Source organism: Pseudomonas sp. A-R-19, assembly GCF_019956575.1.
Taxonomy (GTDB): domain Bacteria; phylum Pseudomonadota; class Gammaproteobacteria; order Pseudomonadales; family Pseudomonadaceae; genus Aquipseudomonas.
The window spans coordinates 1-57,671 of record NZ_JAHBDR010000053.1 but is presented as its reverse complement, the minus strand read 5'-3'; the positions used below and the strand labels follow the sequence as shown (position 1 = coordinate 57,671).

51 protein-coding genes (1 of these 51 running past the window's edge) are annotated in these 57,671 nt (G+C 61.4%); 29 read left to right on the top strand and 22 right to left on the bottom strand.

Annotated elements, in window-relative coordinates; translation table 11 throughout:
- The 4 genes from KGA88_RS14435 to KGA88_RS14420 all read right to left on the bottom strand — a co-directional run.
- Nucleotides 1-42, bottom strand: the 5' end (the start) of a protein-coding gene (locus tag KGA88_RS14435) for an Orn/Lys/Arg decarboxylase N-terminal domain-containing protein (protein WP_110662611.1). The gene continues 2,214 nt to the left of window position 1, outside the view; 42 of the gene's 2,256 nt are visible here — the first part of the coding sequence; its start codon is at nt 40-42; the stop codon falls past the left edge of the window.
- A 296-nt stretch (nt 43-338) separates the two neighbouring features.
- Nucleotides 339-1,097, bottom strand: coding sequence for a DNA polymerase III subunit epsilon (gene dnaQ, locus KGA88_RS14430; protein ID WP_110661939.1), 759 nt, complete (start codon nt 1,095-1,097; stop codon nt 339-341).
- Between the two features lie 184 nt (nt 1,098-1,281).
- Entirely contained in the window at nt 1,282-1,734 is a 453-nt protein-coding gene (gene rnhA, locus KGA88_RS14425) for a ribonuclease HI (RefSeq protein ID WP_007979123.1), read from the bottom strand.
- A gap of 93 nt (nt 1,735-1,827) precedes the next feature.
- A complete protein-coding gene (locus KGA88_RS14420) occupies nt 1,828-2,586 on the bottom strand; it encodes a class I SAM-dependent methyltransferase (protein ID WP_223591965.1) in 759 nt (252 codons plus the stop codon).
- Between the two features lie 65 nt (nt 2,587-2,651).
- On the opposite strand from KGA88_RS14420, the gene gloB reads away from it, so the two are divergent.
- From gloB to fabI, 8 genes are all read left to right on the top strand, one after another.
- Nucleotides 2,652-3,419, top strand: coding sequence for a hydroxyacylglutathione hydrolase (gene gloB / locus KGA88_RS14415; protein WP_223592005.1), 768 nt, complete (start codon nt 2,652-2,654; stop codon nt 3,417-3,419).
- A 99-nt stretch (nt 3,420-3,518) separates the two neighbouring features.
- Entirely contained in the window at nt 3,519-4,952 is a 1,434-nt protein-coding gene (locus KGA88_RS14410) for a LysM peptidoglycan-binding domain-containing protein (protein ID WP_110661936.1), read from the top strand.
- A 311-nt stretch (nt 4,953-5,263) separates the two neighbouring features.
- Nucleotides 5,264-7,084: an extracellular solute-binding protein gene (locus KGA88_RS14405; RefSeq protein WP_411740849.1), complete on the top strand. Its 1,821-nt coding sequence runs from the start codon at nt 5,264-5,266 to the stop codon at nt 7,082-7,084.
- On the top strand, nt 7,081-8,922 hold the full coding sequence (locus KGA88_RS14400) for an extracellular solute-binding protein (RefSeq protein ID WP_223591960.1): 1,842 nt from the start codon (nt 7,081-7,083) through the stop codon (nt 8,920-8,922). Before KGA88_RS14405 ends, KGA88_RS14400 begins: the two co-directional genes overlap by 4 nt.
- Before the next feature lie 4 nt (nt 8,923-8,926).
- A complete protein-coding gene (locus tag KGA88_RS14395; protein WP_223591958.1) occupies nt 8,927-10,000 on the top strand; it encodes a microcin C ABC transporter permease YejB in 1,074 nt (357 codons plus the stop codon).
- Nucleotide 10,001: 1 nt separating this feature from the next.
- A complete protein-coding gene (locus KGA88_RS14390; protein ID WP_223591956.1) occupies nt 10,002-11,021 on the top strand; it encodes an ABC transporter permease in 1,020 nt (339 codons plus the stop codon).
- 1 nt (nt 11,022) lies between these two features.
- Complete coding sequence (locus KGA88_RS14385; protein WP_110662506.1) at nt 11,023-12,633, top strand: ABC transporter ATP-binding protein; 1,611 nt, start codon at nt 11,023-11,025, stop codon at nt 12,631-12,633.
- A 19-nt stretch (nt 12,634-12,652) separates the two neighbouring features.
- Entirely contained in the window at nt 12,653-13,447 is a 795-nt protein-coding gene (gene fabI / locus KGA88_RS14380; RefSeq protein WP_046037212.1) for an enoyl-ACP reductase FabI, read from the top strand.
- 187 nt (nt 13,448-13,634) lie between these two features.
- Here fabI and KGA88_RS14375 read toward each other — a convergent pair whose 3' ends face one another.
- Entirely contained in the window at nt 13,635-14,495 is an 861-nt protein-coding gene (locus KGA88_RS14375; RefSeq protein WP_223591954.1) for a LysR family transcriptional regulator, read from the bottom strand.
- A gap of 112 nt (nt 14,496-14,607) precedes the next feature.
- Between KGA88_RS14375 and KGA88_RS14370 the strand changes: the two genes are divergently transcribed.
- Nucleotides 14,608-15,033 carry a VOC family protein gene (locus tag KGA88_RS14370; RefSeq protein ID WP_223591952.1) on the top strand — a complete coding sequence of 142 codons (426 nt, stop codon included), beginning with the start codon at nt 14,608-14,610 and terminating at the stop codon, nt 15,031-15,033.
- A 38-nt stretch (nt 15,034-15,071) separates the two neighbouring features.
- Here KGA88_RS14370 and KGA88_RS14365 read toward each other — a convergent pair whose 3' ends face one another.
- The 6 genes from KGA88_RS14365 to KGA88_RS14340 all read right to left on the bottom strand — a co-directional run bounded on the left by KGA88_RS14365 (nt 15,072) and on the right by KGA88_RS14340 (nt 20,518).
- On the bottom strand, nt 15,072-15,653 hold the full coding sequence (locus KGA88_RS14365; protein ID WP_110660245.1) for a GGDEF domain-containing protein: 582 nt from the start codon (nt 15,651-15,653) through the stop codon (nt 15,072-15,074).
- 74 nt (nt 15,654-15,727) lie between these two features.
- The gene (locus KGA88_RS14360; protein WP_223591950.1) at nt 15,728-16,309 is read right to left on the bottom strand and encodes a hypothetical protein; all 582 of its coding nucleotides are present in this window, start codon (nt 16,307-16,309) and stop codon (nt 15,728-15,730) included.
- A gap of 1 nt (nt 16,310) precedes the next feature.
- On the bottom strand, nt 16,311-18,479 hold the full coding sequence (locus KGA88_RS14355; protein ID WP_223591948.1) for a xanthine dehydrogenase family protein molybdopterin-binding subunit: 2,169 nt from the start codon (nt 18,477-18,479) through the stop codon (nt 16,311-16,313).
- A 7-nt stretch (nt 18,480-18,486) separates the two neighbouring features.
- The gene (locus KGA88_RS14350) at nt 18,487-18,942 is read right to left on the bottom strand and encodes a (2Fe-2S)-binding protein (protein WP_057715045.1); all 456 of its coding nucleotides are present in this window, start codon (nt 18,940-18,942) and stop codon (nt 18,487-18,489) included.
- 173 nt (nt 18,943-19,115) lie between these two features.
- Nucleotides 19,116-20,270: an NnrS family protein gene (locus KGA88_RS14345; protein WP_223591946.1), complete on the bottom strand. Its 1,155-nt coding sequence runs from the start codon at nt 20,268-20,270 to the stop codon at nt 19,116-19,118.
- Nucleotides 20,270-20,518 carry a transmembrane sensor/regulator PpyR gene (locus tag KGA88_RS14340; RefSeq protein ID WP_110660249.1) on the bottom strand — a complete coding sequence of 83 codons (249 nt, stop codon included), beginning with the start codon at nt 20,516-20,518 and terminating at the stop codon, nt 20,270-20,272. Before KGA88_RS14340 ends, KGA88_RS14345 begins: the two co-directional genes overlap by 1 nt.
- Nucleotides 20,519-20,809: 291 nt before the next feature.
- Between KGA88_RS14340 and KGA88_RS14335 the strand changes: the two genes are divergently transcribed.
- The 5 genes from KGA88_RS14335 (at nt 20,810) to KGA88_RS14315 (ending at nt 26,377) form a co-directional block, all read left to right on the top strand.
- Nucleotides 20,810-21,334 carry a sigma-70 family RNA polymerase sigma factor gene (locus tag KGA88_RS14335; RefSeq protein WP_223591937.1) on the top strand — a complete coding sequence of 175 codons (525 nt, stop codon included), beginning with the start codon at nt 20,810-20,812 and terminating at the stop codon, nt 21,332-21,334.
- A complete protein-coding gene (locus KGA88_RS14330) occupies nt 21,331-22,314 on the top strand; it encodes a FecR domain-containing protein (protein ID WP_223591934.1) in 984 nt (327 codons plus the stop codon). The genes KGA88_RS14335 and KGA88_RS14330 overlap by 4 nt, the downstream gene beginning before the upstream one ends.
- 99 nt (nt 22,315-22,413) lie before the next feature.
- The gene (locus KGA88_RS14325) at nt 22,414-24,903 is read left to right on the top strand and encodes a TonB-dependent siderophore receptor (protein ID WP_223591932.1); all 2,490 of its coding nucleotides are present in this window, start codon (nt 22,414-22,416) and stop codon (nt 24,901-24,903) included.
- Nucleotides 24,904-25,006: 103 nt separating this feature from the next.
- A complete protein-coding gene (locus KGA88_RS14320; RefSeq protein ID WP_110662788.1) occupies nt 25,007-25,510 on the top strand; it encodes a VOC family protein in 504 nt (167 codons plus the stop codon).
- 33 nt (nt 25,511-25,543) lie between these two features.
- Nucleotides 25,544-26,377 carry an AraC family transcriptional regulator gene (locus tag KGA88_RS14315; RefSeq protein WP_223591930.1) on the top strand — a complete coding sequence of 278 codons (834 nt, stop codon included), beginning with the start codon at nt 25,544-25,546 and terminating at the stop codon, nt 26,375-26,377.
- A gap of 191 nt (nt 26,378-26,568) precedes the next feature.
- Here the strand turns inward: KGA88_RS14315 and KGA88_RS14310 are convergent, their stop codons facing one another.
- Both KGA88_RS14310 and KGA88_RS14305 read right to left on the bottom strand, forming a co-directional pair.
- Nucleotides 26,569-27,156, bottom strand: a complete 588-nt coding sequence (locus KGA88_RS14310) for a LysE family translocator (RefSeq protein ID WP_223591920.1) — start codon at nt 27,154-27,156, stop codon at nt 26,569-26,571.
- 86 nt (nt 27,157-27,242) lie between these two features.
- The gene (locus KGA88_RS14305; protein ID WP_223591918.1) at nt 27,243-28,574 is read right to left on the bottom strand and encodes a PLP-dependent aminotransferase family protein; all 1,332 of its coding nucleotides are present in this window, start codon (nt 28,572-28,574) and stop codon (nt 27,243-27,245) included.
- 90 nt (nt 28,575-28,664) lie between these two features.
- Here KGA88_RS14305 and KGA88_RS14300 point away from each other — a divergent pair, with 90 nt between their 5' ends.
- From KGA88_RS14300 to KGA88_RS14280, 5 genes are all read left to right on the top strand, one after another.
- The gene (locus KGA88_RS14300; RefSeq protein ID WP_223591916.1) at nt 28,665-29,561 is read left to right on the top strand and encodes a DMT family transporter; all 897 of its coding nucleotides are present in this window, start codon (nt 28,665-28,667) and stop codon (nt 29,559-29,561) included.
- 91 nt (nt 29,562-29,652) lie between these two features.
- Nucleotides 29,653-30,273 carry a LysE family translocator gene (locus tag KGA88_RS14295; RefSeq protein ID WP_110662316.1) on the top strand — a complete coding sequence of 207 codons (621 nt, stop codon included), beginning with the start codon at nt 29,653-29,655 and terminating at the stop codon, nt 30,271-30,273.
- A gap of 189 nt (nt 30,274-30,462) precedes the next feature.
- Nucleotides 30,463-31,545, top strand: a complete 1,083-nt coding sequence (locus KGA88_RS14290; protein ID WP_223591914.1) for a bifunctional transcriptional activator/DNA repair enzyme AdaA — start codon at nt 30,463-30,465, stop codon at nt 31,543-31,545.
- A 34-nt stretch (nt 31,546-31,579) separates the two neighbouring features.
- On the top strand, nt 31,580-32,392 hold the full coding sequence (locus KGA88_RS14285) for an isocitrate lyase/phosphoenolpyruvate mutase family protein (protein ID WP_223591912.1): 813 nt from the start codon (nt 31,580-31,582) through the stop codon (nt 32,390-32,392).
- Nucleotides 32,393-32,396: 4 nt separating this feature from the next.
- Nucleotides 32,397-33,014, top strand: a complete 618-nt coding sequence (locus KGA88_RS14280; RefSeq protein ID WP_223591910.1) for a DNA-3-methyladenine glycosylase family protein — start codon at nt 32,397-32,399, stop codon at nt 33,012-33,014.
- A 132-nt stretch (nt 33,015-33,146) separates the two neighbouring features.
- Here the strand turns inward: KGA88_RS14280 and KGA88_RS14275 are convergent, their stop codons facing one another.
- The 3 genes from KGA88_RS14275 to KGA88_RS14265 all read right to left on the bottom strand — a co-directional run bounded on the left by KGA88_RS14275 (nt 33,147) and on the right by KGA88_RS14265 (nt 36,341).
- A complete protein-coding gene (locus KGA88_RS14275; protein WP_110660478.1) occupies nt 33,147-34,244 on the bottom strand; it encodes an extracellular solute-binding protein in 1,098 nt (365 codons plus the stop codon).
- A 2-nt stretch (nt 34,245-34,246) separates the two neighbouring features.
- Complete coding sequence (gene aguA, locus KGA88_RS14270) at nt 34,247-35,356, bottom strand: agmatine deiminase (protein WP_223591908.1); 1,110 nt, start codon at nt 35,354-35,356, stop codon at nt 34,247-34,249.
- Nucleotides 35,357-35,456: 100 nt separating this feature from the next.
- Nucleotides 35,457-36,341 (bottom strand): LysR substrate-binding domain-containing protein, encoded by an 885-nt coding sequence (locus tag KGA88_RS14265; protein ID WP_110660480.1) that lies wholly within the window; start codon nt 36,339-36,341, stop codon nt 35,457-35,459.
- Nucleotides 36,342-36,589: 248 nt separating this feature from the next.
- Here KGA88_RS14265 and KGA88_RS14260 point away from each other — a divergent pair, with 248 nt between their 5' ends.
- The 3 genes from KGA88_RS14260 to KGA88_RS14250 all read left to right on the top strand — a co-directional run bounded on the left by KGA88_RS14260 (nt 36,590) and on the right by KGA88_RS14250 (nt 39,880).
- A complete protein-coding gene (locus tag KGA88_RS14260) occupies nt 36,590-36,988 on the top strand; it encodes a PaaI family thioesterase (RefSeq protein WP_223591906.1) in 399 nt (132 codons plus the stop codon).
- Between the two features lie 51 nt (nt 36,989-37,039).
- A complete protein-coding gene (locus KGA88_RS14255; protein WP_223591904.1) occupies nt 37,040-37,528 on the top strand; it encodes a GFA family protein in 489 nt (162 codons plus the stop codon).
- Nucleotides 37,529-37,636: 108 nt separating this feature from the next.
- Nucleotides 37,637-39,880, top strand: a complete 2,244-nt coding sequence (locus KGA88_RS14250) for a TonB-dependent siderophore receptor (RefSeq protein ID WP_223591902.1) — start codon at nt 37,637-37,639, stop codon at nt 39,878-39,880.
- Between the two features lie 244 nt (nt 39,881-40,124).
- On the opposite strand, the gene KGA88_RS14245 is transcribed toward KGA88_RS14250, so the two are convergent.
- Nucleotides 40,125-40,538 carry a VOC family protein gene (locus KGA88_RS14245; RefSeq protein ID WP_223591900.1) on the bottom strand — a complete coding sequence of 138 codons (414 nt, stop codon included), beginning with the start codon at nt 40,536-40,538 and terminating at the stop codon, nt 40,125-40,127.
- Nucleotides 40,539-40,671: 133 nt separating this feature from the next.
- On the bottom strand, nt 40,672-41,280 hold the full coding sequence (locus tag KGA88_RS14240; RefSeq protein WP_007986374.1) for a tRNA-(ms[2]io[6]A)-hydroxylase: 609 nt from the start codon (nt 41,278-41,280) through the stop codon (nt 40,672-40,674).
- A 162-nt stretch (nt 41,281-41,442) separates the two neighbouring features.
- Here KGA88_RS14240 and KGA88_RS14235 point away from each other — a divergent pair, with 162 nt between their 5' ends.
- Nucleotides 41,443-42,306 (top strand): universal stress protein, encoded by an 864-nt coding sequence (locus KGA88_RS14235; protein ID WP_223591898.1) that lies wholly within the window; start codon nt 41,443-41,445, stop codon nt 42,304-42,306.
- Between the two features lie 147 nt (nt 42,307-42,453).
- Here the strand turns inward: KGA88_RS14235 and KGA88_RS14230 are convergent, their stop codons facing one another.
- Nucleotides 42,454-42,924, bottom strand: coding sequence for a DUF1289 domain-containing protein (locus KGA88_RS14230; RefSeq protein WP_056727706.1), 471 nt, complete (start codon nt 42,922-42,924; stop codon nt 42,454-42,456).
- A gap of 457 nt (nt 42,925-43,381) precedes the next feature.
- Between KGA88_RS14230 and acnB the strand changes: the two genes are divergently transcribed.
- Nucleotides 43,382-45,982, top strand: a complete 2,601-nt coding sequence (gene acnB / locus KGA88_RS14225) for a bifunctional aconitate hydratase 2/2-methylisocitrate dehydratase (protein ID WP_223592003.1) — start codon at nt 43,382-43,384, stop codon at nt 45,980-45,982.
- Nucleotides 45,983-46,202: 220 nt separating this feature from the next.
- Here the strand turns inward: acnB and KGA88_RS14220 are convergent, their stop codons facing one another.
- The gene (locus KGA88_RS14220; protein ID WP_223591867.1) at nt 46,203-47,855 is read right to left on the bottom strand and encodes a SulP family inorganic anion transporter; all 1,653 of its coding nucleotides are present in this window, start codon (nt 47,853-47,855) and stop codon (nt 46,203-46,205) included.
- A gap of 94 nt (nt 47,856-47,949) precedes the next feature.
- Nucleotides 47,950-49,230, bottom strand: coding sequence for a serine/threonine transporter (locus tag KGA88_RS14215; protein ID WP_223591859.1), 1,281 nt, complete (start codon nt 49,228-49,230; stop codon nt 47,950-47,952).
- Nucleotides 49,231-49,593: 363 nt separating this feature from the next.
- Between KGA88_RS14215 and KGA88_RS14210 the strand changes: the two genes are divergently transcribed.
- The 5 genes from KGA88_RS14210 (at nt 49,594) to KGA88_RS14190 (ending at nt 55,037) form a co-directional block, all read left to right on the top strand.
- Nucleotides 49,594-49,977: a tautomerase family protein gene (locus tag KGA88_RS14210; RefSeq protein WP_110662100.1), complete on the top strand. Its 384-nt coding sequence runs from the start codon at nt 49,594-49,596 to the stop codon at nt 49,975-49,977.
- A 28-nt stretch (nt 49,978-50,005) separates the two neighbouring features.
- The gene (locus tag KGA88_RS14205; RefSeq protein WP_223591857.1) at nt 50,006-50,605 is read left to right on the top strand and encodes a TetR/AcrR family transcriptional regulator; all 600 of its coding nucleotides are present in this window, start codon (nt 50,006-50,008) and stop codon (nt 50,603-50,605) included.
- A 1,340-nt stretch (nt 50,606-51,945) separates the two neighbouring features.
- Nucleotides 51,946-52,911 (top strand): 2-hydroxyacid dehydrogenase, encoded by a 966-nt coding sequence (locus KGA88_RS14200; protein WP_223591855.1) that lies wholly within the window; start codon nt 51,946-51,948, stop codon nt 52,909-52,911.
- Between the two features lie 144 nt (nt 52,912-53,055).
- A complete protein-coding gene (locus tag KGA88_RS14195; RefSeq protein ID WP_223591845.1) occupies nt 53,056-54,123 on the top strand; it encodes a phosphotransferase family protein in 1,068 nt (355 codons plus the stop codon).
- A 146-nt stretch (nt 54,124-54,269) separates the two neighbouring features.
- The gene (locus tag KGA88_RS14190) at nt 54,270-55,037 is read left to right on the top strand and encodes an SDR family oxidoreductase (RefSeq protein ID WP_007976320.1); all 768 of its coding nucleotides are present in this window, start codon (nt 54,270-54,272) and stop codon (nt 55,035-55,037) included.
- A gap of 278 nt (nt 55,038-55,315) precedes the next feature.
- On the opposite strand, the gene KGA88_RS14185 is transcribed toward KGA88_RS14190, so the two are convergent.
- The gene (locus KGA88_RS14185) at nt 55,316-57,316 is read right to left on the bottom strand and encodes a hypothetical protein (RefSeq protein WP_223591843.1); all 2,001 of its coding nucleotides are present in this window, start codon (nt 57,314-57,316) and stop codon (nt 55,316-55,318) included.
- Nucleotides 57,317-57,671: the final 355 nt, after the last annotated feature.

The following is a 57,671-nucleotide window of genomic DNA, read 5'->3' as shown; positions in this document are numbered from 1 at the left end:
GCGATGGACAATCAGGACCGGGAATTTCAAATCTTTATACATGAGGCTCAGTGTCCTGAGGCGGCAGACCAGAGCCTGCCAATCACCTCAGGGTAGAGTGTTGCAGCGGATGTGGCGAGCGGGATGCACCAACTTGTGGCGACGGGGGAGTTTCCCTGTGGCGAGGGGCTTGTGTGGCGAGGGGGCTTGCTGTGGCGAGGGGGCTTGCCCCCGTTGGAGCGCGAAGCGGTCCCCGGCATTTCTTCAGACATACTTTGCATTCAGGTTTTACGACGGCTTCGCCGCCGAACGGGGGCAAGCCCCCTCGCCACAAAAAACCATTCACCAAAAGACTGGTGTCAGACCTGCGCCTCAGCCTCGGCCAACTGCACCCACAACGCCGGAGCACCCGCGGATTTGCCGATGATTTCCAGGCGCGCCGCGTGACGGGCCAGGTCGTCTTCGCTGGCGCGGATGATGCGCGTCGGCTGGCGGTCCGCCGGCAAGCGACGGATCTCGGTGGCCGAATTGTCCGCCCCTTCACCGGAGCCATTGCCATCGGAAGCGTTGCCGGCCAGGGAGAGGCTGGTCTGCCCGCCGGTCATGGTCAGGTAGACGTCGGCGAGAATCTCGGAGTCGAGCAAGGCGCCGTGCAGTTCACGGCCGGAGTTGTCGACACCATAGCGTTTGCACAAGGCGTCGAGGCTGTTGCGCTGCCCCGGGTGACGTTCCCGGGCCATCATCAGGGTATCGAGGATCGAGCAGTGCTGCGTGATGTCCGCGCGATCCTGCTGCCCCATCAGGGCGAATTCGTTGTTGATGAAGCCAACGTCGAACGCCGCGTTATGGATGATCAGCTGCGCGCCCTTGATGAACTCGAAGAACTCTTCGGCCACCTCGGCAAAACGCGGCTTGCCCACGAGGAATTCGTTGGTGATGCCGTGGACGCCGATGGCGCCCTCGTCACTTTCGCGATCGGGTTGCAGGTATACGTGAAAGTGCCGGCCCGTCAGGCGCCGGCCGATCAACTCGACACAACCGATTTCGATAATCCGGTGGCCGTCGGTCACCGGCATACCGGTGGTTTCGGTGTCGAGTACAACGGATCTGGTGGCCATCAGTGCTCAGCTCTCAATCGGTCAATCGTGCAAAAGCGGCGATGTTAACACGCTTGCCGGGGTCTTTCAGGTAGACCGAGTCGCCACCTTCGCGAGCAAGCCCGCTCCCACAGGGGATTGCGGTCAAATGTGGGAGCGGGCTTGCTCGCGAAGGCCAAGACTCGGTCCAGCGGTGAAACCCAAATCAGCCCTGCTTGTACCCGCGCACTTCATCGACACCACGGTTGGCCAACTGGTCGGCCCGTTCGTTGCCGTGATGGCCAATGTGCCCGCGCACCCATTTCCAGGTGACTTTGTGGCGGTTGACCTGCTCGTCAAGCAACTTCCACAGGTCAGCGTTTTTCACCGGTTCCTTCGCCGCGGTTTTCCACCCGCGCTTCTTCCAGTTGTCCATCCACTCGTTGATGCCTTTCATCACGTACTGGGAGTCGGTCACCAGCAGCACCTCGCAAGGACGCTTGAGCTCTTCCAGGCCACGGATCGCGCCCATCAGCTCCATGCGGTTGTTGGTGGTATTGGCTTCGCCGCCCCAGAGTTCCTTTTCGACGCCCTTGCACACCAGCAGTGCGCCCCAGCCGCCAGGGCCAGGATTGCCCTTGCAGGCGCCGTCGGTGAACAGTTCTACGCTATCGCTCATGCCAATCTATCCAGAAAATGCGCTGGCCCGCCGATCGCTGATCGACGACGCCCGAAGCCGGGACAAGCCCGGCCGCAAATGAAAAAGTGTGTACTACGGTTCGATGTTGCGACGGTTGACCTTGGCCATCGGCAAAGGAATCAACTTGCCCATCGGCTCGCGCCGCTCCTGACGGACCGGTCGCAGGCCCACCACGATCTTGCGCGCCACCAGTAAATAGAAGCCGCCGCCCGACAATTGCCAGTCACCGGCCTTGCGCTCCCACCCGGCCAGGCGGGCCTGCCACGCCGGTGACGCAAGCGGCGGACGATAGCACCCGAAGCGGCGTTTCTCCAGCGCGAAGCCCAGCAGGTTCAGCCAGTCCGCGACCCGGGACGGCGATATGCAGCGCGCCTTGCGCAGCGCATCCTGGGCAAACACATGCCGCAGGCCCCAACTGCTCCAGGGATTGATGCCGATGATCAGCAAATGCCCGCCGGGCCGCACGCTGCTGGCCGCTTCGCGAAGCAAACCGTGGGGCGACAGGCAGAAATCCAGGCCATGCTGCAGCACCACCACATCGGCGGCATGCTCGCTCAGCGGCCAGGCCTGTTCTTCACAAACGATCTCGACCCCCGGCAACGGCGCGCCCAGACGCACATTGCGCTGCACCTGCGGCGCTGACGGCGGAGTCTGGGCCGAGGGGCCGTAATGCACCAGATAGCCACCAAAGAACCGCCCGAGCTCGTCTTCGAGCATGCGCCGCTCTTCGTCCAGCAGAAATTGCCCAATCGGACCCGCCAGCCACTCGCGGGCCACGCTGATCAACGCCAGCCAGTCAGGATCAGCCTGTGCGAACGCTTTATCAGTCATTGCATTCTCCAACGCGCCAGGAAGTTCTAAGATGCGCCATTGTTTTCCGCTTGGCGAATCCGACGATGATACAGATCACTGCCCTGCCCGCCTTCACCGACAACTACATCTGGTTGTTACAAGACCACGCCAGCAAATGCTGCGCGGTGGTGGATCCGGGTGATGCCGCCCCGGTACAAGCCTGGCTCGCGGCCAATCCGGGCTGGGTACTGAGTGATATTTTGATCACTCACCACCATCATGACCACGTCGGCGGCGTCGAATGGCTGAAGAAAGCGACAAACGCGAAAGTCTATGGTCCGGCCAGCGAAAAGATCCCGGCGCGGGACGTCGCGCTCAAGGACAACGACAAGGTCAGGGTGCTCGGCTGGGACTTTGACATCTTCGCAGTCCCAGGCCACACCCTGGGGCATATCGCCTATTACCATCACGGCTTGCTGTTCTGCGGCGACACCTTGTTTGCGGCCGGCTGCGGGCGCTTGTTCGAAGGCACGCCACAGCAAATGTACCGCTCGCTGACTCGCCTCGCGGCATTGCCGGAAGACACGCTGGTCTACTGCACCCACGAATACACCCTGAGCAACCTGAAGTTCGCGGCAGCCGTCGAACCGAACAATCCGGACACCGCCGAACGCCTGGCCAAAGTCACCCGCCAACGGGAATCCGGGATCATGACGCTGCCGTCGACACTGGCGCTGGAAAAGCTCACAAACCCGTTTTTGCGCTCCGGTGAAACATCCGTTAAAGAAAAAGCGGACGAACGGACCGGCACCGATAACTTGGCGCCCGATATGGTTTTTGCTGCGCTTCGCGCTTGGAAAGACACGTTCTAAAGGGGTCTGCGAAGGCTGCAATAATTCTGAAAGGTTGACCGCACAGGGTGCGCTTTCTAGAATCGCCCGACATTTTTGCCCGGAACTTACTTCCAGCCAATGTCGTCACCTATTCGCAAAGCCATCAGTTCAGACGCATTGACCCGCTTGGCTCAAGCCATCGCGGTGGCTGTGTCCGCCACCCTGGCGGGCTGTTCCAGCCATGCGCCGCAGACCGATGCGGCGCATACGCCGAACATCGCCGCGCGCGCCAAGCAGAAGCCGATCTGGCTCAGCGAAAAACCCAGCCCGCAAATTCCGCAGGACGTCTGGGAGCGCATGCGCCAGGGCTTCCAGTTGCAGGACGGGCTGGGCGTCAACCCGCGCATCGAGCAACAGCGCCTGTGGTTCGCCAGCAACCCATCCTTCCTGGAAAACGCCGGCGAGCGCGGCAGCCTCTACATTCACTACATCGTCGAGCGCCTTGAAGAGCGCAACATGCCGCTGGAACTGGCCCTGCTGCCAGTGATTGAAAGTGCCTACAACCCGATGGCCTACTCCCGGGCCGACGCGGTGGGCCTTTGGCAATTCATCCCGTCCACCGGGCGTTACTTCAACCTGCGTCAAACCCGTTTTTATGATGGCCGTCGCGATATCACCGCGTCGACCACCGCCGCGCTGGATTACCTGACCCGCCTGCACGACATGTTCAACGGCGACTGGATGCTGGCCCTGGCGGCCTACAACGCCGGCGAAGGCACCGTCAGCCGGGCCATCGAGCGCAACGAGCGCCTCGGCCTGCCGACCGACTACTGGAACCTGCCGCTGCCCTCCGAAACCCAAGCCTACGTGCCGAAGCTGTTGGCACTGTCGCAAGTGGTGATGGCGCCGGAAGCCTACGGCGTGAACCTCAACCCGATCGCCAACGAACCCTACTTCCAGGTCGTCGAAATCAACCAGCGCATGGACCTGTCCAAGGTCGCTGAAGTGGCCAACATCGACGAAGACGAACTGTTCCAGCTCAACCCGGCCTTCAAGCAGCGCACGACCATCGACGGTCCGCAACACCTGCTGGTGCCGACTTCCAAGGCGCAACTGCTGACCAGCAGTCTGCAGACCATGCGTCCTGAAGAGCTGATCAGCAAGAAATCACTCAAGCCGGTCTTCGAAGGCGCCAGCGACACCCAGGTCGCCAGCGTCAAGCGTTCCTACCGGGTCAAACGGGGTGACAGCCTCGGCTCCATCGCCAAGGCCAACGACGTTGACGTGAAAGACCTGCAACGCTGGAACAAACTGTCCGGCAAGAACCTCAAGCCTGGCCAGACCCTGGTCATGCAGGACAACAGCAAGCGCAGTTCCGGACGCGTCAACACCGTGATCGCAGCGAACAGCAAGAAGCAGCAGCAGACCAAGTACAAGGTCCAGCAAGGCGACTCGCTGTACATCGTGGCCAAGCGCTTCAACGTCGAGATGCAGCACCTCAAGCGCTGGAACCCGCGTGTCGGTCAGGCGCTCAAGCCTGGCCAGATGCTCACGGTGGCCAATCCGCATTAAAAACAGCCCCTGACTTCAGGGGCTGTTTTTTGGCTCTTCACGGAATCCCGGGGAACTGTAGGAGGCGGCTTGCTGGCGATGGTCCTTAACGATAACGCGTGAAAACTGGATAAACGCACTGCACTTGAATCCATCGCCACGATGCGGCGACCCGACAAGCCCCCTCGCCACAATTTTAGCGCTCGACAAATCATCACCTAAGCAATTTACCGCGCATTAAGGCCCCGTCTTTTTCCTGTCCATACAAGCTGTTACTGTACGGTCCACAAAGCCCAAGCCGCCTGGATCGGATCCCCTATTTGAAGCGTCCCCTGCCCCTGCTCCTGATCAGCCTGGCCTTGAGCTCCACCGCAAGCGCGACGATCAGCGAAAGCCATGGTTATGCGCAGTTCGGCACGCTCAAGTACCCGGCCCGATTTACCCACTTCGACTGGGTCAACCCGCAAGCGCCCAAGGGCGGCACATTGCGGGTCATGGCGTTTGGCACCTTCGATACGCTCAATCCCTACACCTTCAAGGGCACCAGCCCGGTCACCACACCCAGTTTCCTGCAATACGGCATCAACGAGCTCAACGAGCCGCTGATGGTCGGCACCGGGCAGTACGCCCCCTCGGGTGATGAGCCCGCATCGAGTTATGGCCTGATCGCCCGGTCGGTCGAATACAGCGAGAACCGCAGCTGGGTGGTGTTCAACCTGCGTCCCGAGGCGCGCTTCCATGACGGCACGCCGATCACCGCCTACGACGTCGCGTTCTCCTACCGCACACTGCTCAAGGAGGGCCATCCGCTGTACCGCACCAGCCTTCAGGAAGTGTCGCGGGTGGACATCCTCAACCCGCTGCGAATCCGTTTCGTGCTCAAGCGCGCCGGCAATCCGCTGCTGATCCTGCGCCTGGGCGAAATGCCGGTGCTGGCGCAGCATTACTGGAAAGGTCGCGACTTCAAGGCCACCACCTTCGAACCGCCGCTGGGCAGCGGACCGTATCGCATCACCTCGGTCACGCCGGGGCGGCAGATCGTCTTCGAACGGGTCAAGGATTACTGGGGCAAGGACCTGGCGGTCAATCGCGGCAAGTACAACTTCGACCGCATGGAAGTCGAGTTCTACCGCGACAGCGACGTGGCGTTCGAGGCGTTCAAGGCCGGTGAGTTCGATATCTATATCGAGCATCAGGCGAAGAATTGGGACAGCGGCTACAACTTCCCCGCCATACGCCGCGGTGACGTGATCAAGGCGCAGATTCCCCATCAGATCCCGACCCAGACCCAGGGTCTGTTCATGAACAGCCGTCGCCCGGCATTCTCGGACGTCAGGGTCCGTGAAGCACTCGGGCTGATGTTCAATTTTGAATGGACCAACCGCACGCTGTTCGGCGGCGCCTACCAACGCGCCATGAGCTATTACCCCAACAGCGAGTTCTCGGCCGCTGGTTTACCGGTCGGGCACGAATGGCTGTTGCTCAAGCCCTATCGCGAACAGTTGCCGCCCAGGCTCTTTACCGAACCGTTCAGCCTGCCGCAGACCGACGGCCGTGGCATCCCCCGGGAGACCTTGCGCAAAGCCCTCGGCCTGCTCGCCGAAGCCGGCTGGAAGCTCAACGGCCAGCGTCTGCAAAACGCCGCCGGGCAACCGTTACGGCTGGAGTTGCTGCTGGTCAACCCGAACCTGGAACGCATCCTCCAGCCTTACGTCGAGACCCTCGCCAGCATCGGCATCGATGCGCGGCTGCGCACGGTCGATCGCGCCCAATACAAGCAACGCCTCGACCAGTTCGATTTCGACATGATTCTGATGACCCTCAACCAGACGCTCAGCCCGGGCCTGGAACAGTGGCAGTACTTTCACTCCAGCCAGGCCGGGGTCAAAGGCAGCAAGAACTACGCCGGCATCGCCAACCCGGTGGTCGACCATCTGCTCGAACAGTTACTGGCCGCCCAGACCCGCGATGAGCAAGTTGCCGCCGGCAAGGCCCTCGACCGCGTGCTGCTGTGGCAGCACTACATCGTGCCCAACTGGTACCTCAATAATCACCGCCTGGCGTACCGCAACCGGCTCGCCTTCGTCACCACGCCGCCCTACACCCTGGGCCTGAATGCGTGGTGGCTGAAATCTTCGGAGAAAGATCGATGAAACCCATCCGCACCCTGCTCCTGCAGGCCAGCGGCCTGTTGTTCGCCGGGCTGGCCTGCGCCGCCCCGCAACATGCCGTGACCCTGTACAACGAGCCGCCGAAATACCCGGCCGATTTCAAACACTTCGATTACGTCAATCCCGACGCGCCCAAGGGCGGAATCTTCCGCCAGGCCGGTTTCGGCGGCTTCGACAGCCTCAACCCGTTCATCAGCAAGGGTGTGCCGGCGGACGATATCGGCATGATCTACGACACCCTGGCCAAACAGGGCCTGGATGAACCGTTCACCGAGTACGGCCTGATCGCCCGCCTGATCGAAAAAGCCCCGGACAACGGCTGGGTACGCTTCTACCTGCGCCCGGAAGCACGCTTCCACGACGGTCACCCGATACGCGCCGAAGACGTCGTGTTCAGCTTCCAGATGCTGACCAAGGACGGCGCCCCGATGTACCGCGGCTACTACAGCGACGTGGAAGAAGTGGTCGCCGAAGACCCATTGACCGTGCTGTTCAAGTTCAAGCACACCAACAACCGCGAGCTGCCGCTGATTCTCGGCCAGCTGCCGGTGCTGCCCAAGCATTGGTGGGCCGACCGCGACTTCAACAAGGGCAACCTGGAGATCCCGCTGGGCAGCGGCCCCTACAAGGTCGGCGAAGTGAAGGCCGGGCGCTCGGTGCGCTATGAGCGGGTCAAGGACTACTGGGGCAAGGACCTGCCGGTCAATCGGGGTTTCTACAACTTCGACGTGATGACCACCGATTACTACCGCGACAACACCGTCGCCCTGGAAGCCCTCAAGGCCGGGCAGTTCGACTACTGGCTGGAAATGACCGCGAAGAACTGGGCGAACGCCTACAACATCCCGGCGGTCACCGAAGGTCGACTGGTCAAGGAACAGATTCCCAACGGCAATCCGACCGGCATGCAAGGCTTCGTGTTCAACCTGCGCCGCCCGGTGTTCCAGGACGTACGCGTGCGTCAGGCGCTGTCGCTGCTGCTGGACTTCGAATGGACCAACAAGCAACTGTTCAACGGCGCCTACGCGCGCACCCGCAGTTACTTCGAGAACTCGGAAATGGCCGCCACCGGCCTGCCCGATGCCGAACAAGTGGCGATCCTCGAGCCGTTCCGCAGCAAGCTGCCGCCGCAGGTGTTCAGCGAAGCCTTCCAGAACCCGGCCACCGACGGCAGCGGCATGATCCGCGCCCAGCAACGACAAGCCTATCAATTGTTGCAGGAGGCCGGCTGGCGCATCGTCGATGACAAAATGGTCGACGCCAAGGGCAAGCCGGTGGTCATCGAATTCCTGCTGGCCCAGACTGAGTTCGAACGGGTGCTGCTGCCGTTCAAGCGCAACCTGAGCGACCTGGGCATCGACCTGGTGATCCGCCGGGTCGACGTCTCGCAATACATCAACCGCGTGCGCTCCCGAGACTTCGACATGATCGTCGGCAGCTTCCCGCAGTCCAACTCGCCGGGTAACGAACAACGGGAATTCTGGATGTCGGCCGCCGCCGACAAACCCGGCAGCCGCAACTCCATGGGCCTGAAGGATCCGGTGGTCGACCAACTGGTCGAACAACTGATCAACGCCGATTCGCGCAAAAGCCTGGTGGCCCATGCCCGTGCGCTGGACCGCGTTCTGCAATGGGGCTATTACGTAATACCCAACTGGCACATCAAGACCTGGCGCGTGGCGTACTGGAACCACATCGGCCATCCAAAGGTCTCGCCCAAATACGACATCGGCACGGCCACCTGGTGGATCAAGCCCGATATCAAGCCGGCAATAGAAGTCGAAACTACACTGCAGGCCGATCCTGCAGGCACGGAGTAATCAGATGCTGGCGTACATTTTTCGGCGACTGTTGCTGATCATTCCGACCCTGTTTGGCATTTTGCTGATCAACTTCGTGATCATCCAGGCCGCCCCGGGCGGGCCGGTGGAGCAGATGATCGCCAAGCTCGAAGGCTTCGAAGGCGCCACCAGCCGCATCGCCGGCGGCGGCGCCGAGGTCTCGGTGGCAGGTTCGGCCTACCGCGGCGCCCAGGGCCTGGACCCGGCGCTGATCAAGGAAATCGAGCACATGTACGGCTTCGACAAGTCGGCGCCGGAACGCTTGTGGATCATGGTCAAGAACTATGCGTCGCTGGATTTCGGCGACAGCTTCTTCCGCGATGCCAAGGTCATCGACCTGATCAAGGAAAAGATGCCGGTGTCGATCTCGCTCGGGCTGTGGAGCACGCTGATCATGTACCTGGTGTCGATCCCCCTGGGGATCGCCAAGGCCACGCGGCACGGCAGCCACTTCGATGTCTGGACCAGTTCGGCGATCATCGTCGGCTATGCGATCCCGGCGTTCCTGTTCGCCATCCTGCTGATCGTGGTGTTCGCCGGCGGCAGTTACCTGCACTGGTTCCCGTTGCGCGGGCTGACCTCGAACAACTTCGATGAACTGAGCATGGGCGGCAAGATCCTCGACTACTTCTGGCACCTGGCGCTGCCGGTGACCGCACTGGTGATCGGCAACTTCGCGACCATGACCCTGCTGACCAAGAACAGCTTCCTCGACGAAATCAACAAGCAATACGTGATCACCGCCAGGGCCAAGGGCCTGACCAACCACCGCGTGCTGTATGGCCACGTGTTCCGCAATGCGATGCTGCTGGTGATCGCCGGTTTCCCCTCGGCCTTCATCGGCATCTTCTTCACCGGCTCGTTGCTGGTGGAGGTGATCTTTTCCCTCGACGGCCTTGGCCTGATGAGTTTCGAGGCGGCGATCAACCGCGATTACCCGGTGGTGTTCGGCACGCTGTTCATCTTCACCCTGCTCGGGCTGGTGGTGAAACTGATCGGCGACCTCACCTACACCTTTGTCGATCCGCGCATCGACTTCGAAAGCCGGGAGCATTGAGATGAACCTGTCCCCTCTCAATCGCCGCCGCTTCGAACTGTTCAAGGCCAACAAGCGTGGCTGGTGGTCGCTGTGGCTGTTCCTGATCCTGTTCGGCGCAAGCCTGGGCGCCGAGCTGATCGCCAACGACAAGCCGCTGGCGGTGCATTACGACAACAGCTGGTATTTCCCGGCGCTCAAGCGCTACCCGGAAACCACCTTCGGCGGCGAATTTCCGCTGGAAGCCAACTACAAGAGCCCCTACATCCGCGAACTGCTCAAGGCCAAGGACGCCTGGGTGCTGTGGGCGCCGATTCCCTACAGCTACCAGAGCATCAACTACGACCTGAAAGTCCCGGCCCCGGCCCCGCCCTCGACGGACAACCTGCTGGGCACCGACGATCAGGGCCGTGACGTGCTGGCCCGGGTGATCTACGGCTTCCGCATTTCAGTGCTGTTCGCCCTGACCCTGACCGTGCTGAGCTCGATCATCGGCGTGATCGCCGGAGCCTTGCAGGGCTTCTACGGCGGTTGGGTGGATCTGGCCGGGCAGCGCTTCCTGGAGATCTGGTCCGGTTTGCCGGTGCTGTATCTGCTGATCATCCTGGCCAGTTTCGTGCAGCCCAACTTCTGGTGGTTGCTGGGGATCATGCTGCTGTTCTCGTGGATGAGCCTGGTGGACGTGGTGCGCGCCGAATTCCTGCGCGGGCGCAACCTGGAATACGTGCGCGCCGCCCGCGCCCTGGGCATGCAGAACGGCGCGATCATGTTCCGCCACATCCTGCCCAACGCGATGGTCTCGACCATGACCTTCATGCCGTTCATCCTCACCGGCGCCATCGGCACCCTGACCGCCCTGGACTTCCTCGGTTTCGGGTTGCCTGCGGGCAGCCCGTCCCTGGGGGAACTGGTGGCCCAGGGCAAATCCAACCTGCAAGCGCCGTGGCTGGGCATCAGCGCCTTTGCCGTGCTGGCCTTGATGTTGAGTTTGCTGGTGTTCATCGGCGAGTCCGCTCGCGATGCCTTCGACCCGAGGAAGTGAAATGAATCAGGACAATCTGATCGAAGTGCGCGACCTGTCCGTCGAGTTCGTCGTCGGCAATCGCTGCCAGCGGGCAGTCGAAGGCGTCAGCTTCGACATCAAGCGCGGCGAAACCCTGGCCCTGGTCGGTGAAAGTGGCTCTGGCAAATCGGTGACCGCGCATTCGATCCTGCGCCTTTTGCCCTACCCGCTCGCCCGGCATCCGTCCGGGACCATTTTGTATTCCGGGCAGAACCTGCTGGACCTGAAAGAAAAAACCATCCGCCACATTCGCGGCAACCGCATCGCGATGATCTTCCAGGAGCCGATGACCTCGCTCAATCCCCTGCACTCGATCGAGAAGCAGATCAACGAGGTGCTGGGCATCCACAAGGGCCTGAGCGGCAAGGTCGCGACCAAGCGCACCCTGGAGCTGCTGGAGATGGTCGGCATCCCCGAGCCGCACAAGCGCCTCAAGGCCCTGCCCCACGAACTGTCCGGCGGCCAGCGCCAGCGGGTGATGATCGCCATGGCCCTGGCCAACGAACCGGAACTGCTGATCGCCGACGAACCGACCACCGCGCTGGACGTCACCGTGCAGCTGAAAATCCTCGAATTGCTCAAGGAACTGCAGGCTCGCCTGGGCATGGCGCTGCTGCTGATCAGCCACGATTTGAACCTTGTGCGAAGAATTGCGCATCGCGTATGTGTCATGCAGCGAGGTTGCATCGTCGAACAGGCATCGTGCGAAGAATTGTTCCGCGCGCCGCAGCATCCGTACACTAGGGAACTGCTGGCAGCGGAGCCCGGCGGCAAGCCTGCAAGCAACGTGATCGGCCCGCCGTTGCTGGCGGTCGAGGACCTGAAAGTCTGGTTTCCGATCAAGAAAGGCTTGCTCAAGCGCACGGTGGATTACGTCAAGGCGGTCGACGGCATCAATTTCAGCCTGCCCCAGGGCCAGACCCTGGGGATTGTGGGCGAAAGCGGTTCCGGCAAATCGACACTCGGCCTGGCGATTTTGCGGCTGATCGGTAGCAAAGGCACCATCCGCTTTGAAGGCCAGCAGTTAGACTGCCTGACGCAGCAACAAGTCAGGCCGCTGCGGCGGGAGATGCAAGTGGTGTTTCAGGACCCGTTCGGCAGCCTGAGCCCACGGATGTGCGTGAGCCAGATCGTTGGCGAAGGCCTGCGGATCCACAAGATGGGCACCGAGGCGGAACAGGAACAAGCGATCATTGCAGCACTCAAGGAGGTAGGCCTGGATCCGGAAACCCGGCACCGCTACCCCCACGAATTTTCCGGCGGGCAGCGGCAGAGAATCGCCATTGCCCGGGCATTGGTGTTAAAACCGGCGTTGATTTTGCTGGACGAGCCGACTTCGGCCCTCGACCGCACGGTACAACGCCAGGTAGTGGAGCTTTTGCGTTCGCTGCAAACCAAGTACAACCTGACGTATCTGTTTATCAGCCATGACCTGGCTGTGGTGAAAGCGCTGAGCCACCAGCTGATGGTGGTCAAGCATGGCCAAGTGGTCGAACAGGGAGACGCGCAAAGCATTTTTGCCGCCCCCCAACATCCGTATACACAGCAGTTGCTTGAAGCCGCTTTTCTGGCTCCAGCCACTGCGCAATAACCTGAAAGAGGAGCAACACATGGGTTTTCTCGCCGGTAAGCGCGTACTGATCGTCGGTGTCGCCAGCAAGCTGTCCATCGCATCCGGCATCGCTGCCGCCATGCATCGCGAGGGCGCTGAGCTTGCCTTCACTTATCAGAACGACAAACTGAAAGGTCGTGTCGAAGAGTTCGCACAAGGCTGGGGCTCGAGCCCTGAGCTGTGCTTCCCGTGCGACGTGGCCAGCGATGAAGAAATCGCCAAGGTCTTCGAAGCGCTGAGCAAGAAGTGGGACGGCCTGGACTGCATCGTGCACTCCGTCGGCTTCGCCCCGGGCGACCAACTGGACGGCGACTTCACCGAAGCCACCACCCGTGAAGGTTTCCGCATCTCCCACGACATCAGCGCCTACAGCTTCGTGGCCCTGGCCAAGGCCGGCCGCGAAATGATGAAAGGCCGCAACGGCAGCCTGCTGACCCTGTCGTACCTGGGCGCCGAGCGCACCATGCCGAACTACAACGTGATGGGCATGGCCAAGGCTTCCCTGGAAGCGGGCGTACGTTACCTGGCCGGCTCCCTGGGCCCGGACGGTACTCGCGTGAACTGCGTATCGGCTGGCCCGATCCGCACCCTCGCCGCTTCCGGCATCAAGAACTTCCGCAAGATGCTGGCCGCCAACGAAGCGCAAACTCCGCTGCGCCGCAACGTCACCATCGACGAAGTCGGCAACGCCGGCGCCTTCCTGTGCTCGGACCTGGCGTCCGGCATCAGCGGTGAAATCATGTACGTGGACGGTGGCTTCAACACCACGGCCATGGGCAGCATCGAAGAGTAATCTTCGGTTTGCCAAAAAAACCCGCCTGTTCAGGCGGGTTTTTTATGCCTGCGATTTCCCCGGCCGATGCAGCGCCCCCCCCCTGTAGGAGCGAGCCTGCTCGCGAAAAACTGGGGCACGCCCGCGTTCATCCAGACTGCCCGCGTTATCGTTGACGACCTTCGCGAGCAGGCTCGCTCCTACAGGGTCAGTGTTGTGCCAGGCATTGCGCAAACAACTGCTGAATTGGCTGATTTCGCTGGCTATAGCGCTGCAGCAAGACAATCTCCCGATAGAACGTCAACTCGCCCAAGGGGATGATTCGTACCTTGGCCCCGTGTTCAAGCCATAACCCGGCTTCGGGCAGCAATGACACCCCCAACCCACACTCGACCATCTTCACAATCGCCTCCAGCTCATCCAGCTCCAGCGCCGCCTGCACTTCAATCTTCTGTTCGCGCAGAAACCGCGTCACCAGCCGCCCACCGAACGAATTGCGGTCGTAACGCACGTGGGGATGTTCGGCGAGCAACTGCAGCACATCTTCGCCTTCGAGGTCCGCCGGCACGATCAACACGAACGGCTCCCGGCGAATCACCTGCGCAGACAACTCCTTGGGCAACTCGAACGGCGGCTTGATCAGGATCGCCAGGTCAACTTCTCCGGTGTCCACCTGGCTCAGCAGGTTCAGCGACACACCGGGCACCAGCTTGGGTTCCAGCAAGGGCGCCTGTTGGCGCAAGCGCAGCAGCGCCTGAGGCAGCAGCCCGGTCTGGGCGGTCGCCACCGCGCCGATTTTCAACTCGCCTCGGTACTCGCTGACATCGTCACTGACCGCCATGCGGCTGAAGGTTTCGAGCATTTCCCTGGCCATCGGCAACGCACGCTGCCCCGCCGCATTGAGCAGCGCCTGGCGGCCGGTGCGATCGAACAGACGGATGCCCAAGGCCTGTTCCAGATTGCGAATCTGCGCACTGACTGCCGATTGCGTCAGGCCGATGTGCATGCCGGCCGCGGCAAAGGTGCCGTGACGCGCCACGGCGACAAAGGTTTTCAGTTCTCGCAGCATGACGGCCTCGAATGATCGAAATAATTTGAGCTCGATGCAAAAATTATCGTCTTTCAATCAAAAAGCACAGGGCTAAACTTGACACATTCCACCCACCACCGAGGTTCGCCCGATGCAACTGTCCCCTTTTCACCTGGCCATTCCGGTCTACGACTTGCCGGCCGCCCGGCACTTTTACGCTGAGGTGTTTGGCCTGGAGGAAGGCCGTTCAAGCGATCACTGGGTGGATTTCAATTTTTTCGGTCATCAACTGGTGATTCACCTGGCACCGAAAAATCCTTCACAGGAAGCCGCGCACACCAATGCCGTGGATGGTCACGATGTGCCGGTGCCGCATTTTGGCGTGGTGCTCGGGATGGCGGAGTGGGAGGCATTGGCCGAGCGCCTGAAGTTACTGGGGACGCGCTTCGTGATCGAGCCGGGGATTCGTTTTCAGGGGCTGGTGGGTGAGCAGGCGACGATGTTTCTGTTTGATCCTTGCGGCAATGCGCTGGAGTTCAAGGCGTTCAAGGATATTGGGCAGTTGTTTGCCAAGTGAAAATATGGGGTGTCTGTTCGGGCCAATACACCACTGTTCTAACGGCTAGTCCCCCGCTCGGCTTCCTCCAGCAGTTCCTCGATCGAGTCATGAACAGTGGAGTCATATTCGACCTGGACAACACTGAACCGAATGTCATAACTGCGCTGCGCCGTGGCATTGCGCTCATCGAGTATCTCATTGAGCCGAGCCTTGATCGCCGCAATTTCCACGGTGCTGGACCCGGTCAGCAACACCGCGAACCGGTCGCCTTCGAGCCGGCCGACCACATCGTTTTCACGAAAGCCGATACGCAGGACATCGGCGAAGGTCTTGAGGGCATCGTCAGCTTTGGCCCGGCCGTACAGATAGCTGATGCGTTTGAATTCATCGAGGGTGAAGTACAGCAGCGTTGCCGGCGTCCCCAGCTCCCGGCATGCGTCCAGCCCGAGCCGGGCCAGCGCGGTGAAGCCATGGCGATTGGAAAGCAGCGTCAGCTCATCCATGCTTGCCATTTGCACGCCGGCCAGCTCTCGCTCGGCCTGGCGCGCCATCTCACGCAGCCGCTCCCGTTCTTGCTGTGGCGTGAGCAACGGGCTTGCGGAGCGGCCCGATTTGCCCGTTTTGCCTGAGATCAACATCGTTAACTCCCTTGGCAGGTATGCACTTTAGAGTCGCCCATACCCGCATTGACTCCCTGCAAGCGAGCCGTTGGTCAGCTACCCGTCACCGGGCACGGCCCTCCTGCATCGGCCCAGCGTTTGAACTGGGTGACGAAGATATCGTGGGGCACCGGCACCGGTGCGCGATTACCGCCCGGATTCCAGCCCCACAGCACCAGCTTGTCGTCGCTGACGTGTTTGATCAGCGCGGCAAAATCCCGATCGCCATTGCTGGAGCGATCCTTGATCAGCGCGCACAGCCGGTCGGCTGGCAGGCCGATCCAGGCCATCCGCTGCGCTGCCGGCGGCAGGCCCCAGTGCGGTGCGCCGGGTGGCGCATGCGGACCATAACTGGCCGGCGGATTGCTTTGCGCGTGGCAGGTTGCACAGGGCAACCCGGCCGAGCCCTTGCCGTCCATGCCACGCACGACATTCATGGCGTGGGGTACGCCGGCATCGAATTGCAGCGGCGAATCCCCGGGAATGTGGCAGTTCTGGCAACGCGGGCTCTGGAAGACTTTCTGCACGGTGTCGAACGCCTGCAAGGCCTCGCGGTCATCGGCGAATACGTGCGAGGCGTAGGCGACGAGACACACCAGAATCACCGTCCCGAGCAACCAATGATGTCGTTTCATCTCACACCCCCGACAGCTGCAAGGGCAGCTCCCGCAGGCGCTGCCCGGTCAGGGCAAACACCGCGTTGGCCACCGCCGGCGCCGTGGGCGGCACACCGGCTTCGCCGATGCCGCCGGGTTTGTCGCTGCTGGGCACGATATGCACTTCGACCACTGGCATCTCGTTGAGCCGCAGCACCTGGTAGTCGTGGTAGTTAGACTGCACCACTTGCCCGTTCTTGAGTGTCAGCTTGCTGTGCAAGGCAAAGCCCAGGCCAAAGGTGATACACGACTCCATCTGCGCGGCGATGCTCTGCGGGTTGACCGCAATGCCGCAGTCCACCGCACACACCACCCGGTGCACGCGGATGGAGAGGTTGTCCTGGGACACCTCGGCCACTTGCGCCACATAGCTGCCGAACGACTCATGCACCGCCACACCCAGGGCATGGCCATCGGGCAACGGCGCCTTCCAGTCGGCTTTCTCCACCGCGAGGTTCAGCACACCGAGGTGACGCGGATGGTCCTTGAGCAAGGCGCGCCGGTATTCCACCGGATCCTTGCCGGTCGCCGTGGCCATTTCATCGATCAGCGATTCCATGACAAACGCGGTGTGGCTGTGCCCCACCGAACGCAGCCACAACACGCTGATGCCGGTTTGCGGTGAGTGCAGTTCGATCTGGTGATTGGCCAGCCCACCCATGTAGGGGCTGTCGGCCACGCCTTCGACCGAGGTCTTGTCGATCCCGTCCTTGACCATGCTTGCTTCAAGCGAGGTCCCGGCCATGATCGACTGCCCGACCAGCACATGTTTCCACGCCAGCGGCAGGCCGTCGGCACCCAGCCCGATGCGCGCATGGTGCAGGAACGCCGAGCGGTAATAACCACCGCGGATGTCATCCTCCCGCGCCCACACGGTCTTCACCGGCGCACCGGCGGCCTTGGCGACATACACCGCTTCGCTGACGAAGTCCGAGGTCGGATTGGCCCGCCGCCCGAAGCCACCGCCGAGAAATTCGGTATGGATCTCGACTTGTTCGGGCTTGAGCCCGGTGATTTTCCCGGCGACCATCTGGTCCAGGGTCTGGAACTGGGTGCCGGTCCAGATTTCGCATTTGTCCTGGGTGATGCGCACCGTGCAGTTCAGCGGCTCCATCGGCGCATGGGCCAGGTAAGGCACGCTGTATTCGACGTCGATGGTCTTGGCCGCTTTCGCCAGCGCAGCCTGGGTATCCCCCGCCTGGCCCGCGTTCAGGCCGGGGGTTTTGGCGAGTTTGCGGAAACTTTCCAGCAGCGCCCGGCTATCGAGTCCGGCGTTCGGTCCCGGATTCCAATCGATTTTCAACGCATCGCGCCCCAGCTTCGCGGCCCAATAGTGATCGGCGATCACCGCGATGCCTGTCGGCACTTGCAGCACTTTGTGCACACCCGGAATCGCCAGCGCCTCGGCCCCTTCAAAGGATTTGACGCTGCCGCCGAATGTCGGTGAACGAGCGACCATCGCCGTCATCAGCCCGTCAAACTGCACGTCCATGCCGAATTTCGCCCGGCCGGTGATTTTCTCCGGGGTGTCCAGGCGTTTGGTGGGTTTGCCGATCAGCTTCCAGTCCTTTGCGTCCTTGAGTTTGATCGAGGCCGGGTCCGGCCGGGGCAGCTGCCCGGCGTCATCGGCCAACTCGCCGTAGGTGGCGCGGTGCTCACCGGCGATGACCACGCCCGACTCAGTGCGGATCTCGGACGGCGCGACGTTGAAACGCTTGGCCGCCGCGTCGATCAGCATCAAGCGCGCCGCCGCGCCGGCCTGGCGATAGCGATCGAACTCCATCCAGGTCGAGGTCGAGCCGCCGGTGATTTGCATCCCGCCAAAGCCAGGCAGGCCGTAATCGGCAGCCGAAGCCGGGGAGTGCTCGACGCGGATTTTCGTCCAGTCAGCGTCCAGTTCTTCGGCGATCAGCATGGTCAGGCCGGTCCAGATGCCCTGGCCCATTTCCGAATGCCCCAGCAGCACGGTGACGCTGTTGTCATTGCCAATGCGCAGGAAAGCGTTGGGGGCAAACACATTGCCCTGGTTCTCTGCACCCATGGCGAACCGGTGAGTACCAGGTATGGCAAACGCCACCACCAGCCCAGCGCCCAGCACGGCACTGCCCTTGAGAAAACCACGTCGCGATAACGCGTTGATCCTGTTCATGGCCACCTCAACCCAGCTCGGCGGCGCGCTTGACCGCCGCGCGGATCCGCGGGTAAGTGCCGCAACGGCAGATGTTGCCGGACAGTGCCTGATCGATGTCGCTGTCAGTCGGTTTCGGTATTTTCGCCAGCAACGCCGCTGCCGACATGATCTGCCCGGACTGGCAGTAACCGCACTGGACCACGTCAAGTTCCGCCCAGGCCTGTTGCACCGGATGGGAACCGTCCGCGGACAGCCCTTCGATGGTGAGGATCTTTTGCCCATGGGCCACGGCCGTGGCCGGTGTGATGCACGAGCGCAGTGGCGCGCCGTCGACGTGCACGGTGCAGGCCCCGCATTGGGCAATGCCACAACCGAATTTGGTGCCGGTGAGGTGGGCGACGTCGCGCAAGACCCAGAGCAGCGGCATGTCGGCGGGGACATCCAGCTCCTGATCCTGGCCATTGATGTTCAGGGTCAGCATGGCGCTTATTCCTCAGACTCACGGTGATCTGAAGGGGCGTCGCTGCAGCCTTGTAAAACCTGCGCGCGCCTCGGGTTATCCCTTCAGCTAAGCGCAAATTTCCCGGCAGGCCTTGGCGCATCGACCACCGGTCATGCAAAGGCCGCCTCGGTGGGCGGCCATGGAACCTTTCGCTAGAGCCTTGGCCCCAATAAAATCGCGCTATAGCGCCAGACAAAAAGCGCAAAAGCGCTACACCACAGCAGCGCCGACAGCGCCAATCCGAGAGCGGAAAAAGGCACCAGCCCTACCCGGCACGCACCCGCCAGCAACAACAGGGCAAACCCCGCAACGATCGCCCTGGACGGCTGCAACAAACGCCCGGTATGCCCCAGGCTGACCCGCGCAATCATCGCAAGAATCAACCCGCCGATACCGCCGACGGCCAGCGCATGGGTGGCCAGGCTTTGTTGCGGCATCCAGCCCAGGTGCCACAGCGCCATGGCCAGCGTCGCCACCGCGAGCCATGCATAAGCCAGGTACAGCGACCACAGCAGTGGCACGCGCCACAGGCCGCGATCATGCCAGCGCCACAGGCGCAGCAGGTGCATTCCACTGATCAGCGCAAACAACAGCGCCAGCCACGCACGCGGGACGTCGTTCAAGCCGCCGGCAAAGGACACCGCCGCCAGCATGGCGCTGATCAGCAACACCTTGCCCGGCAATGAAGGGGCCGCAGGCGTTGCCGGACGGTTCAGGCCGCGCTGGATAAAGAACGGGATCACCCGCCCGCCGATCACGCTCATCAGCGCGCCCACCAGCCACAAGGCGGCCAGCACACCATGGCGTTGCAGATTGGCGTCATCAGCGACAAACCCCAGCAAGGTTAGCGCCTGACACCCGGCGAGCAGCGACACCATCAACAGGATCGGATAATTCTCGCGCTTGCCTGCGGCCACCAGATCGCGCCCCAGCACCCACGCCAGCAGCGGCAGAAACGGAACCTGCAAGGCCAACAACAAGGGTGCCGGCAGCGGCAGGTACCAGGCCAGTCGCGCCAGCAGCCACACCAGCACCAGGCCGATCAGCGGCCAGCCCTTGAGCCCCGGCCGACCGATCCAGTTGGGCACGGCTGTCAGGAGGAACCCGGCAATGATGGCCGAGGCGAATCCGAAGGGCATTTCATGTCGATGCCAGGCGAGCATACCGCCCAGCGGTTGCGCACCGGGCAAACGGCCGTACAGCCACAAGGCCCAGACCGCCAGGGCGATGGCGGCGAAACCGGCACCGGCGAGAAAGAACGGGCGAAAGCCCAGGCTGAAGACCGGCGCAGCCGCCAGCCGGCGCATTAAGCCACCACCCGGATCGGGCCTCGGCTCAGCCGATACTGGGAAAGCAGGCGCATGACATAGCCGATTTTCAACAGGGTCGGGCCGAGAATGGTCATGGCGTGCATGGCCACCAGCACGACAATCGACAGATGACCGTCGTAAAGATAGGCACCGTAGATGCCGGCCAGCAGCATCGCCAGGCCAGCGCTGAGCACATGGTTCGACAAGTGAAGAACGTTCTGGGGGTTGTTGAAGAAGTTGAACATTTGGCGTACTCCTGAAGGCGTTCAGTTGTACGTTTCCTGTTTCATGTTCCGTGCCAGTTTATGCCCCTTTGTAAATCAATGACTTCAGGACATCGGAGTCAATTTGACACACAGGCAAAATGGTCGTTATGACACGCATATTAGTCATTACGACAACTTCATCAAATAAAACCGCCCCGAACAACCTAAAAGCAAACCAATATCATTTGCACGGACATAGGCCTTTTGCTTTAATCGCGATCCATTCTTATTTGCACGAGGGCGCGAACCGCCCATGGACATGCGCTCACGATGACGGTTGCCGACTCCTCCTGCGTCCAGAACCTCTACGCCAGCCACCACCACTGGCTGCACGAGTTGCTGCGCCGACGCTTGAACAATGCGTTCGATGCCGCCGACCTGGCCCATGACACCTTCATCCGGGTGCTCAAGCGTCCGCAGGTATTTGACGGGGAAACCCACGAACGCTCTTACCTGGCCACCATTGCCCGGGGCCTGTGCATTGACCACTGGCGTCGTCGCCAGCTGGAACAGGCGTGGCTCGAGACCCTGGCCGCGCAACCCCAGGCCGTTCAGCCCTCGCCAGAGCAGCGGGCGATCATCGTCGAAACCCTGTACGAAGTGGATGCCATGCTCCAGCGCTTGCCCGAACGGGTACGCGATGCGTTCATTCTGGCCCAGGTGCATGGGCTGCCCTACCGGGTAATTGGCGAAGAAATCGGCGTCAGCGAGCGCATGGTGAAAAAGTACCTGGCCCAGGCGTTGATGCACTGCGCAATGCTCGAAGCCGAACTCGACGGCCTGCTGATCCAATGACCCGCGCCACCCCCAACGCCATCAGCCACGCCAGCCTTGAACAGGCCGCCAACTGGTACGTGCAACTCAACGATCAACAGCCCAGCCAGCAGGAGCGCGAGCATTGGCAGGCCTGGCTGGCGCAAAGCGGCGAGCATCAGGCCGCCTGGCACTATGTCGAGCGCGTGAGCCAGCGCTTTGCTGTGCTACAGGACAATCAGCAACAAGCGGCCAGCCACGTCTTGCGCAACAGCGGCCGCGCCTCCCTGAACCGCCGCCAGACGGTCAAGAGCCTGTTGGTCCTGGTGTCGGGCGGATGGCTCGGCTGGAGCGCCTGGAAGGAAAACGCCCTGCCCCTGAGCCTGGTCCGATGGACCGCCGACCTCTCCACCGGCACCGGCGAAACCCGGGAAACCCGGCTCAGCGATGGCAGCCAGGTCTGGCTCAACGCCCTCAGTGCGTTGAATGTGCGTTTCGACACCGCACAACGGTTATTGCTGTTGCAGGCCGGAGAAGTGTTGATCGACACCGCCAAGGACACGAGCCGCCCGCTGCTGGTGCAAACCGTCGAGGGGCGGATGCGTGCGCTGGGCACGCGTTTCAGCGTGCGTCAGGAAGACCGGCGGACATTGCTGAACGTCTACGAAGGCGCAGTCGAAGTCAGGACCGCGCAGGGTCAGGTTCAGGTGGCCGAGGCTGCACAGCAGCTGTCGTTTAGCCAAGACCACATACCGCCACCGAGCGTCGCCTCGGCTAGTCGCGAAGCCTGGCGCCGTGGCCTGTTGCTGGCGGACAACCTGCCACTGGGCCAGTTGCTCGAAGAACTCAGCCGTTACCGTCCCGGGCATCTGGGGTGTGATCCGGCCGTCGCCGGGCTGCCGGTCATGGGGTCGTTCCCGCTCAAGGACACCGATCAGGCCTTGCGGCTGCTGGAAGCGGCGTTGCCGGTGCGGGTGCACAAACCGCTGGAGTGGTGGGTCGACGTCGGCCCAAAAGCCTGATGAAGGTTTTTTCTGGCGCGTCGGTTCCCTTTTGCCTTTTTCACTCGGTTAACCCTTCAAGCACTACGAATGCCGATTGATCCGACTCCCTGGAACCCCATGCCGCGCGCCACCGTTACTCGCAACCGCTTTGCCTTGCACCCGCTGGTGCTGGTGCTGGCGATTGTCTTGCCAGGCCTGGAAGTGTCACGGACTCAAGCCGCCGCCCTCGCTGACAACGAACGGTCCAGCAGCCAGACGCGCCACTACACAATCGCTGCCGGTTCGCTGGTGAACGTCCTCAACAGTTTTGCCGAACAGGCCGGGATTTTTCTCGCCGGACACAATGACCTCGCTGCCGGCAAACGCAGCCCTGGCCTCAACGGTGCCTACAGCCAGGAGCAAGCCTTGCAACGCCTGCTGCAAGGCAGCGGCCTGCAAGCGCAACGCCAGGGGGACGGCGGCTACGTGTTGCACGCCGTTCCTGTCGAACAAGGCGCACTGGAACTGGGGGCGACCAGCATTTCCGCACAGGCACCCGGGGCGATCAGCGAGGACTCCCACGCCTACACCATCGGCTCGACGTCTTCAGCCACCGGCCTGCCGCTATCCCTGCGCGAAACGCCGCAATCGGTCACGGTCATCACCCGCCAGCTCATGGACGACCAGGGTGCCACCAGCCTCGTCGACGCCCTGCGCCGCGCTCCCGGTATCAGCGTGCAAAACTACGACAGCGAACGCTGGGAGTTTTCCAGTCGCGGCTTGCCGATCACCAACTTCCAGTACGACGGCGTCAATACCGACTACGACGGTGTCTACGACTACGGCACCACCAGCACCGACATGGCAGCCTATGACCGCGTTGAAATCATCAAAGGCGCGACCGGCCTGATGACCGGGGCGGGTGATCCGTCGGCGACGGTCAATCTGATTCGCAAACGCCCGACCCCGGCATTCAAGGCCTCGATCAGCGGCACCGTCGGCTCCTGGGACAACTATCGCAGTGAGGGCGATATTTCCGGACCGCTGAGCGCCAGCGCAAATGTCCGCGGGCGGCTTGTGGCTGTCTATCAGGACCGCAGCGCCTACATGGATCACTACCGCAACAGCAAGGACATCGCCTACGGCATAGTCGAAGCCGACTTGACCCCGGACACCCTCGTCAGCGTTGGCATCGACCAGCAGAACACCCGCTCTCGAGGCGCCAGCTGGACCGGTTTCCCGATGTACTACAGCGACGGCTCGCGCACCGACTTCTCGCGCTCCTTCAACCCGGCCACCGACTGGAGCCGTCGCGATTTCACCAACCAGACGCTGTTCGCCTCCGTGCAACAGCAACTGGCCAACGACTGGGCGCTCAAGCTCAGTTACGACCGCAAGCACCGCCAGCACGATACCTTCCTCGCCTCCGCCAGTGGCGGCAATCCGGACCCGGTCAGCGGTAACGGCATGTTCATGTACATGGGCAAGTTCAAGGGCGATCAGGTTCAGGACAACATCGACGTCAACCTCAGCGGTCCGTTCACGCTGGCCGGTCGCGAACACGAATTGATCGCAGGTTTCATGTCGATGAACACGCGCCAGGACATCCCGGTGTACGGCTCGGTGTACCCGCCGGTGGACGGCAGCATCTTCGACTGGCGCGGCGAGTTTGCCAAACCCGAGATCCCCCGGGTCGGCACCGACGACATCGTCCAGCGCCAGACCGGCGCCTACCTGGCCGCCCGGCTCAAACCCATCGATGACCTGACGCTGATCCTCGGCGCGCGCGTCAGCGATTTCAGCGGCCGCGACGACCTGGATTACAGCGACCCGCAGACCACCGACCTGCGCGACAGCTATCGCCAGAGCGGTGTGGTCACGCCGTATGCCGGACTTGTCTACGACCTCGACGACACTTACTCGGTGTACGCCAGCTACACCAGCATCTATCAGCCGCAAATGAGCAAGGACGCCAACCGGCAGTTGCTCGACCCGGTACAGGGCAACAGTCATGAAGCGGGCATCAAGGCCGAATACTTCGGCGGGCGCCTGAACGCCCGGTTCGCCCTGTACCGCATCGAACAGGACAACATCGCCGAGTATGTCAGTGGCGTCGATACCGAGTCGGTGTACCGGGCCGTCCAGGGCGCCAGCACCAAAGGCTTCGAGATCGAACTGGCCGGCGAATTGCGCGACGGCTGGAACCTGTCGGCCGGCTACACCTACAACCATACCCGCGATGCCGAGGGTGATTACGTCTACAGTTCGGTGCTGCAAACCACTGCACCGGAACAGGTGGTGCGGGTGTTCAGCACTTACCGCCTGTCTGGGGCGTGGGACAGGCTTACCGTCGGCGCAGGCGTGAGCTGGCAAAGTGAATTCTTCGGCAACGTATTGCGCCCCGACCCCGCCGACAGCGTGAACTTCGGCCAGCCCTCGACGATCACCCAGCCGGGCTACGCCCTGGTGGACGCGATGGCGCGCTATCGCTTCAACGAGCACCTGAGCACGACGTTGAACGTGAAGAACCTGTTCGACAAAACCTACTACACCGGGCTTGGCAACTTTGGCACCGGGTTTTACGGCGAACCGCGCACCGTGCAACTGACCACCCGGTGGGACTTCTGATCGCGGGTTGCAACGGCTTTTGGGCGATCTACGGTACTGCCGAACGAACACAGGCTGGCTACGCTGTAATCCTGCATGCATAACCTGCCGAGGAGTGCCCGCCATGCAACGCGTACAAAAACTCACACCCTGCCTGTGGTTCGACGATCAGGCCGAAGAGGCGGCGAAATTCTACTGCTCGATCTTCGATCATTCGAAAATCACCGCCATCACCCATTACGGCCACGCCGGTTTCGAGTTCCATGGTCGGCCGGAAGGCTCGGTCATGACCGTCAGCTTCGAGCTCGACGGGCAGAGTTTCACCGGGCTCAATGGCGGGCCGATGTTCAAATTCAGTGAGGCGGTGTCGTTCCAGGTCAATTGCCTGAGCCAGGAAGAAGTCGACCATTACTGGGGCAACCTGTCGGCCGGTGGCGCGCCCGAGGCCCAGCAATGCGGCTGGCTCAGGGACAAGTTCGGGCTGTCGTGGCAGATCGTCCCCGTCGCCATGATGGACATGATCAAGGACCCCGACACGAAAAAATCGCAACGGGCCATGCAGGCGATGATGCAGATGAAAAAACTCGATATCGCCGCACTGCAACGAGCCTTTGACGGCGAGAGCTAATACACTCCGGTGCTGAACTGCCAAGGAGTGAGCATGAAGCACGCTGTTGCCAAGAACGCCGACCAGGCCCCGCGCTTCTGGCGCGATGACGCCCTGCCCTTCATCGAAGCCCGCGCCATCGCCGACGGGCGCGAAGTCTGCTACACCCGGCACGCCCACGAGCACTTTTCCATCGGTGCGATCACCGCCGGGCGCAGCACCTATCTGCATGAGCAGTCGGCGTTCGAGGTCAGCGTCGGCACCGTCGTGCTGATGAACCCCGGCGACGTCCACGCCTGCAACCCGATCGAAGACCAACCCTGGTCGTACCTGATGCTGTACGTCGATACGCCATGGTTGACCGATTTACAGCATCAACTCGGGTTCAGCGATGACGCGGCGTTTCGCCGGTTCTCGGCGACCCATACGCGGGACGCCAGCCTGTTTGCCGGCCTGGCGGGCTTGTGTGAGCTGTTGGTCGATCCGCAGCAGGATGTGCTGCGCAAACACAGCGTGGCCGTGGAGTTTTTCACTGATCTGCAGCAGCGCTTGAACCCGATCGAGCCACCGCTGCGCGAACCGAATTTCAAGCTCGAGCGTGCCGCCGATTACATCCGCGACCACTGCACGCAAACCCTCAAGCTCGAAGACATCTGCGAGGCGGCGCAATTGTCACCGTCCTACCTGATCCGCGCCTTCAAACAGCATTACGGCATGACGCCCCACGCATTTCTGGTGAACCGGCGAATCCAGTTCGCCCAGGATCAATTGCGCAGCGGCAAGCTGATTGCGGACGTGGCACTGGAAGCGGGGTTCGCCGATCAGGCGCATTTTCAACGGGCATTCAAACAGCATTTGGCGGCGACGCCGGGGCAGTATCGGGGCTGAGGCATAGGCTGAATCTGTGGTTTGGTTGAGTCTGTGGCGAGGGGGCTTGCCCCCGTTGGGCTGCGAAGCGGCCCCCGGCGTTCTTTCAGGCATACTTTGCATTCAGGTTTTACGACGGCTGCGCCGCCGAACGGGGGCAAGCCCCCTCGCCACAACAAGCTCTCTCACCACAAAATCTGTGGTGACCGCCGTTACGGCAACAACAGATACACCGCACTCACTACCAGCAGCAACGCCATCAGCCGATTGAACAATCGCATCCCGGCCGGGTTGCCCAAAAAACCACGCAAAAACGTCCCGGCATACGCCCAGCACCCCACCGACACATAGCAGATCACCAGATAAATCGCCGCGAATTGCCAGACCAGGCGCGCCTCACCATCGGCGACAAACGCGCCCATGCCGGCCACGCAGGCCAGCCAGGCTTTCGGGTTGAGCCACTGCATGATCGCGCCATACAGCATCGACGGGGCTTGCGCGGAATCATTGGCTTGCACCTGCCCATTGTCAGCCGCCAGCTTGAACGCCATGTACAACAGGAAGGCGACACCCGCCCATTGCACCACCTGTGTCAGTGCCGGCCAGCGCTGCAGCAGCTCATGCAGGCCCAATCCCATCAGCACCAGCAGCAAGACAAACCCCAGCGTGGCCCCGGCCACGTGACGCTGGCTGGCCCGGAAGCCAAAGCGCGCGCCAGAACTCAACGCCACGATATTCACCGGCCCCGGCGTGATGGACGCGACCAGCGCAAACGCCGCCATGGATATCATCAGACTCATTGCACACCATCTTCCATCGAGTTGAACAAGGCCCTCAAGGTAATGAGCCAACCGGTTCGCGTATTGAACAAAACGCCCCTGTCTCGCTATGAGTAGTAATCCACGACGCTTTTCACTTTGGTCAAGGCCAGGCGCAGCGAGTCCATGTCCACCGAGCCCAACGCCAGGCGTATCGCGTGAGGCACATGGGCCGAAATCGCAAAGGGCTCGGCCGGCGACACCGAGACCTGCTCGCGCATCAACGCCATGGCGATCTGGTCGGCCCGGGCGTCTTCCGCCAACGGCAACCAGATGAAGTAGGAATTAGGGTGACTTATGGTCCTGAGCCCTGCCAGCACCTCGCGCGCCAGGGCCTGCCTGGCCTGGGCGTCCGCCCGTTTTTGCGATTCCAGCTGGCTGACGGTGCCATCGTCGAGCCAGGCAGTGGCGATGGCGGTCATCACGCCGGGGGTGTTCCAGGTGGTCGCCATGATGGTGCGCTCGAAGGCGGCGATCCATAACGCGGGCGCGGCGATGAAGCCAACGCGCAGCCCGGTGGCGACGTTTTTCGACAGGCCCGAGACGTACACCGTTCTCTCCGGCGCCATCTCGGCCAATGGCGGCGGTACGTTTTCGGCGAGGAACGCGTAGGCGGCGTCCTCGATGATCGTCAGGTCGTGGCGGCGCGCTATCGCCACCAGCTGCTCGCGCTGATCGGTGTCCATCACCCAGCCCAAGGGATTGTGCAAGGTCGGCATCGAGTACACGGCCCGCACGGATCGGCTGCGGCAGAGTTTTTCCAGGGCCGGCAGATCAGGCCCGGTGTCCGTGACCGGAATGGGCAGGACTTCCAGATGCAGGGTCTCGGCCAGCGTCTTGAAACCGGGATAGGTCAGCGCATCGGCGGCGATCACATCGCCGGGCTTGAGCAGCGTCATCATCGCTACCGCCAGGCCATGCTGGGCACCGCTGACGATCAACACCTGTTCGGCCGGCACGTTGAGCCCGCGCTGAACCAGATGGCGCGCGACCGCAGCCCGCTCATGCTGGCGCCCAGCGTGGGGCTGGTAACGCAGGAGCGATTCCAGGTCACCGGACAACGCCAACTGACGCAAGGCATTGCGCAACAGATCGGCCTGGCCGGGCAATGACGGGTAGTTGAAATTCAGGTCAAGCATCCCCGCCGCCACCACGTGCTGCGAGATGCCCTGCCCCGGCGGCAGCGAGGTTTCCCGGACAAAGGTCCCGCGCCCGGTTTCGCCGCTGACCAGGCCCATGCCTTCCAGCTCGGCATACACCCGGCTGGCGGTGACCAGTGCCAGACCATGTTCAGTGGCCAGTTGCCGGTGAGTCGGCAGGCGCGTGCCGGGCGGCAGACACCCGGAACGGATGTCGGCGGCAAAGGCATCCACCAGCGTTTTATAGCGCGATCGTGGCATGTCGAGATGTATCCATGACAATTTTTTTGATTGTATCGATAGTCGCTCATACGATGAGTTTCGTGCAATCAGACAATGAGCGTGAGCCAAATGGAGCGGACTTCGAACCTGCAACACCGGACGCTGGAAAACAGCACCAGCGGCTGGATCAACGGCCTGATCGGCGTAGTGATTTTCAGCGGCTCACTGCCAGCGACACGGGTGGCGGTGCTGGAGTTTGATCCGGTGTTCCTGACGGTTGCGCGCGCGACCATCGCTGCCGTCCTGGCGCTGTGCCTGCTGTGGCTGTTCAAGGAAAAACGCCCGGCGCGCCAGCACCTGATACCGCTGTCCATCGTCGCCCTCGGCGTAGTCATCGGTTTCCCTCTGCTGACGGCACTGGCACTGCAATACGTGACGTCCGCGCACTCCATCGTCTTCGTCGGCCTGTTGCCCCTGGCGACGGCGGTGTTCGGCGTGCTGCGCGGCGGCGAGCGGCCACGGGCGGCGTTCTGGATTTTCTCGGTGCTGGGCAGCCTGCTGGTGGTCGGGTTTGCCCTGTCCCAAGGGCTGACCGCCTCCCCGCAGGGCGACATCCTGATGCTGCTGGCCATCCTCGCCTGCGGCCTGGGTTATGCCGAAGGCGCGAAGCTGTCGCGCACCCTCGGTGGCTGGCAAGTGATTAGCTGGGCACTGGTATTGTCGCTACCGGTGGTAGCGGTGCTCAGCTGGATGCGCATGCCGGTTTCGTTCAGCGGCATCAGCATGCCGGCCTGGTTCAGCCTGGCTTACGTCTCGCTGTTCAGCATGCTGATTGGCTTCGTGTTCTGGTACCGCGGGCTGGCCCAAGGAGGCATCGCCGCCGTTGGGCAATTGCAGCTGCTGCAGCCGTTCTTCGGGCTGACCCTGGCTGCCACCCTGCTGCATGAACACGTCAGCATCGGCATGCTGGGGGTCACCGTCGCCGTGATCCTCTGCGTCGCCGGGGCGAAAAAATTCGCCAAGTAATCCCTGGTACGGTGGTTTAGGCCCATGACTGTATGGGTCTGGCCACCCGCGAGCTGTGATAAAAATAGCGCTCTTGCTTCAGGAGCCCACCATGGACCTCGCCACCCTCTCCCTGTTTCTGCCGGCCTGCTTTGCCCTCAACATGGCACCCGGCCCCAACAACCTGCTGTCGGTCAGCAATTCGACCCGCTATGGCTACCGCACCGCGTGCGTGGCCGGCATCGGCCGGTTGCTGGCGTTCGCCGGGATGATTGCCCTGGCCTCGGCGGGGCTGGCGGTGGTGTTGCAGACCTCCGAGCTGCTGTTCTACGCCATCAAGATCCTCGGCGCGGCGTACCTGTTCTACCTCGCCTGGCAATTGTGGCGCGCCGATCCTGGCGTCGAAAACGTGGTCAGCACCGCGCCCGTTGGCACGCTGGCACTGGCCCGACAGGAGTTCCTGGTGGCGGCCGGCAACCCCAAGGCGATCCTGATCTTCACCGCGTTCCTGCCGCAATTCGTCGACTCGACCCACGCCATTGCGCCGCAGTTCGTGGTGCTTGGCGCGCTTTTCCTGGTGCTGGAATGGATTGCCATCGGCGCTTACGCTTACATGGGCCTGCACATGCGTCGCTGGTTCGCCAGGCCGTCGGGCAAGCGGATATTCAACCGCTGCTGCGCCGGGTTGCTGTCGGCGGCGGCTTCGGTACTTCTGATGGCCAGACGCGCCTGAAGGATTGGCTTTTAACGCATGTGGGAGCGGGCTTACTCGCGAAAGCGGAGTGTCAGGCACCTCAATGTTGAATGACACGACGCCTTCGCGAGCAAGCCCGCTCCCACAGAATAAGCCCTCTTTTTCGCTCGGGAATTCACTGTCGATTTTCCGGTGGAGACCACCCATGACGCGATCTATGCTGCGCCCATGAACCTACAAAAAACGCTGCTCCCGCCCCGCACCGAGATGGTTCGCGCCATGCTCGAACGAGACACCTCCTACGAGGGCGTGTTCTTTACGGCGGTCAAGACCACAGGCATCTTCTGCCGCCCCGGTTGCACCGCCCGCAGCCCGAAGCCTGCGAACGTCGAGTTCTTTGCCAACGCCCAAGAGTGCCTGGCGGCGGGCTACCGCGCCTGCCTGCGCTGCAAACCGCTGGACAATGCCGCCAGCGCGCCGGACTGGGTGCAGTCATTGTTCAAGTCGGTAGATGCCGACCCGGAGCAGCGCTGGACCGACGCCCACTTACTGGCCGCAGGCATCGAACCGCTGAAACTGCGGCGTTGGTTCAAGCAGCACTTCGGCATGACCTTCCATGCGTGGCTGCGCGCCCGACGCTTGGGCATGGCATTGGGCGGGATCAAACAGGGCGACTCCATCGACGGCGTTGCGTTCGATTCCGGCTACGAGTCCCTGAGCGGTTTCCGCGATGCCTTTCAGAAGTCGTTTCACATCACCCCGGGCCGCGCCGCCAACAGCGAGCCACTGCTGTTCACCCGCCTGACCACGCCGCTAGGGCCGATGATCGCCATGGCCGAACGCCGTGGGCTGGTGCTGCTCGAGTTTCTCGACCAGGCATCGCTGAGCCCGGAAGTTGAAGCACTGCAAAGCCGTTTCGGTTATGCCGTGGCACCGGGGCACAACCTGCATTTGCAGCAGATCGAAGCGCAATTGTCCGCCTATTTCGCCGGCACGCTCACCGAGTTCAGCGTGGCCTTGCACATGCCCGGCAGCGAGTTCTCGCGCCGGGTCTGGGCCGAACTGGCGAAGATCCCCTACGGCCGGACCACCACCTACGGCGCCATCGCGGCGATCCTGGGCAAGCCCGGCGCCAGCCGAGCAGTAGGCCTGGCCAACGGGCATAACCGCTTATCGATTGTCGTGCCCTGCCACCGGGTGATCGGCGCCGACGGCTCGTTGACCGGCTACGCTGGAGGCCAGCCGCGCAAGGCGTTTCTGCTCAGGCTGGAGAACGCGGCGGTGCAGTACACGGAGCAACTTGCGTTCTGACCCCTCATGTCTTTTGCAAAAGGAAGGAAGCTCGATGGACAGGCTCGACGATCAACTGCACCAACTGCATCACGATGGCTTGCTGATCCTCACCAATGTCGCCGACGCCGCCGGGGCGCGGCTGGTGGAGCAACTGGGCAACAAGGCCGTGGCTACCAGCAGCGCGGCCGTGGCCTGGGTGCATGGCTACCCGGATGGCAACGCCCTGCCCCTTGAGCGACTGGTCTCGACGGTCGAGTCGATTGCCCGGGTCATTTCGGTGCCGCTGACCATCGACATCGAGGCGGGTTATTCCGATGACCTGGATCAGGTGGCCCAGGTGGTTGACGCGGTGATCGCCGCCGGTGCTGTCGGGATCAACATCGAAGACGGCTCCTCGCCGCCGGAGTTGCTGGTACGCAAGATTGAAACCGCGCGCCAGGTGGCCGATCGCCGTCAGGTGAACCTGTTCATCAATGCACGCACCGATGTCTACCTGCGCGGCCTGGTGCCTGCCGAAGACCGCGTCGCCGAAACCCTCAGGCGCGCCGCACTGTATCAGGCGGCCGGGGCCAACGGCCTGTTCGCGGCCGGCGTTACCGCCGAGTACGAGATCAAGGCGCTGTGCCACGGCACCTCGCTGCCGCTCAATGTGCTCGGCTTCCCGGGCCTGCCGTCGCCCACAGAGCTCGAGGCACTCGGCGTTCGCCGCCTGAGCGCCGGTTCAGGCATCGCCGAATTCCTCTACGGCGCCATGGCCGGCATCGCCAAAAGCTTTCTGCAAACCGGCAAGTTCGACAGCCAGGACCTGAAGGCGTTGACCTATGGCGAAGTGAACGCCCTGTTGAAACCGTCCGGGAAAGCCTAAGCCCATGTCCGACGGCTATCTGGCCGCCAGCCGGTTCCTGGCCGCCATCGATGAAGACTGGCGCCGCCACATCGACGCCATCTGCCCGTGCCTGCACCAACCGCATCCGGCACGTGATCCCTATGAGTCGCTGGTGCGGGCGATTGCCTATCAGCAACTGCACGCCAGGGCCGGCGATGCGATTGTCGGCCGACTGCTGGCGCTGTTCGGTTCAGGTGCATTTCCCCGGCCTGAACAGATCGTCGCGACCGATTTCGAGCAGATGCGCAGTTGCGGGTTTTCCGCGAGCAAGATCGCGACCATCCAGGGCATCGCCCAGGCATCCCTGGACGGCGTGGTGCCGGATTACGCCACGGCGCTGGCCATGGAAGACGAGGCGTTGATCGAGCGTCTGATCACGTTGCGCGGTGTCGGGCGCTGGACCGTGGAGATGCTGCTGATCTACAGCCTGGAGCGGCCGGACATCCTGCCGGCCGATGACTTTGGCGTGCGTGAGGGTTATCGACGGCTCAAGGGGCTGGACGTGCAGCCGACGCGCAAGCAAATGATCGAGATCGGGTTGGGGTGGAGCCCTTACCGGACGGTGGCGGCCTGGTATTTGTGGCGGGTGCCAAACAAATAGACCGCGTTATCGTTCTTCGCGAGCAAGCCCGCTCCCACATTCGACCGCATTCCCATGTCAGAACTCGGTTAAATGTGGGAGCGGGCTTGCTCGCGAAGACGTCAGCCCAGTCAACACATCACCCGAAACAGATCACAACCCCGACTTCAACCGACTGAACGCCCGAATCAACGCCCGGTTGAACGCCTTGCCATTGTCATTCTTGCTGTACAGCGAAGCCTTGACCGCGGCCGGCGGATACGTCCCCGGATCGTTGCGAATCGCCGAGTCGACCAAGGCGTCCGCCGCCGTGATCGCATTGGCGTAATGGATGGTGTCGGTGATCGGCGCGATCACTTCCGGGGTCATCAGGTAGTCCATCAATGCCAGGCCGGCCTGCGGGTGCGGCGCATCCTTGGGAATGACCATGGCGTCGAACCAGATCAACGTGCCCTCCTTCGGAATCCGGTACTTGAGCGAATACGGTTTGCCCGCCGCCTCGGCCTGGCCGGCCGCGATGCCCACGTTGCCGTTCCACGACATCGCCACGCAGGTGTTGCCGTTGGCCAGGTCGCTGATGTTCAGGTCGTTGTCGAAGTAGCGAATGTACGGCCGAATTTTCGCCAGTTGCTGCTCAGCCAGTTTCAGGTCGTCGAGGTTCTGCCGGTTGATGTCCAGCCCCATGTATTTCATGACCGCCGCAAACACTTCATTGGGATCGTTGAGCAGGCTGACCCCGCAATCGGCGAATTTCGCGACCACGGCCGGGTCGAACAGCATGGCCCAACTGTCGGTCGGTGCGTCGGGCAGGCGCTGCTTGACGGCCTCCTCCTGAAAGCCCACGCCCGTGGTCCCCCAGGCGTAGATCCCGGCATAACGATTGCCCGGATCGAACACCGCCATGTGCTGGCGGAACTCCTCGCCGACACCAGCAAAGTGCGGTAGCTGCTGTTTGTCCACCGTCTGCACCGCGCCACTCTCGATGGCGCGCGACAGGTGCTGCCCCGCCGTCAACACCAGGTCGTAGCCACTGCGACCGGTGAGCAGCTTGGTCTCGACGGTTTCCAGTGAGTCGAAATGATCGGCCACCACATGGATGCCGGTTTTCGCTTCAAAATTCTTCAAGGTGTCCGGGGCCAGGTACTCGCCCCAGATGTACAGGTTGACCACCGGCTTGGCGGTATCGGCGGCCTGCACACACAGGGGTGCAAGCACCAGCAGTATTGCTTGAGTCAGTTTGTGCAGGCCCATTTTCACACTCCTTTGCCCGCGTACTGCGGCATGGTGATGCACGCGACGTTGCCGCCGCCGAGGAGGATTTCCCGGGAGTTTTCGATACCGACGATGCTGTGTTTCGGGAACAGCTCGGCCAGGGTCGCCAGCGCCACCTTGTCGTTGCGATCACCGAACAGCGGCACCACGATCGAACTGTTGCCGGCGTAGTAGTTGATGTACGACGCACAGATCTTCGTCCCGGCCTGGCGGGTATGGGTGCTGTCCTGCTGATCCAGGCCTTCGGCCTCTTCGGCGGTCCACTCCAGCACATCCGGTTGCGGCAGCTTGTGCACGATCAACTCGCGGCCACGACTGTCGCGGGTGCTGCGCAGGATGTCGTAGGCCTCCTGATAGATTTCCCACTGCGGGTCGTCGCGGTTGTCGGTCCATTGCAACACCACTTCGCCGGGACGCACGAAGCACGCGAGGTCGTCGACATGGCCATCGGTTTCGTCGAACTTGCAGCCCCGTGGCAGCCAGATCACCTGCTCGGCGCCGAGGTAATCGGTGAGGCGACGGGTCACTTCGTCCTTGCCCAGATGCTGGTTGCGGTTGCGGTTGAGCAGACATTGTTCGGTGGTCAGGATGCTGCCCTGGCCGTCGCTCTGGATGCCGCCCAGTTCGGCGATCAGCGGCGCGCGATAACGGTCGAAGCGTTCGATTTCGAGGATCTTGCTGGCGATCTGGTCGTCCTTGTCCCACGGGTAGTACAGGCCACCGTCGAGGCCGCCATAGGCGTTGAATTCGAAGTCGACGCCGCGCACTTCGCCGCTCTGGTCGTTGACCACAAAACACGGGCCGCTGTCGCGGAACCAGGTGTCGTTGCAGGTCATTTCCACCACGCGCACTTGCGGCGGCAACTGCTGGCGTGCGGTGGCGAACTGGGCCGCCGAGGCGCAGACGGTGACCGGCTCGCTCATGGAAATGGCGGTGACGATCTGCACCCAGACTTTCTGCGCAGGCTTGGCACCATTGCGCCAGACGTCGGTGCGCTCTGGCCAGCCGAGCCAGCAACCGGACTTGGCTTCGAATTCGCCGGGCAGACGGAAACCGTCCTGTTTGGGGGTGGTGTCGAGCAAACGGGCCATGGTCAAACCTCTTCAACGGGGATTGGAATGACCACAGGCTAAGGGCGTTGGCGACTGGCCCGCCAACGATGATTATTGCGGAATACTTGAGTTCAACTCATCAATCGAGCAATTGATCGTTGAACCATTCCAGCATCTGCGCCACCGCCGGCCGCTCCAGCCGCACCCGCTCGCACACCAGCGCGTATTGGCCGAGCGCGGTCATGCTCGAGGTAAACGGACGGACCAGGCGACCACTGAGCAAGTCTTCCTGGGCTGTCAGGTTGTCACCCATGGCCACGCCCTGCCCCTGGGCGGCGGCCTCCAGTGCCAGCCCGGCGTGGGCGAAATACAGCTGCCGGTCGGGGCGTTGGTCGCCGGCATGGCTGGTGAGCCACGCGGTCCAGGTCTTGCCGTCCTGGTCGTCGTGCAGCAGGCAATGGCGAACCAGGTCCTTCGGGGTTTTCAGCGTGCCCTGGTTGAACAGGCCGGGGCTGCACACCGGGAAGAACTGCAACGCCGGCAGAGGCCGGACGAAATACGCCGTGCTGTCCACCGGGCCAGTGCCGTAGGTGATCGCCAGGTCGATGTCTTCCCCCGGCGCCGTGGCCTCGATCGGTTGTTCGTACAGGTGCAAGGTGATGTGCGGATAGCGCGCATAGAAATCCGTGAGCCGGCTCATCAGCCACTTTTGCGCCAGCTCGGCGGTGACCGCCAGGCGCAATACGGCGAGGGATGAAGGGTCGCGCAGTTCATCGCAGGCATCGCCAATCAGCTCGAACGCCTGCTGCAAGCTCTGCATCAGGCGCCCGGCCGCCAGGGTCGGGCGAATCTGCCGGCCTTCGCGCACGAACAGCGACACACCGAGCTGCTCTTCGAGTTGGCGAATCTGGTGGCTGACCGCACTGTCAGTGACACACAGCTCGGCCGCCGCCCGGCCGAAATGGGCATGGCGGGCGGCGCATTCGAAGGTGCGCAGGGCTGCCAGGGAAGGTAATCGTCGCATTGGGTTTTGATCCCGGTTTTTTAGAGGGCCATGCTGACTTGGCCGTTGGTGGGCGTCCAGTGGGACCGCGTAATCGTTCTTCGCGAGCAAGCCCGCTCCCACATTTGGAACGCAATCCCCTGTGGGAGCGGGCTTGCGAAGAGGCCGGCGCATTCACCACCCCTCCAACGGCCTATCACGCGGGCTGATCAACGATGACACGCCCCAAAACCCGGCGCATGTTGATGCCTCAACCGGAGGGATACGCCATGCTCGACACACTCAAACAGATCAACTCGACCTCGGCCTTCAACCGCTGGGCCGGCTTCGAAGTGACCCGCGCCGAAAGCGGCGAAGCCGAACTCACCCTGGCTTTTCGCGAAGCCGACATGGCGCAATACGCCGGCTTCCTGCATGCCGGCCTGATTGGCGCGATGCTCGATACCGCCTGCGGTTTTGCCGCCGGGACGGTCGCCGGCAACGTGCTGGCCTCGCACTTCTCGGTCAATTGCCTTGCGCCTGCGGTGGGTGAAGTGTTCATCGCCCGGGGTCGCGTGGTGAAGGCCGGCAGGAAGCAGGTATTCGCCCGCGCCGAGTTGTTCGCGCAAAGCGGCGATCAGTTGAAACTGGTGGCGACCGGCGACGCGATTCTGGTGCCTGTCCAATAGCCGCGACGGTCTAGGCTGTCCTGGGTACGTCCAAGACAGCCGGAGGCTCTCATGCAACTCGAAGGTTCCTGTCATTGCGGCGCGGTGTCGTTCAGCCTGACCAGCGCCCACCCCTACCCTTACCAGCGTTGCTACTGCTCGATCTGTCGCAAGACCCAAGGTGGCGGCGGCTATGCGATCAACCTCGGGGGCGATGCCGCCAGCCTCAAGGTTCGCGGGCGCAAGCACATCGCGATCTACCATGCGCGGCTCAAGGAGGAAGGCGACAAGCGCGCCCACAGCAGCACCGCCGAGCGGCATTTCTGCTCGGTATGTGGCTCGGGCCTGTGGCTGTTCAGCCCCGAATGGCCTGAGTTGGTTCACCCCTTCGCCTCGGCCATCGACACGCCGCTGCCGGTGCCGCCGGAGCACACGCACCTGATGCTCGGCTCGAAAGCGCCGTGGGTGGAGGTCCAGGCGCAGCCCGGGGATCAGCAGTTCGAACGGTACCCCGAAGAATCCATCGCCCAGTGGCATGAACGTCTCGGCCTGGCTCGCTGAGAATAATTATCAATTTTTTTCACACGGCAGTTCCCCTTTGCGTTTTTCGTTCGGTTAACCCCTCAGAAGCACTTCAACTACCGATCGATTCGATGCAAAGGGATCCCCATGTCGCACCAGCTTGTCGCCCGTTTCCGTTTTGCCTTGTGCCCTCTGGCGCTGGCCCTGCCCGCCGCCCTGCTGAGCCTCGTTGCCCACGCTGCTGAAACCGATGCCGAAAAGAAGCCGGCCAGGGACGACGGCGTACTGCAACTGGGCGCCACGACCATTTCCGGCCAGGCGCTGGACGCCACCACCGAAGGCACCCACTCGTACACCACCGGTTCCACGTCTTCGGCCACCGGCCTGCCCCTGTCGATCCGCGAAACGCCGCAATCGGTGACGGTCATCACCCGCCAGCAGATGGACGACCGTGGTGTGCAGAGCGTCGGCGATGCTCTGCGCAACACCCCCGGCATTTCGACGCAGAAGTACGACAGTGACCGTACCGAATTTTCCGCCCGTGGCTTTGCCATCACCAACTTCCAGTACGACGGCATCAACATTCCGTATGACGGTGTCTACGGTGAAAACCCTGCCAACGGCGACGACGCGTCCAGCCTGGACCGCATCGAGATCGTCAAGGGCGCGACCGGCTTGATGACCGGTGCGGGCGACCCGTCCGCCACCGTCAACCTGATCCGCAAGAAGCCGACCAAGGAATTCAAGGCGTCGATCAGTGGGACCGTCGGTTCGTGGGACGCCTATCGCAGCGTCGGCGACATTTCCGGCTCGCTGAACGATTCCGGCAGCGTGCGTGGCCGCTTCGTCGGCGCCTATTCCGACAAGAACTCCTACCAGGACCATTACAGCCAGAAGAAAGACCTGTTCTACGGCATTCTCGAAGCCGACCTGACACCCGACACCCTGCTGACCTTTGGCGTCGACAAGTCAAGCGCCACCCCGCGCGGTTCGTCCTGGACCGGCAACCCGGTGTACTTCTCCGATGGCGGGCGTACCGACTTCCCGCGTCACTTCAACCCGGGCGCCGACTGGAGTCGTCGCGACTTCGACGACATCACCTACTTCGCCTCCCTGGAGCAGGCCCTGGCCAACGACTGGAAGTTCAAGGCCACCTTCGACCAGAAAACCACCGATCACGACACTCGACTGGCCTCGGCCAGCGGCGGCAACCCGGACCGCGCCACCGGCGAAGGCATGTTCCTGTACTGGGGGCGCTGGGAAGGTCATCGCGTGCAAAACACCGCTGACGTCAACGTCTCCGGCCCCTTTACCCTGGGTGGCCGCGAACATGAGCTGACGGCGGGCTTCATGGCTTCCCACTCGCGCCAGACCGGCGCGACCTTCGACACCAGCGCTTTTGCCACGGTCCCGGGGAGCATCTACGACTGGAACGGCGATCTGCCAGAACAGAACTTCCCGAAAAACGGCAAATACGAACGCACCCAGAGCCAGAACGGCCTGTACCTGGCCACGCGCCTGCACGCGACCGACGACCTGTCGATCATCCTCGGCAGCCGCTTGAGCACCTACAAGTACAATGAAGACTATTCGTACTATCCGGGTGCCGGCCTGGATGACACCCATGCCAGCTACAAGGAACATGGCGTGGTCACGCCTTATGCCGGCGTGGTTTATGACCTGGACGACACCTATTCGGCCTACGCCAGCTACACCAGCATCTACCAGCCGCAAACCTACAAGGACATCAACGGTTCGACCCTGGCTCCGGTCGAAGGCGACAGCTACGAAGCCGGCCTGAAAGCCGCTTACTTCGACGGCCGACTGAACGCCAGCCTGGCCTTCTTCCGCATCGAACAAGACGGTGTCGCCGAATCGATCGGCACCAACCCGGTGACCAACGAAGGCATCTACAAAGCCATCGACGGCGCAACCACCAAAGGCGTGGAACTGGAACTGGCCGGTGAAGTGACCGATGGCTGGAACGTGTCGGCCGGCTACACCTACGCCCGCACCCGTGACGCCGATGAACAGCGCATCTTTGGCTTCCCGCTGTCGACCAGCAAACCGGAACACGTCGTGCGCACGTTCACCACCTACCGCCTGCCCGGCGCACTGGATCAGGTGACCATCGGTGGCGGCATCAGCTGGCAGAGTGCGTTCTACGGCAAGATCTACAGCCCGACCGTGGGCGACTACACCCGCATCAAGCAAGGCGGCTACACCCTCGTCGACCTGATGAGCCGCTACCAGTTCAACGAGAACCTGAGCTTCACCGTCAATGCCAACAACGTCTTCGACAAACGCTACCTGACGGGACTGGGCAACTTCGACACCACCTACTACGGCGAACCACGCAACGTGATGCTGACCACAACGTGGGATTTCTGAAGCGGAACGCCTGACACGAAAAACCGGCCAACTGACCTAATGCTGTTCAGTTAAGGAAATTGTAGGAGCGAGCTTGCTCGCGATGGACTCAAGAGCGCCGCGTTTAGCCAGTAAATACGCGTTATCGTTAACGACCATCGCGAGCAAGCTCGCTCCTACAGAGGACCACATTCGCTTAAGTGAACAGCATTGCCCCAACTGGCCGGTTTTTTTCTTCACGCAACCCCGGAAACAGGCATGATCCTTACGCTTGGGACGGCCCTTTCAGTTCGACCTGGTTGCCGTCCGGATCGAAGCAATAGATAGACAGCCCACGGCCGTCGGCGCCGAAGCGCACGGCGGCTTTCTCGGGTGCCAGGCCGAAGGACTGTAAGTGACTGATCAGCGCTTCCTCGTCGAACGGTTCGATGCGCAGGCAGAAATGATCGACGTTGCGCCGCTCGCGGGCTGCGGCAGCACCGCCCTTGCGGCCGAGCTCGCCATGAATGTCGACGAGGTCGATCATCGAGGTGCCCGCACGCAAGTGCACCATGCCCAGATCGTCGCGGCGCTTGACCAGTTCGGCACCGAAAACCTCGCCGTAAAAAGTGATGCTTCGTTCGAGATCCTCGACGCGCAGGACAATGTGATCGATATGCTTGATCGTGAATGCTTGCATTGGGATGATTCCTGAAAATATCGTCTACAGCATGACCGGTGACCCGTTGACTGTAGTTCAGGACCACAAAAAATCACTGGCGACCTTTCGGTGCAAGCGCCACCGCCGCGCAACCGGGCAGCGCCTGCAGGGGTTACGCCGCAGCCGGTACACCGCTGTGGAAACGGAACTCCACATCCGGGGATTCGATGAGCTCCTGCTCGGCGGCGCGGACCTTGTCGATCACCTGGGCAATGTCCTTGGCGTCGCCGTACTGGTAAGCCAGCTTCAGGTACCCCTGGAAATGCCGGGCCTCGCTCTTGAGCAAACCGAAATAGAACTTGCCCAGCTCCTCGTCCAGATGCGGCACCAGCGCTTCGAATCGCTCGCAACTGCGGGCCTCGATGAACGCCCCCACCACCAATGTATCCACCAGCTTTACCGGCTCGTGACTGCGCACCACCTTGCGCAGCCCCGAGGCATAACGCCCCGCCGACAGCTGGCGCAATTCGATCTTGCGGCGTTTCATCAGGCGCATGACCTGTTCGTGGTGCACCAGTTCTTCCCGGGCCAGGCGCGACATCATGTTGATCAGATCGACGTGGGAATGATACTTGGCGATCAGGCTCAACGCGGTGCTGGCGGCCTTGAATTCGCAGTTCTTGTGGTCGATCAGCAGGGTTTCCTGATCGGCCAGCGCGGCCTGGATCCAGCCGTCGGGGGTGCGGCAGCCAAGGAACTCGTGAATTTCGGGAAGGATCATGGGGCTCACGGAAAAATAGGTTCAAAACGAAGGGCGCCGATTATACCGGCCTGCCCGCAGACCACCAGTCGCCAACCGTTGATATGCATCAAGTCACCGAATCGTCGGCAGCAACTATAGTTGTGCAACGCCGTGCCTTTTCATTTTCAGGAGATAGCGATCATGCAAGCCGTACGCAGCATTCTGGTGGTCATCGAACCCGAACACTCCGAAAGCCTGGCGCTCAAACGGGCGAAGCTGATCGCCGGTGTGACCCAGGCCCAGTTGCATCTGCTGGTGTGCGACCCCAAGCATGATCACAGCGCCATGTTGGGTGTGCTCAAGGCCGCTTTGCTGGAAGACGGTTACAACGTCACCACCGAGCAGGCCTGGAACCAGAGCCTGCATCAAACCATCATCGATGTGCAGCAAGCCGAAGGCTGTGGTCTTGTGGTGAAGCAGCACTTTCCCGACAGCGCACTGAAAAAGGCCCTGCTGACACCCGAGGACTGGAAATTGCTGCGCGAATGCCCTTCCCCGGTACTGTTGGTGAAAACCGCTGGCTCATGGAAAGACAAAGTGATCCTGGCAGCTGTCGACGTGGGCAACGCCGACGGCGAACATCGCCACCTGCACGACACCATCATCGATCATGGCTATGACATTGCAACCCTGGCCAAGGCGCACTTGCACGTGATCAGCGCCCACCCGTCGCCGATGCTGTCGTCGGCCGACCCGACGTTTCAACTCAGCGAAACCATCCAGGCGCGCTACCGCGAGCAATGCAAGTCGTTCCAGGCTGAATTCGACATCGACGATGAACACCTGCACATCGAGGAAGGCCCGGCGGACGTGTTGATTCCGTTCATGGTGCACAAACTGCAGGCGGCGGTGACGGTGATCGGTACCGTGGCGCGTAGCGGGTTGTCAGGGGCGTTGATCGGTAATACGGCGGAAGTGGTGCTTGATGCGGTGGAGAGCGATGTACTGGTGCTCAAGCCGCAGGAGATCGAGGATCATCTGGAGGAAATGGCCGTCAAGCGTTGAGGCCGAACATGCTTTTGTGGCGAGGGGGCTTGCCCCCGTTGGGTCGCGAAGCGGCCCCTTGCATTCCGGCAGATGTACTGTGCCAGCTCAATTTGCGACGGCTGCGCCGCCGAGCGGGAGCAAGCTCCCTCGCCACAGTTCGGTGGCTCAGCCGCCGAAGGCGTCCTTGAGGAACCCCGGCGCAATGTAGCGCTGGTAATGCGCCTCGGAGAGCAGGAAAAATTCCCGATCAATGGCATCGCGCAATTCCGGCAGGTTCCACTCGCGAAACTCCGGCAGCAACACCATCCCGTAAGCTTCCAGATTATTGATCACCCGCGCGCCCCGGGCGATCAACTGGTAGGCCCAGCAATATTCCGACTGATGGGGCACGAAACGGATCTTGCGCTGTTCCAGTTGCATTCGCAGCAATGCCGGGTCGAAAATTTCCACCTTGGCGGCCATCACCTGGGACAGCAACTGCTCGAGACGCAGCCATACCGCGCGCTTTTCTTCCTCGTTGTAACCGTTCCAGTGGATCACTTCATGGTGGAAACGCTTGCAGCCACGGCACACCAGGTCACCGTAAACAGTGGAGCAAAGGCCGACGCACGGCGTCTTGATGGTCTGATTGGGCATAGGTAGGCAAAAACGCGAAAAGCAGAACAGGCCGGCATGTTAGCCCTTTGTCCGATATTCATCACCCCTCAAAGTCAAAGGGTTAAGGTCAATGGCACCTTGCTGGCCGCCTCCACCAAAGTCCAATAAAACCTGACTTACCTTAATTTTTTTTTTGCCGTAGAATCAGCCTGCCTTTTTAGGCGCCAATGTCCGTTAGAAGCTGTTTTCAAAGCGTCACGAGCACAGTCGTTCCTTCAGAGCGGTGTTGGCGATGGGTTTTTCCAGCGGGGAAAAGCCCAACGCCAACCCTCATCAGCTCCCGTTCTGCAGGCGTAAAACTTTGAAAGCAGCTTCTGTAAGGAATTGTCGGTAATTCTGGCTAAGTGGCTCACAACGCCATGCAGCGCATGAGTACGGCAATTTCGGGATGAGCGTCCCGGACACCCATTTGGGACCACTGATGAGGGTAATAACTGTGCTTGAAGCCTACCGCAAACATATCGAAGAGCGCGCAGCACTGGGTATCGTTCCCCAGCCGCTAAACGCCGAACAAACTGCAGGCCTGGTCGAGCTGCTGAAAAATCCCCCGGCTGGCGAAGAAGCATTCCTCGTTGACCTGATCACCAATCGCGTTCCGCCAGGCGTGGACGAAGCAGCCTATGTAAAGGCCGGCTTCCTGTCCGCCCTCGCCAAAGGCGAAGCCAAATCCCCCCTGATCGACAAGAAGCGCGCTGTTGAACTGCTCGGCACCATGCAGGGCGGCTACAACATCGTGACGCTGGTCAACCTGCTGGACGACGCCGAACTGGCTCCGGTAGCTGCCGAAGAACTCAAGCACACCCTGCTGATGTTCGATGCCTTCCACGACGTGGCTGAAAAAGCCAAGAACGGCAACGTTCACGCCAAAGGCGTCCTGCAATCCTGGGCGGACGGCGAGTGGTTCGTGAAGCGCCCGACCCTGGCCGACAAGATCAGCCTGCGCGTGTTCAAGGTCACCGGCGAAACCAACACCGACGACCTGTCCCCTGCGCCTGATGCCTGGTCCCGCCCGGACATCCCGCTGCACGCCCTGGCCATGCTGAAAATGGCTCGCGACGGCATCGTGCCTGACGCACAAGGCGTCACCGGTCCGATGAAGCAGATCGAAGAAATGCGCAACGCCGGCTTCCCTATCGCCTACGTCGGTGACGTGGTCGGTACCGGTTCTTCGCGTAAATCGGCTACCAACTCGGTGCTGTGGTTCTTCGGCGACGACGTTCCTTACGTGCCGAACAAGCGTGCCGGCGGTTTCTGCTTCGGCAGCAAGATCGCTCCGATCTTCTACAACACCATGGAAGATGCTGGCGCACTGCCAATCGAATTCGACGTTTCCAACATGCACATGGGCGACGTGATCGACCTGTACCCGCATGCTGGCAAAGTCTGCAAGCACGGCACCGACGAAGTCCTGACCACCTTCGAAATGAAGACCCCGGTCCTGTTGGACGAAGTACGTGCCGGCGGCCGTATCCCGCTGATCATCGGCCGTGGTCTGACCGAGAAGGCTCGTACCGAGCTGGGTCTGCCACCTTCGACTCTGTTCAAGAAGCCTGAAGCACCGGCTGAAAGCACCAAGGGTTTCACCCTGGCGCAGAAAATGGTCGGCAAGGCTTGCGGCGTGACCGGCGTTCGTCCGGGCACCTACTGCGAACCGAAGATGACCACCGTGGGTTCCCAGGACACCACCGGCCCCATGACCCGCGACGAACTGAAAGACCTGGCGTGCCTGGGCTTCTCGACCGATCTGGTGATGCAGTCCTTCTGCCACACCGCGGCTTACCCTAAGCCGATCGACGTGACCACCCACCACACCCTGCCTGACTTCATCATGACCCGCGGCGGCGTTTCCCTGCGTCCGGGCGACGGCATCATCCACTCGTGGCTGAACCGCATGCTGCTGCCAGACACCGTCGGTACCGGTGGTGACTCGCACACCCGCTTCCCGATCGGCATCTCGTTCCCGGCCGGTTCCGGCCTGGTCGCGTTCGCCGCTGCCACCGGCGTCATGCCGCTGGACATGCCTGAGTCGATCCTGGTTCGCTTCAAAGGCGAACTGCAGCCAGGCGTCACCCTGCGTGACCTGGTTCACGCCATTCCTTACTACGCGATCCAGGCTGGCCTGCTGACCGTAGAGAAGAAAGGCAAGAAGAACGCCTTCTCCGGTCGCATCCTGGAGATCGAAGGTCTGCCTAAACTGACCGTAGAACAAGCGTTCGAACTGTCTGACGCCTCGGCTGAACGTTCGGCTGCCGGTTGCACCATCCAGCTGTCCAAAGAGTCGATTGCCGAGTACCTGCAGTCCAACATCACCTTGCTGCGCTGGATGATCGGCGAAGGCTACGGCGATGCACGTACTCTGGAACGTCGCGCTCAAGCGATGGAAGCCTGGCTGGCCAACCCTGAGCTGCTGCAAGCGGACAAAGACGCTGAATACGCTGAAATCATCGAGATCGACCTGGCCGACATCAAGGAGCCAGTGCTCTGCGCGCCGAACGACCCGGACGACGCTCGCCTGCTCTCCAGCGTTGCTGGCGAGAAGATCGACGAAGTGTTCATCGGTTCGTGCATGACCAACATCGGTCATTTCCGCGCTGCCGGTAAACTGCTGGAACAGGTCAAGGGTCAGTTGCCAACCCGTCTGTGGCTCTCGCCGCCGACCAAGATGGACGCTCACCAGCTGACCGAAGAAGGCTACTACGGCATCTACGGCAAGGCCGGCGCGCGCATGGAAATGCCGGGCTGCTCGCTGTGCATGGGTAACCAGGCACGTGTAGAGCCGAACTCGACCGTTGTGTCGACTTCGACCCGTAACTTCCCGAACCGCCTGGGTGACGGCGCGAACGTCTACCTGGCTTCGGCTGAGCTGGCGTCCGTGGCTTCCATCCTGGGTCGCCTGCCGACCGTCGAGGAGTACATGGAATACGCTGGCAAGATCGACAGCATGGCGGCCGATGTCTACCGCTACCTGTCCTTCGACCAGATCGCCGAGTTCCGTGAAGCTGCTGCGAACGCCAACATCCCGGTCGTTCAAGCCTAACGTTGCAACGCAATGAAAAACGCCGCCCATCGTGAGATGAGCGGCGTTTTTTATGCCTGAAGACTCACCTGTGGGGGAGCTTTTGTGGCGAGGGGGCTTGCCCCCGTTCGGCTGCGTAGCAGTCGTAAATTCGGTCAGCACTGTTTAGTTATGGAAATGCAGGGGCCGCTGCGCGACCCAACGGGGGCAAGCCCCCTCGCCACACAAGCCCTCCCACAAATTATGTGTTCAACCTGAGCGCCTGCTGCACCGCTCCATCCACACTCAACCCACTCAGCACCACCCCGCTTACCGCCACCTGCGGCAACACCGCCAACGCCAATTGTGCGTCGTCCTTGAGACGCGCCAGAATCAGCCGTTTGCCCTCCTGATGCACCCGCACAAAAAACTCCTGCAATGCCTCGATGCTGGTGCCATCCAGATCGGGGGACTCCTCAAGACTGAGAATCACCGTATGAACCGGCGTTTGCGAATGCCGGATCAAGCGCAAGGCAGCGCCAAGAATCCGCTCGACGTTGGCAAAGAACAACGCCTCACCCGGCCGCACAATCAACACGCCCGGCACTGCTTGCGCCGTTGGATGGCGCTGCAAGTCGACAAAATCGCGACCGCCATCGATGCGCCCCAAAATCTGGATATCCGCCGCCGACATCTGCTTGAGCATCAGCAACACACTGATCGCCACTGCCACCAGCAAGCCGTCCAGCACCCCCAGCAGCAACACCGCCCCCACGGCACAGATCACCAGCAAGCGGTCTCGACGCCAGATGAAATAGCGTCCCAGCGGCTGCAGGCTCAAGCCGCGTCCCAGGGCATGGATGACGATGGCGGCGAGGATCGGTTCCGGCGTCAGCGCGATGTAAGGCAGCACCGTCAGCACAATGACCAGCACCACCAGCGCCGCCACGATACCGGCCAGGCGTGAAGTGGCACCCGCCGCCTCATTCGCCGACGTGGCCGAATACCCCGCTCCCGCCGGCATGCCGTGGAACAGGCCGGATAGCAGGTTGGAGGCGCCGAGGGCCAGCAGATCGCGGTTCGAGGTCACGCGATCACCGTGCTTGAGCGCATAGGCACTGATCGAGCCATAAGACTCCGCGTACAGAATCATCACCATGGCGAACGCCAATTCACCCAGACGCAGCCAGTCGGTAAACGGCAATACCGGCAACCTCGGCACCTCCAGGCTCAGGTCGATTACGCCGATCAGCTTCACGTCATAGGCCGGCAGATCCAGCCACTGCCCCGCGGCAATACCGATCACCACCACCAACAATCCACCTGGCAGGCGCCGAAACCGGGCGAACAGCCATAACAAGGCCAGCGCCACCGCCCCGACACCAGCTGCCACCCAGTTCCATTGCGGCAATTGTTCCAGCAGTTGCGGCAGAAAGCGCACCAGGTTGGCATCGGTCAAATGCACGCCAACCACGCTGGCAACCTGTTTGAGAATGATGGTCAGCGCCAGGCCAAAGGCGAAACCACGCAGCACCGGTTTGGCGATGAACGACGTCACGCTGCCGAGCTTGAACAGCCCCGCCAGCAAGAAAAACACCCCGGTCACCAGGACCAGGCCGATAGCCAGGGTCGAGCGAAGCCCGGGATTGCCATTGGCCAGGGTGGCGGTCGCGGCGGCCAGCACGGCGGCGGAGGATGAAGTGGCCGAGACAATCGCAAAGCGGCTGGTGCCGAACACGCCATAACACAACAACCCGGCGAACAAGGCAATGACCCCGGCCTGGGGCGCCAGTGCGGCGATGCTTGAATAAGCGACCGCTTCGGGCAGCAGCAGGCCGGCAATCGACAGACCGGCCAACAGGTCCTGCCAGCGGTTGGGTTGCTCGGTGGGATTTACGTTGGGGGCGCTCGACAATCCGGTGTCTCCAGGCGAAAAAAAGCCGCTGCACGTATCACGTGCAGCGGCCACTGTAGCTGTCAATCCGGCACTGCGCGAGCAGGCCGGTCGATCACGCGGTCAGCGAATAGACCAACGCCGAAATCGCCACCAGGCCCACCGCCGTCACGAAGACGTTGGACGCCTGACCGCGATAGCGCGCCATCGCCGGCACCTTGCGGATGGCGTACATCGGCATCAGGAACAGGATCGCCGCGATCACCGGGCCACCGAGGGTCTCGATCATGCCGAGAATGCTCGGGTTCAGCGTGGCAACGATCCAGCACACTACCAGCATGAACGCAGCGGTCATGCGGTCCAGGGCCTTGGCCGACGGACGCTTGCCGCTCTTGACGATCAGGCCCTTGAGACCTTCGCTGGCGCCGATGTAGTGCCCAAGGAACGACTTGGAAATGGCCACGAAGGCAATCAACGGCGCCGCGAAGGCGATGGTCGGATTGCTGAAGTGGTTGGCCAGGTACGACAGGATCGACAGGTTCTGCGCCTTGGCTTCAGCCAGTTGCGCTGGCGACAGGGTCAGCACGCAACTGAAGACGAAGAACAGCACCATCACCACCATCAGCAGGTGGGCGCGAGACAGGATCTGCGAGCTGCGCTCCTCGGCGTGCTCACCGTAGCGACGCTTCTGGTCCACGGCGAACGCCGAGATGATCGGCGAATGGTTGAACGAGAACACCATTACCGGGATCGCCAGCCACAGGGTGTGCAACAGCGCCGAGGGTGCCGGCACGCTGCTGGCGGTGCTCAGGATGCCGCCGTTCCAGTGCGGAACCAGGTACACCGCCAGGAACAGCAGCGCGACGATGAACGGATAGACCATCAGGCTCATGGCCTTGACGATCAGTTGCTCGCCGCAACGCACCACCGCCAGCAGACCAAGGATCAGCACCAGCGACAGCGCGGCGCGCGGTGGCGGCGTGATGTGCAGTTGATGCTCGAGGAAACTGCCCACGGTGTTGGTCAGCGCCACGCTGTAGATCAGCAGGATCGGGAAAATGGCGAAGAAGTACAGCAAGGTGATCAGCGCACCGGCCTTGATGCCGAAATGCTCTTCCACCACTTCAGTGATGTCGGCGCCTTCGCGACCGGACAGCACGAACCGGGTCAGCCCGCGGTGTGCGTAGAACGTCATCGGGAACGCCAGCAACGCCAGGACCAGCAGCGGCCAGAAACCGCCGAGGCCTGCGTTGATCGGCAAAAACAGGGTACCCGCACCAATCGCCGTGCCAAACAGGCCAAGCATCCAGGTGGTGTCTTGGCGATTCCAGCTCGACAGCGTTGCTGGTGTCGCGTCTACATAGCGTTCGTTAACGCTATTGGCCTGATCATTCATCCGGTGGGATCTCCACATTCCGGTCACTTGCCACCCGGCCAGGACGCGTCGGAATACCCGACAGGCAGCGCCCGGCCGAAACAGGGGCGGCATTCTGGGGGATTAGTGAGCAGAAGCAAAGACTTAGGTGAGGAACGGTGGTACCAAATGGGCGCAAAACCTGTGGGAGCGGGCTTGCTCGCGAAGGCGGCGGCACATTCGGCATTGATGTGTCTGGCACACCGCTTTCGCGAGCAAGCCCGCTCCCACAAGGAATGGCAGCGTATTCAAGGCTGCGTTTCATCGCCAGACAGCATCCATTGCTTGATAAAGGTCTACCATCATGTATTTTTAACCCACCTGCATTCCTTCTGGAGTCTTCCCATGCCACTGGTTCGCGTCGACATCAAAAAACATCAGGACCCCACCCACGCCAAGCGCATCGGCCAACTGATCTATGCCGCCATGCACAGCACCATCGGCGTGCCGGAAAACGATAACTTCCAGATCCTGAACGAACACGATGAGCAGCATTTCATCTTTGATCCCGGTTACCTGGGCATCGACCGCACCGACCAACTGGTGGTGATCCAGATCACCATGAGCGAAGGCCGGACCATCGAGCAGAAAAAACGTCTCTACAAAACCATCGCTGAAAGCCTTAATGCAGAGCTGGCCGTACGCCTGGAGGACGTTTTCATTAACCTGGTGGAAGTGAAAAAAGAGAACTGGTCGTTCGGCAATGGAATTGCCCAGTACGCCCTCTGATATTCAACCTGCGAACCGAGAGTTACCCATGCCCCGAGTTTCCCGTAAACAAGCCGACCTCAACCGCGAGACTATCGTCGATGCCGCCACGCGGCTGTTTCGCGAACGCGGCTTGCACGGGATCAGCGTGGTCGATGTGATGGCCGCCGCGGGCCTGACCCACGGCGGCTTCTACGGGCACTTCGAATCCAAAGAAGCCCTGGCGCAGGAAGCCAGTGGCCGGGCCTTCGAGCAGGCCGCGCAACGCTGGCAAGCGCGGGTGGCCGGGCATGACAACAAGGACGCCGCTCATCGCGCCGTGGTCGAGCTCTATATGTCCGACGAAAGCCGGGACAATCCGGGCGACGCCTGCCCGGTGGTGGCCTTCGCCGGAGACATGTGCCACGAGGCCGCCGACAGCGGTTTGCGCCAAACCTACCTGCAAGGCCTGAACAACCTGCTCGACTCCCTGGGTACGCTGCTGGACACAGAGGATGCAGCCAGTAAACGGCAGCAGGCGCTGGTGCAGTACTCGTTGATGTTCGGTGCGCTGATGCTGTCCCGGGCCACCCGCGGCGATCCGTTGTCGGACGAGATTCTCGAAGCCGCACGCGCCGCTCTCATACCCCGCAATCCCGGGAAACTGTAGGAGCCAGCTTGCTGGCGATGAACTCAAGTGCACCGCGTTTATCCAGGTCACACGCGTCATCGTTAACGACCATCGCTGGCAAGCCAGCTCCTACAAGGGACCGCGTTCCAGTCGAAACAGTGTGAACGCCAAACTGTAGGAGCCGGCTTGCTGGCGATGGACTCAAGTGCGCCGCGTTTATCCAATTCATACGCGTTATCGTTAACGACCATCGCTGGCAAGCCAGCTCCTACAAGGGACCGCGTCCGAGTCGAAATAGTGTGAACGCCAAACTGTAGGAGCCGGCTTGCTGGCGATGGACTCCAGTGCGCCGCGTTTATCCAATTCATACGCGTTATCGTTAACGACCATCGCTGGCAAGCCAGCTCCTACAAGGGACCGCGTCCGAGTCGAAATGATGTGAACACCAAACTGTAGGAGCCGGCTTGCTGGCGATGGACTCCAGTGCGCCGCGTTTATCCAGGTCACACGCGTTATCGTTCACGACCATCGCTGGCAAGCCAGCTCCTACAAGGGACCGCGTTCCAGTCGAAATAGTGTGAACGCCAAACTGTAGGAGCCGGCTTGCTGGCGATGGACTCAAGTGCGCCGCGTTTATCCAATTCACACGCGTCATCGTTAACGACCATCGCTGGCAAGCCAGCTCCTACAAGGGACTGCGTTCCAGTCGAAATAGTGTGAACGCCAAACTGTAGGAGCCGGCTTGCTGGCGATGGACTCCAGTGCGCCGCGTTTATCCAGTTCATACGCGTTATCGTTAACGACCATCGCTGGCAAGCCAGCTCCTACAAGGGACTGCGTTCCAGTCGAAATAGTGTGAACGCCAAACTGTAGGAGCCGGCTTGCTGGCGATGGACTCCAGTGCGCCGCGTTTATCCAGTTCATACGCGTTATCGTTAACGACCATCGCTGGCAAGCCAGCTCCTACAAGGGACTGCGTTCCAGTCGAAATAGTGTGAACGCCAAACTGTAGGAGCCGGCTTGCTGGCGATGGACTCCAGTGCGCCGCGTTTATCCAGTTCATACGCGTTATCGTTAACGACCATCGCTGGCAAGCCAGCTCCTACAAGGGACCGCGTCCTGGTCGAAATGATGTGAACACCAAACTGTAGGAGCCGGCTTGCTGGCGATGGACTCCAACGCGCCGCGCTTATCCAGCTCATACGCGTTATCGTTAACGACCATCGCTGGCAAGCCAGCTCCTACAAGGGACGTAAACGCCGCAATAAAGGTCCGCAGGCTCCTACACTGACCGCAGCTGGCGGTTGCCAAGCTATCCTTGAATCAGCAATCTCACATCACGTCCGAGCCGATTTTTCGATGCCCACAGGGAGCCAAGCATGCCTGTAACCGTTCTGGTACTGGTTGAAACCATCAATGATTACCTGCCAATCCTCGAGCATCAGGGCTTTCACCTGATTCTGGCCCCGACGCCCGCCGAGCGCGCCGAAGCCATCGCCCGCCATGCCGGACAGATCGATGCTGTCCTCACCCGCGGCCCATTGGGGTTGTATGCCGATGAAATCGCCGCGCTGCCCAAACTCAGGATCATCTGCGTGATTGGCGCCGGCTATGAACACGTCGACCTGCAGGCCGCCGCCAACCGGGGCATCACCGTCACCAACGGCGCCGGGGTCAACGCCTCGTCCGTCGCCGACCATGCCATGGCGCTGCTGCTGTCGCTGGTGCGCGACGTACCCCGCTGTGATGCCGCCGTACGGCGCGGCGAGTGGCCGAAGATCATGCGCCCTTCCCTCGCCGGCAAACGCCTGGGCATCCTCGGCCTCGGCGCGGTCGGCATGGCCATCGCCAAACGCGCCGGCGCCGGGTTCGACATGAGCATCAGCTACCACAACCGCCAGCATCGCAGCGATGTGCCCTACACGTTCTGCTCGACCCCGACCGAACTGGCGCGCGCCTCGGACTTCCTGATCGTCGCCACGCCCGGCGGCCTGGGCACCAAGCACCTGATCAATCGCCAGGTGCTCGACGCGTTGGGTCCCAAGGGGTTTATCGTCAACATCGCCCGGGCCAGCGTGATTGCCACCGCTGACCTGATCATCGCCCTGGAGCAACGCCGGATCGCCGGTGCGGCACTGGATGTGTTCGATCACGAACCGCAAGTGCCGGATGCGCTCAAGACCCTGAGCAATGTGATCCTCACGCCGCATGTCGCCGGGCTGTCCCCGGAAGCCACCCAGGGCACCGTCGAACTGGTGGGCAAGAACCTCGTGGCGTTTTTCTCCAATCAACCGGTGCTGACGCCGATCGACTTGCCGCCGACCCTGAGCCAGGTCGCTCACTGACGGTGATTCAAACACCTGTATCAAAAACAATGATTGGCCGGCAACACGCTCACCTATAAGAGCCGTTCGCGGTTGTGGGGGAGCGGTGTGCGCATTAGATTAGCCAATAGTTTCAGGCCTCCAGAATAAGCAGAAGGGATAAGCATGGCGCTTAATGACCAGTCCACCCGTATCCGCACCGGCGAAGAGCTCGATGCGAGCCTGATCGATCCGTACCTCAAGGCCCATATTCCGGGGCTCAGCGGTTTGCCGCAGATCAGCCAGTTTCCGGGCGGCGCTTCAAACCTCACCTACTTGCTGGAATACCCCGAACAGGAATTCGTCCTGCGTCGCCCGCCGTTCGGCCACAAGGCCAAATCCGCCCATGACATGGGCCGTGAATTCCGCATCCTCAATCAACTGCGCGATGGATTTCCGTACTGCCCGAAGGCCTACGTTCACTGCACCGACGAATCGGTGATCGGTGCCGAGTTCTACGTGATGGAACGGGTCAACGGCATCATCCTGCGCTCGGAACTGCCACCGGAACTCGGGCTGGATTCGGCAAAAACCGAAACCCTGTGCAAGAGCTTCATCGACAAGTTCGTGGAACTGCATTGCGTCGACTACAACGCCTACGGCCTGGGCGACCTGGGTAAACCCGAAGGCTACGTGGCGCGGCAAATCAAAGGCTGGAGCGATCGCTACGAAAAAGCCCTGACCCCCGATGCGCCCCAATGGGAAGAGGTCAAGGCCTGGCTCAATGACAAGATGCCGGCCGACCATCCGACCTCCAGCATCGTGCACAACGACTACCGCTTCGACAACGTCATCCTCGACCCGAACAACCCGATGCAGATCATCGGCGTGCTTGACTGGGAACTGACCACTCTCGGCGATCCGTTGATGGACCTGGGCAACACCCTCGCCTACTGGATCGAAGCCGATGATCCGGCGCCGGTGCAGATGATGCGCCGCCAGCCGAGCCACGCGCCGGGCATGTTGACCCGCCGCGAGTTCGTCGACTACTACGCCGAACGCTCGGGCATCCGCATCGACAATTTCGACTTCTACTACACCTACGGCCTGTTCCGCCTGGCCGGCATCGTGCAGCAGATCTACTACCGCTTCTACCATGGCCAGACCCAGGACAAACGCTTCGCGCAGTTCATTCACATGAACAAGCTGCTGGAGCAGATGAGCTTGCAGGTCATCCAGAAATCCAGCCTCTGACCACGATGCGATCCCCTGTAGGAGCGAGCTTGCTCGCGAAGGTCGTGAACGCTAACGCGCGATTACTGGCCAAACGCAGCAAGTCCGCCCTCACCGAACAGCATTAGCCTCTACCCCAGCATTCGACTGCATAAGAAGGAAATCCCATGTCCAAGACTCAGTTGTTCGACCTCGACGGCAAGATCGCTTTCGTCTCCGGCGCCAGCCGTGGCATCGGTGAAGCCATCGCCAAATTGCTGGCCCAGCAAGGCGCCCACGTGATCGTCTCGAGCCGCAAGCTTGAAGGCTGCCAACACGTCGCCGACGCGATCATCGCTGCCGGCGGCAAAGCCACCGCCATCGCCTGCCACATCGGCGAAATGGAACAGATCAGCCAGGTCTTCGCCGGCATCAAGGAACAGTTCGGCCGCCTCGACATCCTGGTCAACAACGCCGCGACCAACCCGCAGTTCTGCAACGTGCTGGACACCGACCTCAGCGCCTTCCAGAAAACCGTCGACGTGAACATTCGCGGCTACTTCTTCATGTCAGTCGAAGCCGGCAAGCTGATGCGCGAAAACGGTGGCGGCAGCATCATCAACGTCGCCTCGATCAACGGTGTTTCGCCCGGGATCTTCCAGGGCATCTACTCGGTGACCAAGGCGGCGGTGATCAACATGACCAAGGTGTTCGCCAAGGAATGTGCGCAGTTCGGGATCCGTTGCAATGCCTTGCTCCCAGGCCTCACCGACACTAAATTCGCCTCGGCGCTGGTGAAGAATGAGGCAATTCTGAATACCGCTTTGCAGCAGATTCCGCTCAAGCGTGTGGCGGACCCGAGTGAGATGGCGGGGGCGGTGCTTTACCTCGCCAGCGATGCTTCGAGCTACACCACGGGTGTTTCGCTGAATGTGGATGGTGGCTTCCTGTCCTGATTCTGGTTCCGAATGAAAAAAAGGCAGCCGATCAGGGAGATAGGCTGCCTTTAGTTCACACTGTTACCACCGGTCGCTCGGCAATCAAATCACTTTGGCCTGCTAACAAACTCAACCTACTCCGCTGCCGGATAGCAAACTGACTTTATTACCAGCTAATGGGCTATCCGCTTTAGGAACTAATGTAACTGTGCGCTTTGAACTACTAAGACAGGGAACTTCATTATTGGATACATCAACGCCATCAATTTAACGACAGCCTCATCCGACAGATTGTTCTAAATCAACTTGCTGACCGCAATTTTCAATGGATTAATCACTCCCCCCGCCCCTACCACAGAAATCTGGAAGGTGCCGCTTCTGTTATATCCGGTCACCTGCCAACGCCAATTGGGTCCTCCTATCCCTCCAAATGGCGGTGCACTTTGAATATCGCCCTGGGATAGCCCCTGTAAGAGCTGACAAGTCAACGTAATATTGTGTCCAGCGATCGGACTGCCCCGCTTAGGAACCAGCGTAACTTCCTGAGCCTGCCCCTTTATGAATACATTTCCACTGTCAGGCACACTTTGCCCATCAATCTTCACCTCAACTTCATCCCTCAGATCGCCCGATACCAATTTGCTGACGGTCAAGGTAATCGGTGTGGTCATGCCCTTACCCACCAATGCCAGTTGGAACGTTCCGCTATGTACCCTCCCCAATACTGCCCAGCTATAGGTGGTTTGCTCACTACCAAAGGCCGGTACACTCACCACGCTGCCGGCACTGAGACCGCTTTTGATTTCCCAAGTCAACGTGACCGGAAGGCCGTCCAGCGGGCTGTTGGGCTTGGGGGTCAACGTCACTATTCGACCATGATCCCGATAAAACCAATTGCCCTCGGCGGGCACGGCGGCGCCGGCAATCTTCACATCTGCCTCATCCGCCAGGTTGCTCGACAGCAACTTGCTGACAGCCAGGGTAATCGGTGTGGTCATGCCCTTGCCCGACAAGGCCAATTGGAAGGTGCCGCTCTTGGTGTTCCCGGTCACTGCCCAGCTATGGGTAGTTGGCTCACTGCCGAAGGCCGGTGCACTCACCACATTGGCGATATCGAGGCCACTTTTGATTGCGCAGGTCAGGGTAACTGGAAGGCCGGCCAGCGGGCTGTTGGGTTTGGGGGTTAGCGTCACCGTTTGCGGTTTGCCCCGGTAAAACCAATTGCCCCCGGCGGGCACGGCGACGCCGTCAATCTTCACGTCTGCCTCATCCGCCAGGTTGTTCGAAAGCAACTTGCTGATCGCAATTTTTATTGGAGTAGACATTCCCTGCCCTACCACAGAAATTTCGAAGGTGCCGCTTCTGGTATATCCAGTCAACTGCCACTTCCAGTTTGTAACTCCTACCCCCCCAAATGGCGGTGCACTTCGTATATCGCCTTGGAATAGCCCCTGTAACACCTTATAAGTCAGCGTAATATTGTGTCCGGCGATCGGACTGCCTGGCTTAGGGATCAACGTAACTTCCTGAGCCTGCCCCCTTATGAATACATTTCCACTGGCAGGCACACTTTGCCCACCAATCTTTACCTCAACCTCATCCGCCAGGTTACTCGACAGCAACTTGCTGACAGCCAAGGTAATCGGTGTGGTCATGCCTTTACCCGCCACCGCCAACTGGAAGGTGCCACTTCTGGTTGCCCCGGTTACTGCCCAGCTATACGTGGTTTGCTCACGGCCAAAGGGCGGCGCACTCACCACGTCGGAGGTACCGAGGCCGCTTTTGATAGCACAGGTCAGGGTGACTGGAATGCCGGCCAGCGGACTGTTGGGTTTAGGGGTCAACGTCACCGTTTGCGCCGTACCCCGGAAAAACCAATTCCCCCCGGAAGGCACGGCGACGCCGTCAATCTTCACGTCTGCCTCATCCGCCAGGTTGCTCGAAATCACCAGGCTTCGGTGCTCCCAAGGCACCACCACTTCCCGGCTGAAAAACACCAGGGAGATACGCCCGCTCTTGCCTGCATCCGGCTTAATCTTCCAATGGAACTTGCCATTGACGGGAGCCAACCAGGCGCCGAATTCCGGCGACGCAACAGGCTCCAATCCGCCATTGCCAGCCAGCCTCAGGTTGAGCTCCCGGGCGATCGCGGGGGGAGCTTCCACTGTCACTTCGCTCTCCTGTCCGCGGAACAAAACGAGTTCCGCCCCCCACTCCACTTTCGTGCCGTTGATAAACAACGTGGCTTGTTCCCAAGGACTTGGTTCAGCGGTTGCAGCTTTCAATTCGGTGGTCATTACGACGTTTCCTTTTCAGCGTTGGACATAAAAAACAGTCCATGAACTATCAGGAAAAATCGATACGCCGAGAACAACCATAAATGACAGGTAGGTTGGTGAAAAAAGTGTATTTCTCACCAATTTAGGAGTTTCTGATAGCAGCAACTATCAGAAATGACAGAAATAAAGATCATTCAGCATGGCCGCGCCGTTCACCAGCGCGGCCGTCACGCTGGTTTACTGGGTAACACACCGAGTCGTGGTGGTGACTCGGGTCACCTGCCCGTCTTCGCCCCGTACATCGCCCAGGACGTCGGTTTTATCCATGGCCTGGCAAGTGCGTTCAGGAGGGGGTGGAGTGACCGTTGGAGGG

Coding starts and splice junctions, on each gene's coding strand:
- KGA88_RS14200 (WP_223591855.1), top strand. CDS start 51,946: ATGCCTGTAACCGTTCTGGTACTGGTTGAAACCATCAATGATTACCTG.
- KGA88_RS14345 (WP_223591946.1), bottom strand. CDS start 20,270: ATGCGCCGGCTGGCGGCTGCGCCGGTCTTCAGCCTGGGCTTTCGCCCG.
- KGA88_RS14250 (WP_223591902.1), top strand. CDS start 37,637: ATGTCGCACCAGCTTGTCGCCCGTTTCCGTTTTGCCTTGTGCCCTCTG.
- KGA88_RS14215 (WP_223591859.1), bottom strand. CDS start 49,230: ATGAATGATCAGGCCAATAGCGTTAACGAACGCTATGTAGACGCGACA.
- aguA (WP_223591908.1), bottom strand. CDS start 35,356: ATGGCCCGTTTGCTCGACACCACCCCCAAACAGGACGGTTTCCGTCTG.
- fabI (WP_046037212.1), top strand. CDS start 12,653: ATGGGTTTTCTCGCCGGTAAGCGCGTACTGATCGTCGGTGTCGCCAGC.
- dnaQ (WP_110661939.1), bottom strand. CDS start 1,097: ATGGCCACCAGATCCGTTGTACTCGACACCGAAACCACCGGTATGCCG.
- KGA88_RS14365 (WP_110660245.1), bottom strand. CDS start 15,653: ATGTTGATCTCAGGCAAAACGGGCAAATCGGGCCGCTCCGCAAGCCCG.
- KGA88_RS14275 (WP_110660478.1), bottom strand. CDS start 34,244: ATGGGCCTGCACAAACTGACTCAAGCAATACTGCTGGTGCTTGCACCC.
- KGA88_RS14210 (WP_110662100.1), top strand. CDS start 49,594: ATGCCACTGGTTCGCGTCGACATCAAAAAACATCAGGACCCCACCCAC.
- KGA88_RS14420 (WP_223591965.1), bottom strand. CDS start 2,586: ATGACTGATAAAGCGTTCGCACAGGCTGATCCTGACTGGCTGGCGTTG.
- KGA88_RS14235 (WP_223591898.1), top strand. CDS start 41,443: ATGCAAGCCGTACGCAGCATTCTGGTGGTCATCGAACCCGAACACTCC.
- rnhA (WP_007979123.1), bottom strand. CDS start 1,734: ATGAGCGATAGCGTAGAACTGTTCACCGACGGCGCCTGCAAGGGCAAT.
- KGA88_RS14340 (WP_110660249.1), bottom strand. CDS start 20,518: ATGTTCAACTTCTTCAACAACCCCCAGAACGTTCTTCACTTGTCGAAC.
- KGA88_RS14260 (WP_223591906.1), top strand. CDS start 36,590: ATGCTCGACACACTCAAACAGATCAACTCGACCTCGGCCTTCAACCGC.
- KGA88_RS14395 (WP_223591958.1), top strand. CDS start 8,927: ATGCTGGCGTACATTTTTCGGCGACTGTTGCTGATCATTCCGACCCTG.
- KGA88_RS14195 (WP_223591845.1), top strand. CDS start 53,056: ATGGCGCTTAATGACCAGTCCACCCGTATCCGCACCGGCGAAGAGCTC.
- KGA88_RS14295 (WP_110662316.1), top strand. CDS start 29,653: ATGGACCTCGCCACCCTCTCCCTGTTTCTGCCGGCCTGCTTTGCCCTC.
- KGA88_RS14375 (WP_223591954.1), bottom strand. CDS start 14,495: ATGCTGCGAGAACTGAAAACCTTTGTCGCCGTGGCGCGTCACGGCACC.
- KGA88_RS14305 (WP_223591918.1), bottom strand. CDS start 28,574: ATGCCACGATCGCGCTATAAAACGCTGGTGGATGCCTTTGCCGCCGAC.
- KGA88_RS14400 (WP_223591960.1), top strand. CDS start 7,081: ATGAAACCCATCCGCACCCTGCTCCTGCAGGCCAGCGGCCTGTTGTTC.
- KGA88_RS14265 (WP_110660480.1), bottom strand. CDS start 36,341: ATGCGACGATTACCTTCCCTGGCAGCCCTGCGCACCTTCGAATGCGCC.
- KGA88_RS14330 (WP_223591934.1), top strand. CDS start 21,331: ATGACCCGCGCCACCCCCAACGCCATCAGCCACGCCAGCCTTGAACAG.
- KGA88_RS14315 (WP_223591930.1), top strand. CDS start 25,544: ATGAAGCACGCTGTTGCCAAGAACGCCGACCAGGCCCCGCGCTTCTGG.
- KGA88_RS14240 (WP_007986374.1), bottom strand. CDS start 41,280: ATGATCCTTCCCGAAATTCACGAGTTCCTTGGCTGCCGCACCCCCGAC.
- KGA88_RS14290 (WP_223591914.1), top strand. CDS start 30,463: ATGAACCTACAAAAAACGCTGCTCCCGCCCCGCACCGAGATGGTTCGC.
- KGA88_RS14390 (WP_223591956.1), top strand. CDS start 10,002: ATGAACCTGTCCCCTCTCAATCGCCGCCGCTTCGAACTGTTCAAGGCC.
- KGA88_RS14300 (WP_223591916.1), top strand. CDS start 28,665: ATGGAGCGGACTTCGAACCTGCAACACCGGACGCTGGAAAACAGCACC.
- KGA88_RS14350 (WP_057715045.1), bottom strand. CDS start 18,942: ATGCTGACCCTGAACATCAATGGCCAGGATCAGGAGCTGGATGTCCCC.
- KGA88_RS14410 (WP_110661936.1), top strand. CDS start 3,519: ATGTCGTCACCTATTCGCAAAGCCATCAGTTCAGACGCATTGACCCGC.
- KGA88_RS14245 (WP_223591900.1), bottom strand. CDS start 40,538: ATGCAAGCATTCACGATCAAGCATATCGATCACATTGTCCTGCGCGTC.
- KGA88_RS14285 (WP_223591912.1), top strand. CDS start 31,580: ATGGACAGGCTCGACGATCAACTGCACCAACTGCATCACGATGGCTTG.
- KGA88_RS14255 (WP_223591904.1), top strand. CDS start 37,040: ATGCAACTCGAAGGTTCCTGTCATTGCGGCGCGGTGTCGTTCAGCCTG.
- KGA88_RS14335 (WP_223591937.1), top strand. CDS start 20,810: ATGACGGTTGCCGACTCCTCCTGCGTCCAGAACCTCTACGCCAGCCAC.
- KGA88_RS14230 (WP_056727706.1), bottom strand. CDS start 42,924: ATGCCCAATCAGACCATCAAGACGCCGTGCGTCGGCCTTTGCTCCACT.
- gloB (WP_223592005.1), top strand. CDS start 2,652: ATGATACAGATCACTGCCCTGCCCGCCTTCACCGACAACTACATCTGG.
- KGA88_RS14190 (WP_007976320.1), top strand. CDS start 54,270: ATGTCCAAGACTCAGTTGTTCGACCTCGACGGCAAGATCGCTTTCGTC.
- KGA88_RS14310 (WP_223591920.1), bottom strand. CDS start 27,156: ATGAGTCTGATGATATCCATGGCGGCGTTTGCGCTGGTCGCGTCCATC.
- KGA88_RS14385 (WP_110662506.1), top strand. CDS start 11,023: ATGAATCAGGACAATCTGATCGAAGTGCGCGACCTGTCCGTCGAGTTC.
- KGA88_RS14320 (WP_110662788.1), top strand. CDS start 25,007: ATGCAACGCGTACAAAAACTCACACCCTGCCTGTGGTTCGACGATCAG.
- KGA88_RS14185 (WP_223591843.1), bottom strand. CDS start 57,316: ATGACCACCGAATTGAAAGCTGCAACCGCTGAACCAAGTCCTTGGGAA.
- KGA88_RS14355 (WP_223591948.1), bottom strand. CDS start 18,479: ATGAACAGGATCAACGCGTTATCGCGACGTGGTTTTCTCAAGGGCAGT.
- KGA88_RS14325 (WP_223591932.1), top strand. CDS start 22,414: ATGCCGCGCGCCACCGTTACTCGCAACCGCTTTGCCTTGCACCCGCTG.
- KGA88_RS14205 (WP_223591857.1), top strand. CDS start 50,006: ATGCCCCGAGTTTCCCGTAAACAAGCCGACCTCAACCGCGAGACTATC.
- KGA88_RS14280 (WP_223591910.1), top strand. CDS start 32,397: ATGTCCGACGGCTATCTGGCCGCCAGCCGGTTCCTGGCCGCCATCGAT.
- KGA88_RS14370 (WP_223591952.1), top strand. CDS start 14,608: ATGCAACTGTCCCCTTTTCACCTGGCCATTCCGGTCTACGACTTGCCG.
- KGA88_RS14360 (WP_223591950.1), bottom strand. CDS start 16,309: ATGAAACGACATCATTGGTTGCTCGGGACGGTGATTCTGGTGTGTCTC.